Here is a 57,671-nt window from a genome sequence, read left to right as displayed (position 1 = left end):
CACGAGCTTCAATCGTTTCCTGCGCAGTGACAGCTGTCCTTCCTTTACGAGCAGCAAGTAAAGCAGATTCATTCAATATATTTGCCAAATCAGCTCCAGAAGAACCTGGGGTGCTGCGTGCAATTGCCATTAAATCGATTGAAGGATCCATTTTAATGCGTCGAGCATGAACCTTTAAAATGTCATAACGACCTTTAATATCTGGTAATCCAATAATGACTCGTCTGTCAAAACGGCCTGGACGTAATAACGCTTTGTCTAATACATCTGGACGATTAGTCGCAGCCATTAAAATAACACCTTCATTCGTGTCAAAACCATCCATTTCAACAAGAAGTTGGTTTAATGTTTGCTCTCGTTCGTCGTGACCTCCGCCCATTCCAACTCCGCGGTGGCGGCCCACAGCATCAATTTCATCCATGAAGATGATACAAGGAGCCGCTTTTTTTGCTTGTTCGAATAGATCTCGAATTCGACTCGCTCCTACTCCTACAAACATTTCTACGAAGTCGGAACCTGAAATAGAAAAGAATGGGCGGTCGGCTTCCCCAGCTACAGCCTTTGCTATCAATGTTTTACCTGTTCCTGGAGGTCCAATGCATAAAACGCCTTTTGGAATTTTACCACCAAGCGAAGTAAATTTTTGAGGGTTCTTTAAGAACTCTACAATCTCTTGAAGTTCTTCTAATGCTTCATCTACTCCAGCTACATCCTTGAATGTAATTTTGTTATCTCCCTTATTGAGAAGCCGGGCTGGAGATTTTCCAAAATTCATTGCCGTATTACCCATTCCCTTCATTTGCCTTGCAAAAAGCATATACAAAACTAAAATTACTAATAAAACAGGTAATAAGGTAAACAAGTAGCTAAAATAATTTGGAGAAGGTTCTTCGCTTTTGAAGGTTTTTTCAAGGACAGCGTTAAGAGGTTGATCTGGGGCTCTAAAAATGCCTCCTCGATTGTGGCTAAAATTAGCCCACTCTTCTTTAGCTTTGCTAAACCATTGATTGTAAACTTCAGGATCTTGTTTTTCTAAAGCTTTTGTTGAAAGCTCTTGATTGTTAAAATACCAAATAACATTCGATACGGATTGACGAGCCTTGTCTAACTGAATTTGATTATCGTCTAAGCGTGTGTTGATTTGATTATATTCATCCAACGTTTCTTTATAATTACGAACACTTCGTAGTTTGGCTAAACGAATGTGATCCTCTTCATGATTTAATTCATCAATAATAGCTTTTAGGTTAACTAAAGCATGACCATAAGCAGCTAATTGTTCAGATAAAGAAGTTGCTCCACTATCTGCCACTTCTTTATCAATTCCTTTAAGGGATTGCTTAATTGTTTCAGATCCAATTCCAAGAGCGGGCGAACGCAAATTTCTTAAAAGTTCATTGATTAAGTTACCTAAATTTTTTAAAGACTCTGCCGTTGGATTTTGTCGGGCAGCTTCATATTCTTTTTCCAAGCTAACCAAACTTTCGACAGCAGACTTCGGTAAATCTTTAATAACCACACTCTGATCTTCTTCGGGAGTATTGTACATGTCATCGACAACAACATATCCCCCCTTAGGAATCGATAAGCCGCTTAATTGCAAAAACAAACTAGCAGAATCGAAAACTTTTGTTTTCAGAGTTTTAATTTCATCTTTAACACGTGCTTGTTCAGCTTTAAGTTCATGATTCGTGTCAAGTAACTCTAAGTATTTATAACGCGTTTTCCCTTCTTCTGTCAGCCTATCTCTAAATTTACCGCTGAAAGTCACCAAATTGTCATTTAAAGCAATTTTACGACTATCTTCCGGTTGTAAAAGCTGTAAATTGACTAAATGTTCTAACTGATAGCTAAAAGACACTTTGGCAAATTTGGTATCAATAAAATTTTGTACCATTAAGGCAAACAAAAAGGCGGCCATGAGAAACCAAACAAAGCTGTTTGAAATTCCCTTTTTAAAATCTTGCTTGTTATCGTCTGACATAATTTCCTAACATTCGATTTGACGACCTTTTCTCAATCACTATCTAGAAAAAGTCTGTACTAATAATTGCATTGGTTTGTTCATTCTACCACAGGAAGTATTCGCATTCAATAATAGACTTCTTGTAAAGTTTCTCTCGCTCATTCTAGTTGATATTTTTTAGCGAACTGGTTGTAAGGATATGAGATGAAAATTTTTATGGTTTCACCACACAAACATAAACTAAATTCCAATTCCCACAAAATCCACAACTTAAGATATTTTTTAATTTACTACAACATCTCACATTGAAATCACAAAAATTCTGATATGCTGTTGTATTTTTCTTATGTAAGATAACTTAATTCTATTTGCAAACATTTTTCTCCTTCTTGCAAATTTTGTCTTTCTAAACCAGTTAAAAATTCATGAGCAATTTCATTATGTTGCCAAATTACTGGAAAAAAAGAGCGTAAAAAGGGAGGAACGTGATGCGAACTCCACCATTTATTGATTGTGGAGTGATGTCTTAAAAGTTTGGCGTGTTTAGAGGCCTGCCCTAATACATACTTATCCAGAGGAAGATATGTTTTTAAATAACCACGCCAACCATCTAACCAAGTTGAAGCTTGTAAATTTTGATGATAGAAACTCTCATTCGTTTTTATCATCCATTTCCCATAATACTGAAGGCTAGAGCCAGAAATTTGCAAGTTTGGATTCTTACATGCAGTTTTTTTTGAAAGAATAAAAAAATGTCCTCGATCGATAACGATTTTTTTCGTTCCCATCTCAAAACTTAGTTGGGGCTCCAACTTTTCAATTGCCTCTGATGCTCTTTGAAGGATTTGTCGAGATAGAAAAAATAATTCTTGTTCGCTGATTAAACGTAAAAGATACTTGATTTCAACCAGATCTATAGAGGGATGGTTGGCTAAATTTAAATAGACTCCAAAAGGACCTTTAACGATCTGACCTAGTAAAGGAGACACTCGGCCTAAAAAAAAATTTTTTAATTCACTCATTTCAGATGCAATGTAAACTAATGAGTTGTCTATTTTCTTCCCAAAGGATCGATTTAAGTCTGGAATAATAGTTCGTCGCATGCGAGCTCTCATAAATCTTTCGTCACAATTTGTCCCATCTTCAAACGCTTTGAGTTGATTTCCTTTCAGAAAAGCTAAAATCTCATCTTTCTGAATTCCTAGTAAAGGACGTAAAAACTGGACTTGATCGTGCCACATTCTCTCTTTTAATCCGTCAAAATGAGACCAGTGAGATCCCTCTAAAATTCTTTTTAAAACAGTCTCCACTTGATCATTTTCTTGATGTCCTAGACAAACAGCTTGTAAATTATTTTGCAGGCAAATTTCCTTAAAAAATTTCTGCCGTTGTTTTCGACAGGCATCTTCTAAATTTCCAGCTAATTGTGAGAGATCGATTTTCAGCTGATGATAAGGAACTTGGTGTTGCTCTGCTAAATTTTTCAATATGGTTGCTTCCTTGGCACTCTCTTCACGCCAACCATGATCAACATGAGCAACATGAAAAGAGAGAATTCCTTCTAATCGGCAAGCAAGTAAACAATAAAAAAGAGAAAGAGAGTCAGCACCTCCTGAAAGAGCTAATAGAAGTGGCTGTGTTGATTTACAATACTTTTTGATAAATCTTTTAACTTGATTAATCACATTTAGTTTCTCATTTTTTAAGCAAATACAAGACATAAATTAAAGATAGAAGCAAAATCAAAATCCAAAGTAAAAATGGAAAAGGATCCTGTTGAATAGTTAACGTTCCCTCTTCATCAACCAATTTTGAAGGTAAAGGTTCTCTTCCAATTTCGTGATTAGATGATAAAGGCTCATCCTTAAATACGGATTCCAGTTCTTTGATAAAACGTATTTGAACCCATTCCTTAAATCCTTTCTTCCAAACTAAAGTATCCGGATTAACGCGCACATCTGCTTTAAGCTCACTAGGACTAAAAGGGCCTTCTTTAAATCCATTAATGGAAATATACCATTCTTGTTTCACATTTCATCCTCATTTCTGAAAAATTGTCTAGAAATCTGCTTTCTTCTTTCCTGAATAACTCGACTGCATTGAACCCGTGTTTAGTAAGCTCTATTGTATCAAATTCGGTGATTAATTAATCTAGTAGGCACATCATACCAAATTGAAAAATAAATGTATAAATAACTACTTTTTAGTTTTGCCTATAAACCTCTTCATATAGTTGGAAAAATTTGTGATCCCTATTTTGTGGCGTTACTCCATTAACCATTTTTTAAAAATTGTTTTCGCTTGCGTCTTTGCATTCATTTCGATTTTACTTACAATGCGTTTGGATGAAATCGCCAACTTCGCTGCATTAGGAGCTCCGATTTCTTACATTTTATTGTTTGCGTTTTATCAAATACCTTATATACTTCCTATAGCACTTCCTCTTTCATGTTTGATTGCCTCTCTGATTTTTGTTCAGCGCCTTTCTAATACACATGAATTAACAGCTTTACGTGCTTGCGGTTTTGCTTTAAAAGATCTTCTTGCGCCCATTTTATTAACAGCCGCCTTTCTCACAATTTTCAATTTTTGGATAGTTTCCGAAGTCGCTACGCAAACTCACCTTCAAACAAATATTCTTAAAAGTGAACTCCGTTCGATTAATCCTTTACTGCTTCTCAATAATAAGCATCTAATGAGGCTTAAAGGGCTCTATTTTGACTCTCTAGGCCCTTCTCGGGTAGGAGAAATGGCTACCGATGCTGTTTTTGCGATTCCAAGTCAGCACCATCAAAGAATTAACTTATTCATTGCAAAACAACTTAAAGCATCTTCTTCTATTTTTACTGCTCAAGGAGCCACGTTGTTAACAACAACATCTCTCAATCAAGAGAACACTTTTGATGACTTGTTGATTGAAAATATGAAAAAATCTACTACCCATGTCGAGGATTTTTCTCAAATCTTGCAAAAAAAAGTCTGGACTGTGAATAATGACTATCTTAAGCTCCCTTTGCTTTTAATTCGCGCTCAGGAACAGAAGCAGGCACTTCGCCAAGCAAAATTAGAAAATAAAAAACCTGTTATTGTCAAAGATTTAAAAGGGCAATTTCATAAAAGCCTTTCAGAAATCGCTAAACGGTCATCAATTGCTTTTGCTGTGATAAGTTTCACACTTATGGGAACTGCTTTTGGAATGAATATTAGCCGGCAACGTAAACATAAAAATTTATTGATCGTTATAATCCTAACAACATTTTATCTGACAACTTTTTTTTTGGCTAAGGGATTAGATCAACAGTTTTATCTTTCTTTCGCTTTATATCTTTTACCTCTCATCCTAATCGATATCATTTCACTTTGGACACTCAATCGAATTAGCAATGGAATTGAATAATGTTTAGAAGCATTTGGGAAAGATATTTTGTCAGTGAATTTATTAAAGTTTTTCTTCTTTTTTTAGTTTGTTTTTATGGTCTGTATGTTCTCATTGACTATGCAAGTCATACAAGTGCTCTTCCACATCATCATATACAGCTGCGTATACGAGAACTCATTCGCTATTATCTTTTTATTCTAGCGAGTCGAGCGGAAATTCTCATTCCGCTTGCTTTATTGATTGCATTTATTAAAACAGTTTGTACTTTAAATACTCATCAAGAGTTAGTTGCTCTGATGGCAGGCGGAATCAAACTGAAAACTTTGATGCGTCCTTTTCTTATGATTGCCTTAGCATTTGTTTGCTTACTTTATCTAAATGAACAGTTTGTTTTGCCTTCCACCCTTAAAAAATTACGCCATCTCGAAAACGCAACAAAGCACCAAAAAAAACGGCAATTGCCGGAAATTACCGTTAAACATGTCGTTCTAGAAGATAGATCTCTTTTACTTTATCAAAATTATGATAGTGAAAAAGAAGAATTTTTTGATGTGTACTGGATTGAATCGATCGATAGTATTTATCGAGCCAAATATTTATGCCCAAATAAAGAAATACCTGTCGGTTATTTTGTTGATCATCTTTTAAGACAGCCTAACGGCGAACTATTACAACAACAGGCATATAGTCAATATGAATTTAAAAATTTGCTATTTAATCAAGAACTTTTGCAATCTGCTATTTTAGATCCCGATATTTTGCCTTTAACAAATCTATTTTTTCAACAGCCCAGTCTTTTCGCCAACTTAAGTGAAAAAGAAAGCAAAATTGCGACTGCATTTTACTGGAAACTTCTCATGCCTTGGCTTTGTCTGCTAGCGATTTTAGCACCAGCTCCTTCTTGCGTTCGCTTTTCGCGCCAGATACCTATTTTCTTTATTTATATTTATTCTCTATTTGGCCTAATTGCTTTTTATATGCTTATGGATGCGGCCCAAGTGTTAGCTAAAAGGCAAGTTCTTCCTCCTATTTGGGCTATAGGCTTACCTTTTATTCTTGTATTCAGCTTTTATAGTTATCGCTTTGCCCGCTTGAAATAACGATTTATCAAATGGCATGAAAATTAAAAAATAGAATTTAAAATATATTTTTACCATTAGCTATAAAATGATAATCTCATTTTGCTTTTCAAACAAACGACTCATAAAATTCTAAAATTATTTTTGTACCATTAGCAAAAGTTTAAAACTCTAAAAAATTTAAAGTTGGTTATTTTAACCACTTCCGCTTAAATCACCTAAATTCATAAAGTGTTGGCGCTTTCTTTTTCTTTTCAAAAACAACTTTCCAATTCACTTGTGAATAATTGTGACAACATTTAGCATCACTGGGAAACCAATTTAATTTTTGAGTCAAATCTATTTTTAAAGATTGTTTATGCATGTCTATTTTTTATTTTTTTCAGTGCTAGTAACTTTGTTATCTCCCCTGTCTCTTGTAGCTAAACTTACTTTGGAAGAATGTCAAACAATCGCTCTTGAGAACGGAGAAAAAAAAACAATTGCAGATCTTCAAGCTTTAATTGCTTATGATCGAATTGATGAAGCACGAAGCACCGGTCGTCCTAAGTTAAATATTCATGGCGATTATATGACCTCTGGAGAAACTAAACACTGGCGACATAATACACGAAATAGACATGTCAAAGTTTCTCTTGTGATTCCAATTTGTAATTTTGGGTTAACTAAAGAGGCTGTTAAATCTCAGAAAAATCTTTATCAGTCTTCTCTTCATTCTTTAGACCAAATCAAGCAAGACATTCTGCATGCAGTTAGTGAGGCTTATTTTGAATTATTAATTTTTCAAAAGCTTGAATGGATTGTTGAAGAGTCTATTCGATCATTGCATAGGCAAATCGAAGTAACCCAAGATTTTCTAAATCAAGGATTAATACATAGAAATGAAGCTTTATTATTCGAAGTTCAATTGGCACAATTTCAACAAAATTCCATGGAAGCTAAACTTAACACGAAATTAGCGACTGAAAGGCTTAATCGACTGATGAATAAAAATTTAGATAATTTAATTGAAATTGAAGATATTTTGACTTTTACAAATCAGGAAATTTGCCTAGACAATTTAATCGAAGCGGCTAAACTTAACCATCCTCAACTTTTAGCCTTATCCGCACAAATCCAAGCAGTTAAACATGGGTATCGTTCTGAAAAAGCAACCTTATATCCAAATTTGTATGCTTTTTCCAATTACAGTAATACCTCTGATTATACGCTTCCTTATCGTCAAGGATTAGATGCAGGAATTGCTATTGATCTATCTTTGTACGATGGAGGTTATACCTACGCCAAACTCCGCAGAATAAAAAAAGAATTAAGTCAATTAGAGTGGCGTTATCAAGAACTTGAAAGAGATATCGAGTTAAATATCCGCTCCTCTTTTTTAGCCATTCAAACCGCCCTCGGAAAAATCCCCGTTGCTCAAACAGGAGTTACTTTAGCAGAAGAAAATCTCGCAATCACTCAAAATTTATTCGAAGAGGGATTGGTGACTAATCTTGACGTGGTACATGATCATGAAAATTTATTAGAAGCACGAGTAAGCTATTTTAAAACGCTTTATACATATCACAAATCAAGGGCTAATTTGATCCATTCAGCAGGAATGATGCATAAAAAAGGATATCTCTAATATGTTAAATCTTCATCAAATGTTTAAAGCGATCATATTGGGCGCTTGTTATTTCTTTTTTCAACAATCTGTTCTTGCTACGGATTTCTCTACTGTTGGAAATATTTATCCTTCTTCAAAAAGTGTTGTTGGAAGTCAAGTTTCGGGAAGAGTCGATCAAATTTATGTCGAAGTTGGACATGAAGTCAAAAAAGGAGATCCGCTTCTTGCTCTTGATCCAACTTTTTTTCAAATTGATGTATCAAAACAAACAACCACCTTAGAATGTTCAAAAATTGAACATACAGATGCCGAAATCAATTATCAAAGAATGAAAAGGCTTTGGGAGAAAAATGAAGGGAAAACACCTTCTATTTCGCTAAAAAAATTCGAAGAAGCAAAAACCATTTATGAAAAATCGCTTGCCTCAGTAAAAGGAAATGAAGAAGAGTTGCGAAGAGTCAAAAAGCACCTTGCAGAAACAATCATTAAAGCTCCTTTTGATGGCGTTATCACTAAAAGATTTGTAGATCTAGGCGAATCCATTGCTTCAGTTCCTACAACAGCTCTTTTTGAAATCCAATCAATTAGCCCTGTTTATTTAGAATTTTCAGTTCCTCAAGTTTATTTGAACTTAGTTCATATCGGTACCCCCATCCAATTTGAAATTGAAGGAACTGATCACTCAAATTACCAAGCAAAAATTGATCTCATTCACCCTTGTTTAGATGAGAATACTCGATCAGTTCGTTGCAGAGTTGTTCTAAGTAATGAAAATAAAAAATTCTTACCTGGATCTTTTGCTAAAATCATGATAAAAGGAAACTCGCTGTGAACTTACCTGACCTTTCTGTTAAAAGACCTGTTTTCATTTCCATGATTATGCTAGCTCTTGTTGTATTTGGAACGATTGCTTTTAAGGAATTGGGCGTAGATCTATTTCCTAAAATAGACTTTCCTGTAATTACAGTAATTTCCACTCTTCCTGGTGCAGATCCAGAAACAATGGAAAAATCTGTCACAGAAATCATTGAAGAGGCTGTTTCTAACATCAGTTCTATTAAGCATCTCCGTTCTACAAGTGCCGAGGGAATTTCACAAATTATCGTCGAGTTTGATTTAGATAAAAATGTAAATATTGCTTATCAAGAAGTACAAGCTAAAATTGGAACAGTTCGACAAGAGTTGCCCAATGATTTAAAAGATATTATTATTGAAAAATTTGACATCGATTCCGCTCCAATTATGGCCGTGGTTCTTTCTGGAGATCAACCTATTGAAGAACTTTCGAAAATTGCTAACAAAACAATAAAAGACTCTCTGCAGCAAGTACCAGGTGTCGGTCAAATCAAGATTGTTGGAAAGCAAGATCGAAATATCTGGATTTATTTGGATCCCTATAAATTGGAAGGCATGCATCTGTCTGTTCAAGATGTGATACAAGCCATCAAAAATCAACATTTAGAATTTCCGGGCGGACGTATTGAAACCGGTAAAATTGAACTTCCCGTCAAAATCAAAGCTGAATTTGATCAATCTCAAAATCTTTCTTCTATTGTCGTTGCTTATCAAAATGGCTATCCCATCAAAATATCGGATATAGGTACTATAGTAGATGGATTAGAAGAGCAACGAACGCTTGCGCGTTTAAATGAAAAACAAGCCATTGCTTTAGTTATCCGAAGGCAATCCGGAACAAATACAGTCAATGTCGCTCATGCAGTAAAAAAAGAGCTCGAAAGATTAAAACCTGAATTAGCTGCTCAAGGTATTCACACAGAAATTGCGCAAGATCTTTCAGTTTTTATTGAACATTCAATCGAAGAAATTGAATTTCACTTACTTTTTGGAGGCGCCCTAGCCATTTTGATTGTTTTTCTTTTTTTAAGAAACTTTCGCATCACGTTAATTAGTGCTCTTGCTATTCCCATCAGTGTCATGGCAACTTTTATGCTGCTTAATTGGATGAATTTCACTTTAAATACAATGACAATGTTGGCTCTTTCTTTATCAATCGGGATTTTAATTGACGATGCAATTGTCGTCGTAGAAAATATCTTCCGCCATTTTAAACAGGGTAAAAATGCAGAGGAAGCCGCCAAAATTGGAACCCGAGAAATAGCTCTTGCAGCCTTTGCGATTACGATGTCTATTGTAGCGGTTTTTTTACCCGTCGCATTTATGAAAGGAATGATTGGACGTTTTTTCTACCAGTTTGGTCTCACTGTCACATTTGCAGTTTTATTAAGTCTTTTTGTTGCATTTTCCTTAACTCCCATGCTTGCTGCAAAATTTTTGAAACCATCCAAATCGAATCATTTTTTGTCAAAATGGATTGGAAAAGCTTTATATTGTTTAGATCAAATTTATGAATCTCTTTTAATAAAGGCTTTAAAATTTTATAAAACTTCTTTATTTATCGCTTTTTTTTTATTAGGAATGACTATTTACTTAAGTCAATATATTCGATCAGAATTCGTTCCACTAGAAGATCAAAGTGAATTTTTCATCAATGTTCGAACACCTCTTGGATCTTCTTTATCTGTCACCGACCAAGCATTAAAAAATATCCGTGCTCAAATACAAGACAATGATTGGTTTAAATATAGCTTCTCCACCATCGGTAATGACAGCTTTAACAAAGTTAATGAAGGCGGTATTTATGTCAAAATGACAGATAAAGGAACAAGAACAATTTCTCAAATGGATGCGATGAAATGGGTGAGAGAAAAGTTAACGAATCTCGAAAATATGAAAATCAGCGTTGAACCTGTTGAAGCCATTTCTGGTGGCGGAGCAAGAAATGCAGCGATTCAATTAGATATTAAAGGGCACAACTTAGGCAAAATTGATGAAATTGCTCAAAATCTTATCGCAATTTTACAAGGCTATGAAGGTTACGTTGATTTAGATACTTCTTATGAAAAAGGCAAACCTGAAATAGAAATACATATTAAACGTGATCAAGCTTTTGCATTAGGTGTTGCTCCTTCTACCATTGCTCAATCAGTGAAACCTTTAATTGGTGGATCAGATATTAGTAAGTTTAGAGCAGATGGAGAACGCTGCAACATTACTGTTCGTTTAAAAGAAGCTTTTAGGAACAAAACTAAAGATTTACTTAATTTATCTGTTCGCAATGACCAAGGACAATTAATGAAACTTAACCATTTCATCGATGTACAGGAAAAGCAAGGCCCTGTTCAAATTGATCGCTATAACCGATTTAGGATAGTTTCAGTTTATAGTAATTTACAAAGCGAAAAAAAAGTTTTAGGTGAGGCTATTAACGAAATTCAATCAGCGATTCAATCCATGAACCTTCCTGCAGGCTATAGCGTCCAGCTTTCTGGCCATGCTGAATCTATGAACGAATCATTCGAAAATCTCCTCTTCGCACTTTTTCTAGCCCTTGTCGTTGTATACATGGTTTTAGCGTCGCAATTTGAAAGTTTTATTCAGCCCTTAATCATTATGCTTTCAGTCCCCTTTTCAATGATCGGAGCTCTAGGTATTTTGGTTATTACTCAATCGACCTTAAGCATTTTTACTATTATAGGAATCATTATGCTAATGGGAATGGTGACAAAAAATGCGATCCTTTTGATTGATTATATCAATTTGCTTAGATCAAAAGATGGCTTGGATATTCGTACAGCGATTTTACGAGCTGCCCCCACCCGTTTGCATCCAATCATGATGACAACGTTGGCTATGGTATTTGGAATGTTACCCATTGCATTGAGTAACGGGCCCGGCTCTGAGTCGCGGGCTCCCATGGCTTTAGCAATTATTGGAGGATTAGTATCTTCGATGTTTTTGACTTTAATCATCGTACCAGTCATGTACTACATGCTAGATAATGGAATAAACTTTTTTACCAACTTATTTAAACGAAAAAAACAATAGAGACGGCAAAAATAACAAAAATGATTCAATAAAGTATAAGAGTCGGCTCTAAATTTATTTAAGCCGACTCTTATAACCTATCTATGCTTATCTTGGAAATCTTTCCATTCTTTTTCAGCCTGCTCTTTACTATAACCATATAAGCTTTGAAGCTTACCAAGCATTTGCTCTCTTTGTCCATTGATTTCTGTCAAATCATTATCGGTTAGCTTGCCCCATTTTTCTTTGACTATTCCTTTAATATTTTTCCATTCCCCTTCAATCTGATCTTTATTCATTTTTTTCTCCTTTTTTTATTACTTCTTTGATTCTTATCTTGCTAATAATCCTCAATGACAGAACTGAGATGTAAATTGACACGATATTTTAAAATGTTAGTGTTTTCAACGATTCCCACGCTATGCTGAACATTATCTTGTTTAATGCTATGCAACGTCATAGCAGCTTCTGTTACAGCCGATTGAATCACCTCTTCAATTATTTTCTTGACTAATCGCTTCTACAACTTTTGTCATAAACATGAGAAGAAACTTCCTAAAAACTAAAATTGCATCATTATTTATCCTGAACTTTTCTTATTAAAATAGCCACCCTAACTTGCAATTTTTATAGTTCATTAAAATCTGCAATTTGCTTCTGAATGTAGAAAAGAGATAAAATCCCCTTAAATCAGCTTTAAAAATATAAAAATTTGCTAAAAATAAACCAAAAAATGATAACCTTTTATCTTTCGGTACTGCTCGTTAACCGATCTTTGATTCTTATATTTATTTTTTGAATGACATTTTTTATGGATGCGTTTGATTTAAGACAATGGGACGGATTTAACCAGGCTGGAGGGAAAGCAGAATTTCCAGTAATTATTGATCAAATTATTATTGATTCCAGACACGTTAATTCTTCTAATGCCTTGTTTGTAGCATTAAAAGGAGAAAAACAAGATGGTCATGATTTTGTCCAGCAGGCGGCAGAATTAGGAGCAAAATATGCGCTTGTTTCTGAACAGTGGACTCCCCCTTTTAATCTTAAACCCATTTTTTTATTAAAAGTAAAAAGTCCTTTATCAGCTTTACAAGAAGTAGCTAAAGCTTACCGCTTGCAACTTCCAACGAAAATCATTGGTATTACCGGGACCTATGGGAAAACGATGGTTAAGGATCTTTTGTTCCAACTTTTATCCACAGAAAAAAATGTGTGTGCTTCTCCTGGGAGCTTTAACAGTCAAATCGGAGTTGCTCTTAGCCTCTTAACCATTCAAAAAGACCAAGAATTGGCGATCATTGAAGCCGCTATTTCAAAGAAACAGGAAATGGATATATTAGCAGACTTAATCCGTCCAGACTACACTATTTTAACACCTATTGGAAAAAAACATTTAGCTACTTTAAATGATATTGATACTATAACTTATGAAACCCTTAAGTTAGTTTGGGCGACATCTAAAACCGGATGGGTGCTTCTTCCCAATGACATCTATCAACAGTTCCACTTAAAAAATAATTTATTTTCTTCGTATATATGGGACCGAGACTCAAAATGTCTTCCCCATGCCATTCCCTTTTCCAAAAATTCTCCCTTCGCCTCTCATTATCAACTAACATTTCCTGATTCATCCCGATACGAACAGCAAATGACAAATGGCTATTCCTATTTTTTGAATTTAATCAATATCACTTCTAAAGCAGCCTGGTTAAGTGGAATTAAAGCAGAAAACATTAAGAAAATATTCGAGTACTACTATCCTGAACCCTCTCGAACTGAAATCTGGAAATCCCCTATAGGAGCAACTTTTATCAATGAAACGTCCTGTTCAGACCCACATTCAATTGATCGTGCTTTTAAACATTTTGAACATGCTGCTCCTTCTCAACGCAAAATTTTCATTTTTGGAGGAATGAAAGGCAATATTTCTTTTGCCCAAAACTATTATACAAAAATTGGTAAGACGATCTCTAAAGCACACCTTCGACATTTGTTATTATTTGGTCATCAACCTTTTAAAACTCTCATTGATGAGGTCAAAAAAATATCACCTGAAACAGAAATTTTATGTTTCAAAAGATGTGAAGAAGCTCTTAATTATCTCCAAAAAAATCTTCAATCACAAGACCTCATCTTGATTAAAGGAGATCGTAAAATTCCTTTCGAAATCTTACCAGAAACTTTTAATGGGAGCTCAAACAATAATCAATGCATTATTAACTTAGCAGCGATCAAAAACAATTTAGACATGATTCGCACTAAAATAACTCCTGAAACCCGTTTAATGATTATTATAAAAGCATTCGCTTACGGAACAGATGATATCCAATTAGGAAAATTTTTAAGTGCTTACGGCGTTGATATTTTAGGTGTTTCTTATGTAGAAGAAGGCGTAGCCCTTAAACGAGCAGGTATTACTCTTCCTATTTTCACGATTAATGCCGCCCAATATGAAATTGCTAAAGTAGTCAAATGGGAACTTGAAGTAGGTGTCAGCGATGTTAATTTTATTTCAGCTTTAGCTCAAGAGGCAAAAAAGAGCAGTAAATGCATTAAAGTACATTTACATATTAATACAGGAATGGGTCGTTTTGGATGCCGTCCTGAGGAAGCGCTAAATCTCGCTTTGTTAATTACGTCTTCTTCGCACCTAATTCTAGAAGGGATTATGACTCATTTTGCTTGTGCAGATGATCCTCGTCATGATTCTTTTACACAAGAGCAGATTCAATGTTTTGATTCTGTCATTGAACAATTAAAAAGACATTGTATCCAAGCAAAATGGACGCATGCAGCTAATTCCAGCGGCACCATTCGCTTTTCTCTTCCTCAATATAATATGGTTCGTATAGGTCTAGCGACTTATGGTCTTTATGGTTCTGATGCTGTCAAACAAGCTTTAGATTTACGCCTGGCCTTATCTTTAACATCTCGTATAGTTGGGATTAATCACTGTCGTAAAGGGGAAACCATTAGCTATGGTCGAAACTACCTGATAGAAAAAGAAAATCAAACAATCGCTGTTTTACCCGTCGGATATTTTGACGGTCTACATCGACATTATAGCGGAAAAGCTCATGTGTTAATTCATGGAAAAAAAGCTCCTATGGTGGGATCGATCTGCATGGATTATATGATGGTTGATATTACAGATATTCCTCATGCGAACATTGGAGATAAAGTTCTTATTTTCGGAGAAGATGAATATGGACATTATCTTTCCCCTGAAGAATTAGCGATGAATGGAAATTCAATCGTTCATGAATTGATTACATGCTTAGGGCCACGCATTCAACGTATTTTTATTTATGAAGAAGGAAGCCAAGTTCGTTGATCAATGAATGCGGATAAATGATTAGGAAACAGGAAGGATTTCGTATGAGTAAAACTCAAAAAGAGTATCAAAAACTACATGTACTTAGTAAACATGCACGCATTCTACAAGGTATTTCTTCTCATTTAGATTGGGACCAAGAAACCTATATGCCTTTTGGTAGCGCAGCTATTCGCGCAGAGCAACTTAAAACAATGGCAGGTTTAATTCATCGAGAAAAAACAAGTCAAAAATTCGCAAATACCCTTTCTAAACTTATCGATCTTTCTAGCGGCGAATTGATTGCACAAGACCTCACGCCTGCGCAATCCTCTGCTGTTAAAGAATGGCGTCGAGATTATTTGCAAGATACTGCCATGCCAGCAGAATTCGTTGAAGAGTTTGCTCAATTAACTTCTCAATCTGTTTTGGCTTGGCGCAACGCAAAAAAATCAAATTCCTTTCAACAATTTGCCCCTTTTTTAGATCGTGTGGTTACCATGAATCGGAAAAAAGCCGATTTATTAGGTTATCAAAATCATCCATACGATGCTCTGTTGGATTTGTATGAACCTGATATGACCACAGCAAAAACGAAGCAAATTTTCGACAAACTCAAAAATACAATAACGGTATGGATAAGAAAAATTTCTACTCAAAAAATAGAAAATAATTTTTTATTTGGAAAATGGGATCATGATAAGCAAATAGCATTTAGCCATCAGATCTTAAATGCTATGGGATATGATTTTAACAAAGGTCGATTAGACTTTTCCTCTCATCCTTTTTCTTCTGCTAGCCATCCAACCGACAGTCGTATTACAACACGCATTCACCCGTCTTCACTTATGAGTAGTATTTCGGTTATTTTACATGAAGGAGGACACGCCTTATATGAAATGGGTTTGCCACAAAATCTTTATGGAACACCCCTAGGAGATGCTTGTTCATTAGGAATTCATGAAAGTCAATCTCGATGGTGGGAAACGAGAATTGGACTTCATAAATCATTTTGGAAACACTTTTTCCCCATTTTAAAAAATACTTTTCCAGGTCGGCTCGATCAAGTTCATTTAAACTCTTTTTATCAAGCGATTAATAAAGTTGAGCCTTCCTTCATTCGCGTGGAAGCCGATGAAATGACTTATCCTTTACATGTGATTATACGTTTTGAATTGGAAAAAGCTTTAATCGAAGGTTCAATAAATGTTCGCGAAGTTCCCGAAGCATGGAATGCAAAAATGAAAGAATACTTGGGTATAACACCTAGTCATCATAATGAAGGTTGCTTACAAGACATTCATTGGTCAATGGGTGCATTCGGATATTTTCCAACGTATACATTAGGCAATCTCTATGCGGCTCACCTTTTTGAAGCTTTTGCTAAACAATATCCTGACTGGGAACAACGTATCTCAACCGGTGAATTAAATTTTGTCAAAGCATGGTTATCCGAGCATATTTATCAACATGGGCGTCGTTACTCTAGTCGTGAACTTCTCAAGTTAGCAACAGGTCATGCTTTTAATGCTAATGCATACATCCGCTACCTTCAAGATAAGTATAGTCAAATCTATCAGCTATAAAAATACACATCTGTGCGGAATGATACTTATCGATTATTCAGCACAGATGAAAAAGCTTTCAAAGAGTAAGGAAAAGTACCTAAACTGCTCTGGTAAAATCCAATCTTTCTTTGATTAAAATGGCTGGTACATACACAGCATATAACTGACAGATTCTAGTTCCTCAGATCGTAAACCTTGGTACTGAATGAACTTTAAAAAAGTAAAAAACTCTGTAAATTGAAACATCCCACTATCAATCCCACTTTTACAAATTGAATTAAAAATATGAAATGTACTTAAATCATTTTTTAGAGAAAAAACAAAACATAAATTATTTATTATAATTTTTTTATTTTTAGCCAAAAAAAATAAAATTTTAAATATTCCCTCACAACATAAAAAAACATTATATAACGAAAGTTATTGACGAAATTTAGAGAAGTCTTATATATTTTACCTTTAATCATAAAAAAATGGTTATCTTGTGCGGAAGAGTGGCAGAGTGGCCGAATGCGTCTGTCTTGAAAACAGAAGTCGGGCAGCCCCCGACCGTGGGTTCGAATCCTACCTCTTCCGTTCCTTTTTCTTTTTCTCCGCTGATTTTTTATCTATTTTAATGCGCCTTGAAATCATTTTAAATAAAAACAGTCTAACAAACTATTTTCATACAAATATTTTTTGAAAAAACATTGCCTAAGATTGATTAACTTTGAGAATCCTTCTATCTTCTTTTCTTATTGTTTTAAATTTTTAATTCCTCTTTAGAATCTAACTCATCAACAATTCTATGTGATACAGTGTTAGAGTTTGTTGCAGTTTATGTAGAAATAAGTATAATATTTCTTTTTTTATCCGCTATTCATTATTTTTGAACTGACATGCACTAAACGGAAATAATTATGAGTTCGAACATTGAACTTGTCGCAGACGGTATTTTATTTAGTAATTTCTATTTAAACTCTATCTTCTTAAAGGAAATTATCAAAAATTGTGCAAGCATTTTAACTTGTACTTTTGGAATACTTGAGATTTGTAATCTTTATCAAATCTCAAAAGGCCGACATTTATTAAATGCTTTATTTTCTACTAATATAGGAATATCTAAAATTCACATTTTCAGTATCATTTGCAGTAAAATTTCTCTTATTTTGAGTGCTGTAGCCTCTCGTCCGGGATTCGCTTTGATTACGGAAGTTTCCTATTATTTTTTTTCTCCTCTTCAAATGGAAGTTTACTTTGGTCCTAATACAATTTTTGAAGTTAATCCTTGGCACCCTCGCCATGTGATTAGCATTTTAGCTGTTTGCTTTGCTTGTCCTATCCTTCTTCAACTTTTCTATCAATCTTTTCGTCGGATTAATCTATTCATTAATAAATATTTTCAATGTCAAATGACAGAAACCTCTTCAACGAGAAGATTGACTGATGCAAAAGAAACTTTCATTTGGTTTTTTAATTTTTTAGCCAGCAGACCTATTTTGCATATCGGTAACCAATGTGCACAATTTCTTTTATAATACAAAAAATTTTCGTTGATAAAATCAACGTTTCTTATACAAATTTTATAGTTGTTAAGAGCTAAAAAATGTTTCTTTAGACAGAAAACAGATAGATTGCAGAAAGGAAACAAAAACAATTTTAAATTTTCCCTTAAAGAGATGGCAAAAAATTCAACATATTAGAATTTTAAAAAATTAGCTCTTTAAGGGAAAATTACAACTCACTAAAAATCAAAAGAGTTTATCATTCATTTACCTTTGTTGAAGATTCATGAGACGTGCTTTTTGCAGCAGACTTCTTTGAAGTAGGAAGCTTCTTAGTTGTTGAGTTAACAGATTTTTTAGGTTTTGGAACAGCTTTGGCAGCTGTTTTTATCTTCGTTTTTCTTGTGGATTTGCGAGGATTAGCTAGGGAAATTTGTGAATCTTCCCCATCATCATTTTTTTTTGCATACGAAAAAAGCTGGCGAAGTAATGGAAATAAAGGCTTATAAGCATCCTTAATGAGTTGATTACCCGACTTCGGTGCTAATAATAAAGCTGTTGTCAATCCGACAAAGCCCCCAGCCAGGCTTCCTAAAAGGATCTTTTTATTCATAGGAACCATCCTTGATCTTTACTTGCTAGAATTTATCGTTTTTTGTTAATACCTTGCCAAACACGATAACCTAAAGCAGCCCAGTCCATTAAATCATCCATACGATGTTTAGCTTGACTGGTAAAATTTTCGCTTTTTTCTTCTGCTTCATCAGTCCACTCATGGACTATGCCCTTTGCCAACTCAAGCCATTTGTTGGTTTTCGAATACGCAGTTGCGGCCATTTTTTTTCCATTTTTGGAAAATTGATCTGCCATACCACGAGTTTTATCACTCACTTTTTCACATCCTTCGACAATATCATCTCTCAGCTCACTACCAGATTTAGGAGCAAGCAAAAGCCCTACCACAGCACCTAATACTCCACCAATAACCCCGCCCATCATTAAATCTTTTGTGCAGGTTTCTTCTTCCTCTTCCTGTTCACATCCCATCATTTTTTTTACTCCGCAATATAAACATTTAGCTTTATCCGCTAATTCGTTGGAATGAGAACCAAAAGATTTCATGACAGATCTAGTTTTTTTGGAAATATTATCTGCAATATCATGAGACTGATCTGATACATCGCTGTAAAAATCATTCATCTCTTGACGTAACCTTTTTCCTGCTTTTGGCGCTGTAAGAAGTGCAGTTACACCACCTAGTAAACTACCAATTACAGCTCCTGCGAAAAAATCTTTTGTATGGGTTGTTTTTGAAGTCATCGATTATCTCCTTTTCTTTAGATTTTGCCATAGGCGGCAGCCCTGGCTTGCTAATTCAAGAATTTCTGCGACTAATGGTAACTCGGGGCTTTCATCCCTATTTTTTTTGAAAGGTAATTCTTCACTTGTTTCGTTTCTAAAAGAAGAACGTAAGAATTCTTTTGCACGGCCACTATAGAAACGAAGTGTCTTTTGTCTAAAAGCCTCTGCTTTATATTCTAAAGCCTCTCCAATATTTGCCAACGATTGAAACAAGGAATTAAAAGCCTCAATTTTATGCTTTAAATCCAAACTAATTTGATTTGTATTTTCAATCGTTTTTTTTGCCTCTTCTTTTATACCATCTAATTGTTGACGAACATCAATAATTAAATGATTAAGTTGATTTAACATAATACGCGCCGACTTACACAAGCATACAAGATAAATCACCAAAAAAATAAAAGCTATAGCTATCGCTGCTACACTTATTTCAATAACCATAATTTTCTCCAAATCTTGATTCTTTCAAAATCACCGAAAATATCTGATTTTTGTCTAGCGAAGAGCTCATCTCCAGCTTAAAAGTCAAAGAATAACTTTCGCATTTGCTAGTCGATAAATTTACTATGATCATTTTACATAAGAATGTAAATAGAATTTTCCATCTAAATTAAATTCGGGGTTATTATATTTGTTTAATTAGAAAAACTGCGTAAACAAAATTAAACATATAATAACAAATAATTATTTTATTTTTAAAAAATAAAATATCGGTTTTGTTACGTTAATCTTTGCTAATTATTGATCCAAACTTTGAGGAATCAAAACAACCTCCTGAAATATACCAAGAAAAAAATTTGTTATTTTTTAAAGGGCTTCTGCATTATTATTACTGCTTTACAACTCAGATTAAAGGATCACAATACAAAAAAATAAACGACTCATCATTTGTTTTGATTTTCTGTGTCTATCATGTAAAATGAAACTTATTAAAAAAAAATTGTTAGGACATTATCAAATGAGCCAACGTTTTAATTTTGACCCCAGCTTTTTACAGCCTGATTCGATAGAAAAAGCAACTATCATTCAAAAAGAACTTGCCAACCGCATTTGTTTAGAAGATGAATTTAACACACCAGAGTTTTTCGGAGGCATGGATGTTAGCAATAATCTTTTCGATCCTAAACAAATCATTTATGCAACAGCCATACTTTTAGATTCTAAAATGTTATCTGTTCAATTCCATAACAGTGTATCACAAAGGCAAACCTTCCCCTATATTCCTGGATTTTTAGGTTTCAGAGAAGCTCCTGCACTTATTGATGCATTAGAAAGTCTTCCAAAGCTTCCAGACATGATTTTTGTGGATGGGCAAGGAATATCTCATCCTCGAAGGTTAGGTATTGCGAGTCATATTGGAGTGTTAGTCAATATTCCTACAATAGGAGTTGCTAAAAATATTCTTTTTGGAGAACCGAAAAAAGACTTAGGTTCCTGTGTGGGTGATTATGTTTTTTTGTATGCTTATGGGAAAGAAATTGGAGCTCTCGTGCGAACTAAGCTTCGCTGCAAACCACTCATTATTTCTACAGGCCATCGCGTATCTTTAAGAACAGCTATTGAATATGTATTAAACTGTGTAAAAGGATATCGTTTGCCTGAACCAACTAGGCAAGCTCACTTAGCTGCTAATGCTTTTAGAAAACAAAGTCAAGCAGGTAATTAATATTTTTTCTTACCTTTTATATTTAAAATAATTTTTATTCATTTGGCGTTGTGGGCATTAAATTTGTATGCGATAAATAATCCGACTTTTTTAAAAAAAATAAACGATTATCATCGATAACTTCTTTAGACAAGCTGATAATACCTATCAAATTAGTAAACAACATTAAAGAAATTGCGATATCGGCAAGCCTCCAAATCAAATCAACATGAATTAGGGCTCCGATGGGAATAAAAACAATATAAATATACTTAAAATAGCCTGCATATTTACTTCCCCACAAAAAATCTACAGCTTTTTCTGCACAATATGCCCAAGCTAGAATAGTCGTATAAGCAAATAAAATCAGGGCAGTAATTACGATAAATGCTCCAAGTGAGCTTCCTAAGCCTACTTGAAAAGCGTGGGTAACCATATTGGTGCTCTGTAATCCCTCCACTTGCCAAGCTCCTGTCACAATCAAAGTTAGCCCTGTCGCTGTACAAACAATCATTACTAAAAAAGAAGCAACTAAAGTAACCACTCCATCTACAATAGGATTAGTCGTACGAGCACTCGATTGCAAAATTGGCACAATCCCTGTTCCGGCATCAGTTGCAAAAACTCCCCGATCAAATCCTGTAGAGATAGCTTTAACAACACTAAATCCAAGCACTCCTCCAAAAGCAGATTGCGGAACAAACGCAGCTTTTATCATGAGTTCGAAAGCAGGCATCACTTGATCGGCATGAAGCCAAAGAATAACAAATGCTGTTCCTAAATAAAGGGCTGCCTTAACAGGAACAATAATTGAAGCAAGCTTGGCAACTCTTTGCACTCCTCCTACTAAGACAACACCAACAAATAAAGCAATAAATAAGCTACAAATAAAAGGATCTAAACCTAATTTTATCAATGGAAGTGTTGCTGAATTGATTTGTGCAAAATTTCCAACTGTTAAAGCACCAAAAATGGTAAATAGGCTAAACAACGTTCCTAATGCTTTCATATTAAGACCCTCGGATAAATAGTACATAGGCCCCCCTACATACTCACCATTAGAGTTAAGTTTTCGATATTTAACACCTAAAACACAACTAACATACTGAATAGAGGCACCTAAAAAAGCCATAATCCACATCCAAACAAGGGCACCTGGACCACCTGTTGAAATAGCAACAGCCATACCCGAAATATTTCCCGTCCCAAAATTACCGGCTAAAACGGCTGAAATTGCTTGATAATGGCTGATATTTCCTTGACATCCTTGATCTTTTTTAAGTAAGCAACAAAAACTCATTTTTAGCTTTGATATTTGAACAAATTGCAATTTAAACGTTAGATAAAGTCCAAAAAGGATGATACTCGGAAAAATCAGAAAAAACGTAAATCCTTCATTAAAATTTATTAAAAAAATTTTTAGATTAAAATCCATTTTTACCTGTTACTAATTAATTTTGTAAATATTTTTTTTGATATTAATATGTAATATGCTTTTAAATTAAAAAAATTAACTATTCATTAATTGTTAAAAAAAACGTAAATCAACTATTATCTCATGGTTTGAGATTGCTGTATACATAAAAAAGGTTGGTAAACCCAAGCTTAAGCGCCAGATGATATACATCATACGATTCACAAATTGCAATTTTAAAAATTTTTAATTTGAGTTTTATGCAATCAGACACCCCCCCTCTATTAACGGTTACACAATTGACTCAAGCCATCAAACTCAATTTAGAGTCGATGTTTCCTTTTATTTATTTACAGGGTGAAATCAGCAATTTTAAAGAGCAATCATCTGGTCACTTTTACTTTTCTCTAAAAGATGCAACAGCTCAAATTTCTGCTGTGATGTTTAAAGCCGAAGCTTCTTTGTTGAAAACTCCTCCAAAAGGGGGTGATCATGTCATGATAAAAGGAGAAATAAGTGTTTATCCACCTAAAGGAAATTATCAGCTGATTATTCGAGAACTTTCTTATGTGGGTATAGGGGAACTTCTTCAGAAATTAGAACAGCTCAAAATTAAACTTCATCAAAAAGGTTGGTTTAAAGCGATTCATAAAAAACCGATTCCTCGTTTTCCTAAAAAAATCGGTGTGATAACCAGTCCTACAGGTGCAGTTATTCAAGATATTTTACAAATTTTAACACGTCGTTTTTCAGGTTTTCATCTCATACTTAATCCTGTCAAAGTTCAAGGAGAAGGAGCAGCAAAAGAGATTGCTCGTGCAATCGAACAATTCAACCGATATCAATTAGTTGATGTTTTAATTGTAGGAAGAGGTGGAGGAAGTTTAGAAGATTTATGGCCTTTCAATGAAGAAATTGTTGCTGAAGCTATTTATAACAGTCAAATCCCGATTATTAGTGCTGTTGGGCATGAAACAGATCATTGCATCGCTGATTATGTTGCAGATATTAGAGCTCCCACGCCTTCTGCTGCCGCAGAGATTGTCATTTCAGAAAAAAATCAACAACTTGAACATTTAAAAACTTTAAGAAGGCGAATACAGCAAGCTATTCAAAATCTTATCCAATCAGGGCACTACCGTTTAAAAGGTTTTAGCAAACATCTTTTTATTACTCATCCTCATGTTATTACAGAATGGAGAATGCAAAAACTTGATGATTTGAAAGAGGATCTTTCTAACCAACTCAAACAGATTATTACTTTCAAAAAACATCAATTAGAATCTTTTGCTCGCCAAACCCAGCTCTTGAAACCATCTAATCAAATCATTCACCTTAGAAAGCATTTGAGAGACTGGAATGGTATTTTTTCAAGAAAAATGCAAGATTTACTTTTGCAAAATAAAAAAAAGATTGAACAAATTGAATATCGTTTAAAGCAACAGTGGACCTATTTAATTGGGCAAAAAAAATATCTTTTTAAAGGAAAAGACTATAGAATCAAAAATAATCAATTAATCAGAGATCGAATCTTATCTTCAAAACAGAAAATTTTACATATAACTAATATTTTAAAAGCTGTTGATCCCAAAAATCTTTTAAAACAAGGCTATAGTATTCTATTTGCGGAAAAAGAAGTATTCGTTATAAATTCAATATGTAAACTTAAAAAAGGGCAAAAAGCCAAGCTCTTATTATCTGACGGCGAAGCCTTAATCACTATCAACGAAGTGAATCCTCGTGAATAATCCATCTGATCAAGAACCTACTGCTAGCTTTGAAACAGCTTTATGCCGCTTAGAAGAAATACTTGAAAAGATGAATAGCGGTACAGTAAGCCTTGATGAATCTCTTAAACTTTATGAAGAAGCTGATCAGTTAATAATAATTTGCAATAAACGATTAAATGATGCTGAACGAAAAATAGAGATTCTAGTCAAAAACCGTAGTGGTGAATTAACACTAGGAAACGACGACAAACCTATCATTCAAGATTTTAAGATCGCTTCAACCTCTTAATTTATCTTTTTATTGCAGTCTTCCGTCTTAGAATGTCAATAAAAACTTTTTGAGAGATGACTTTTTAATTAAGTGACTATAAAGGATTTTGAATGACACAATCAATTCTATCGAATTTGAATCATCCCAATGATATCAAAAATCTTTCCTATAGTGATCTCAAGTACTTAGCTCATGAAATTAGACAACGCATTATTGAAGTTTTATCTGTTAATGGAGGACATTTAGCCTCAAATTTGGGTGTGGTTGAACTCACTTTAGCTCTGCATAAAGTTTTTGAGTCCCCTGATGACAAATTTATCTGGGATGTTAGTCACCAAACTTATGTTCATAAATTACTAACAGGTCGAAATGATCGCTTTCATGAAATTAGACAATTCAAAGGATTGTGTGGATTTTCTCATCCTAAGGAATCTATTCATGATCACTTCCATGCAGGACATGCAGGAACCGCTCTTTCCTTAGCATTAGGTGTTGCCAAAAATAGAGACTTAACCAAGAGAAAAGATTATATTATCCCAATTATTGGTGATGCAACTTTAACATGTGGATTAACTTTAGAGGCCCTAAACAATATTTCTCGAGAGCTTAAACGCTTTATCGTAATTCTCAATGATAATGCTATGTCTATTTCTAAAAATGTGGGAGCAATTACGCATATTTTAAGTCGCTTACTAAGTAATCCTACAACAAATAAAATTCACCAAGAGCTTGATACAATCGTTTCTAAAATACCTAATTATGGTCCCATTCTTTCACAACAAGGACATAAAATCACTGAATCTTTAAAAAACTTGGTGAGCCCTGCCGTTTATTTTGAACAATATGGTCTTTCTTATATAGGACCGATTGATGGACACGACACAAAAAAACTAGTGGATGTTTTAGAAGGTGTAAAAGACTCTAACTGGCCAGTTATCATTCATGTTTTGACCAGAAAAGGGGAAGGAATGGATGAAGCCATCAAAAATCCCATCTCTTACCACGGAGCCAAGCCGTTTAGTAAAGATACTGGTAAATTTTTACCAAACCCGGTAACCAAACCTACTTTTCCCAAAATATTTGGTTCTCATCTTTTAAAAATGGCTGAAAAAGATCCTAGCATTGTGGCAATAACCCCAGCCATGTCTGCAGGGTCTTGCTTAGATGATTTTATGAAAACTTTTCCTGAACGCTGTATTGATGTGGGTATTGCTGAATCTCATGCGATTACTTTTGCAGGGGGTATGGCATATGGAGGTAAAATGAAAATCGTCGCCTCTATTTATGCAACTTTCTTACAAAGAGCTTTTGACAACGTTTTTCATGATATTTGCTTGCAAGAGTTACCGGTCGTATTTGCCATTGATCGAGCAGGAATTTCAGGACCTGATGGTTCTACCCATCACGGGATCTATGATATTTCATTTTTGAATGCGATGCCAAATATGATTATTGCACAGCCTCGTAATGGACAGGTTTTAAAAGAGTTGATGGAATCGGCTTTTAGTTGGAAAAGGCCAACGGCTATCCGTTATCCAAACTTAATGACCGAAGAATTTAACCATCCTATTTGTGAAAGAGAATTAGGAAAGGGAGAAGTTCTAATTGAAGGCACCGAAATTTTAATTGTCGCCTTAGGTCATATGAATCAGGCGGCATTAAAAGTCCGAGACCTATTAGCTCAGACTGGCATTGAAGCTACAGTTTTAGATCCTATTTTTGTTAAACCATTAGACTCGGAACTTTTTTGTAAGCTGCTTCTTAATCACAATAAAATTGTCACCATTGAAGAACATAGTGTTGTTTCTGGGATGGGCTCGATTATTAACAACTTTTTAGTTGGACAAGGGTTTAATCAAATACAAGTTTTAAATTTGGGAATACCCGAAGCTTTTCTCGATCATGGTAGAAATCAGGATCTTTTAAACGAGATTGGCTTGGTGCCTGAAAAAATTTTCAGACAAATTCAATCTCATTTTAATTTAATAGCACAAAATACCCTTAATCCTGTTGCTTAAATTATTTTCAAAGTTTGTAAGACATACTTGAACAAGTAGATATGCTATGATGATTGCACTATTTCCTAATGAAAGTAAAGATCCCTCCTTAAAAATTGCAGCAGAGATTTGCCAGTTTTTGATTTCTCGAAATATTGAAATTACTGCCGAAGATAAACATGCCAAACAATTAAACGTATTTCCCCTATCACAAGTAAACGTTCAACATATCAATTTTCGTATTTCTCTCGGAGGAGATGGCACAATCTTACGACTCATTCATAAACACCCAACTATTCATGCTCCTTTACTTGGAATTAATTTAGGAAGTCTTGGTTTTTTAGCTGACATTCCGTTAGATGGCATTTTTCCAAGCTTAGAAGATTTAATTAAAGGACGTTATCGTGTTCAAAAACGGATGATGGTGGAAGGTTCTGTATTATGTAAGCCCTCTTGTTTTGCAGTTAATGAAGTCGTTATTCACCGTGCTCAGAATCCATGCTTAATTGATTTAGCTATTTATGTGGATGGAAACTATCTCAACACTTTTTCAGCTGATGGGATGATTATCTCGACTCCTAGTGGATCAACAGCATACTCTTTGGCAGCCGGCGGCCCGATTTTAACGCCAGAATTAAAAGCTTTTGTTCTTACTCCTATTTGTCCCCATACGATTTCTAATCGCCCCATTGTTTTAATGCCAGAAATATCTATTCAAGTTAAATATTTAAGTTCCTACGCTCCCGTTGAAGTTTCCTCAGATGGCATATCGAGTTTTAGCTTATCAACAAACGAAATTTTTCATGCTTCTATTTCTTCTCAAACTTTTGATTTAGTTTGCTTAGAAAGGCATGATTATTTCGCTACTCTAAGAGAAAAACTAGGATGGCAAGGAAAATTAAAAATTTAAAAATTTCCTTATTTTCATTTTTTATAAAGTTTTAATTTTATGAATCTAACCAATTCTTTGTGTTTAACAAAACTTTCAAGAAATCTACTACCTTAATCATATTTTTAATAGATTTTGAAGGCTTTTTAAAGCAAGGAAAACTTATTTATTGCTTATCATTTCCTATTTTCCTGTTTTTTTTAGAATTTTTTTAAAGAGATTTTTTTTGCACTTTAAAAATTTTTATCAATTTGAAAACCAAGGAGTTAAAAACAGTTTCTAGCAAAACTCATTTTTAATTAAAAAAATCTTCTGGAACAATTAATTCTTAAGGCGTATTTAATGAGATAAATACTTTTTTGTTAATCGACCCTTAATCAACATGCTTACATGAAGAAAAAGGCGATATATAAATGGGTAATAGAAAATGACGAATGTTATCCTTTACACTTTTTAAAAACTAACAGGAGTTCTTTTATGAAAAAATTTTTAGGTTTAGGCTTTTTAGCTACATTAGTATTGTCTTTATCTAGCTGCTGTTTCGATCGTAACCCAAGCTGTGAGCCGTGTTCTCCAAAGCCACGTTACTGCGAGCCAAGGGCATGTTCTCCAAAGCCGGTATGCGAACCAAAATATTTTGACAACAGTGATTGCTACTAAAATGCGATTTGCATGCCAATGCATGTGAAACTCAAAAGTAGATGAATAATTTCTCTGCTTAGTTACAAAGTTTTAAGTAATTGGCAAAGGAGTTGTGTAAATTGAAAAAGTCAAACACAAAAACTCAACGATGAGTTTAAATGAATGCGAAGTTTTCAAACGCACCCCATGCCATCTAAAAGTTTCGCAAAAAAATACAGCTCATAAAGGTCGGTAAGTAAGACATCTTTCTTAATCAGATCAGAAAAACTGTAGGGCATGTAACGATACTGACTCTAAATTTATAATTCAAAAGAATTATCCAAAATCTTCTACAACTAAGACCTTAACCAAGGAGTCTTTATGAGAAAACAACTAGGGATATTAACCTCGTTGGTTTTTTTAGGTGTTTCGGCACTTCTTTGGACAGGCTGTTCCAATTCACACGGAAGCAGCGATTATTGCGAACCTTCGGCCCCGATTTGTGCGCCAAGTAAACCAATCTGTCCTCCTGTATGCAAGCCTTGTTCAGAGCCTTGCAAAACTCTCAATTCATGCCGGCCAGTTTGTGAACCACAGTCATGCGCGGTTCCACAAAAAGCGACTAGCAAACCTGCTTACCCTTTAGTTGCTCAAGAGCACTGCCCACCTAAGTGTGCAGCACCTTTAAAGCAATGTAAAGCTGGACCTGTAGGTGAGTGCTCTACAAATGGGGTAACAGTTAAAGCTCGAAATCCCAAGATGTGTATTCTTGGTGACCAATATCCTCTAGATTTAGAAATTTCTACTAGCTGTGATGTTTGTGAAGTTATTCTAACAACTACTCTTCCTGAAGGTGTAACTTATTTGAGAAGCCAACCAGAAGCAAAAGTGGATGGCCGTAATGTTGTTTGGTCTTTTGGCAGCATGAACCGAGGACAAACTGTTCCAGCTAGAATTTGGTTAAAAAGCGAAAGAGAAGGTGATCTTTGCACATGCTTCTGCGTGAAAGCAACTCCAGTTGCCTATTGCGCTCTCCTTTGTGCAAAACCTGTTCTTGTTTGTGAAAAACATGCACCAGCTGAAGTTGGTCCAAATGAACCAATCAACTATACAATTACTGTAACAAACATTGGTACATGCCCAGCCGAAGATGTTGTCATTACTGACAATATTCCAGATGGACTAGAACATGCTAGTGGTCAAAAAACTCTTAACTTTAAGTTAGGCACCTTAGAGCCTTGCCAAACGAAAAAAGTGAACTTCTGCTTAACAACTTGCCATCGTGGAAACTTCTGCAATACAGCAGTTGTAACAGCTTGCAATGCTAATCAAACATCTTGCGAAGCTTGCACATGTGTCGCATGCTGCCAAGTTGAATGCCAAAAAGTTGGACCTAAAGAAGTTCCTGTCGGACAAAATGCTGATTACCAAATCACAGTTGTGAACACAGGTGACAAGTCACTTCATGAAGTTGTTGTTACAGATACAGCTCCTTCTGCAACAAGTATTGTGACAGCTTCTGGTGCAAACATTAATGGCAAACAAGCTATTTGGAAACTTAAAGAACTAAAAGCTGGTGAAAAAGCAACATTCAACGCTACGTTGACAACTTGCACACCTGGCTATTTTGTTAATAGAGTTAATGTCACTAACTGTGAAGGTTGCAACTCTAGCTGCGAATTTGGTACAAACTGGAAAGGACGCCCAGCTCTTGATGTCGGTATAACAAATTCCGATAATCCAATTTGTGTTGGTGAAACAAGCCGCTTTAAAGTGATTGTGACTAACAAAGGTCAAGAGTATGATACAAATGTAAATGTTGTTGTCAACTTCCCAAGCGAGCTTACTCCAGTTAACGCATCTGGTGCATCTGCAGCTCAGTTAAAGGGACAAACAGTTACATTTGCTCCATTCCCAAATCTCGCTCCTCGGCAAACACTTGAGTACTATATCACTGTTAAGGCTAATAGTCGCGGTGATTTACGTCCTAAAGTGCAAGTAAGCTCGGATTTCATTAAAAATCCGATCACACAAGAAGAGAGCTTAATTGTGAACTAAGGTCTGATTTTCTAAATCAGTGATCAAAAGGCAGGTCTTCGGATCTGCCTTTTTCATTTCACAAATCTGAAATTACGCCTTTTGAATAATTTTTCTAATTGAGAATTTAACTTTTCGATTTTTTATGCCCAGCAATAAAAAATGCCCCTCAATTATTTGGGACAAAGTATTTAAAAAAATATCTCCTTAGTGAAATATAAAGAAACTTTGAGGAAAATGGCATTCAGTTTGCATAAAAAAATATTTAAATTCTTTGATTAAGGTGGATAATGGATAATAGTAATTTGAATTATCAGATTTATGCTTGCCTCCCCTTTGTTGAATTAGCAAAAGAAACATGTATTCAATTTGGAGCTGTTATCTTTTGGCCTGCTTCCCAATATTCAACTTATTTAAATCAAACTGAACATCTTTTTTTTCAAAATTACATTTACTCTATTGGTCAAATAAAAGCTAAGGCGGGTAATGAAAAAATTGAGTGGATTAACACAATCAAACTATATCCTAAAGAAACAACATGTATTTCTATCTCAAATCAAATTCCTGTTTCAGAAAGAGAGGCTGTTTTAGTCAATGCTCTTTATTTGCTTTATTTTGCTTGTACTTTTCGAGACCTTTACTATGGAAATGAAATTCCTTCTTTTAATGCCTTTAGAAAAATCATTCCTTGTACTCTCGATTTTATTAAAAACAAAGATAACTGGAAAGACCTTTACATTAATGAGAGTTATCGCGAAGAGACTGTTTGTATTCATTTTCTTGATCAAGACATCTGCCAAGGACTGGGAAAAACGCTGCTAACAATTTATCAATCTGCTCCCCATGAAAACATGGCTACCATTCATGCCTATAAACGTCTCGTTCGCTCCATCCGATATTTTGTCGATCGCTTCTTTCAACGGTTTGTTAATCTTTTTGAAAAGGAAGTCCAGTTTTCTGAATATTTATTTGAACCAGAAGATGTAGTCTTTTTAGCTTCGAGTTTTGAAGCTTTATTCGATCTTAATGATCAACAAGTCACAGCAGATTTTAAACATAAGCTTCGCCCTCTTCTTCCGTTGAGATTTACAAAACCATTAGAGCTATTTTGGAAATGGATTGACGATTTTTATGAAGTCAAACGAAAAATTATTCATGGAGGAACAACTACAGATCCTCTTTTTAAATTAAACCCAAATTTTGAAATATCTCATATTTCGATAGGAATTAAGCTTTTTATTTATTCTGTTTACTATATGCTATATCGTTACCAACTCATTCACTCTACACATGCAGATGCCTATACTCCCCCGGACTTCAAAGGGATACATCCTGAAGAAGTTCTTCTATTTTTTTGGACTGAATCAAGTTTATTAAATAAATTAAATGTTTACACGAAGCAGTTTGAACAAGGATCTAAAGAAAAAGAATTGCATGCTGATATTCATTTGCTGACAACCTTATTTGTCTCTATGTATGACAGGTATTATTTACATCCTCATCTTAATAAAATTAATTTTATTCCATCTTCAATTGAATCTATTTTAATCAATGGACAACAGATTTTAGATAGATTAGAAAAGAATAGATCTGTCAAAAATCATCAAAATTTATTGGATATTGTTGCTCTTACATTTTCAGATCGATTAAAAAAAAGGCTAACTCAATAATAATAGAATGAGCTACGCCCAAATAAATTATTTTAATCTTAAGTAGACAATAGACTCTGAAAAATTTTCACTTCGGCCAGTAAATTGTTTCTTTCTTTTTCCTCGTTTTGCCTTATTTCACGCGAATTAACTTCAAGGGTGGCTAACAGATTTTTAATAACATCTTTGGTGGCATTCACTTGATAAGCAATTTTTAAATGATCAATTAGAGTGATGACTTGCAATTCAATGAGATTCAATCCTTTTGTCAATTTTTTACGCATTTGGTAAACATATTCTTCAAAAAAGATAATTGTAAATTTATCCTGGTGCTCATGTTCTAATAAATTAATATTCTTTATTAACATTTTAATTTTATATAAGCAAATGTGGATGTGTTCAGTATACTTTTGAAAAAGTTTAAATAAATGTTGAGAAGAGGCTAATAAAAAAAATTTAATTTGCTGTAGGTTATTTTGATGGTCATGAATTAAATTTATAACAAATAAATTGACTTATTCTATTAGAAATAAAAAAAAATTTTCCTTTCTTCTTCTTGTTCTCTAGCCATTTTCTCTGCATACTATACTCAAAAATAGAAAAAGCTTTGTCTTCAATTTCCGCCAACCATTTATCAACCAATTTAATGTCAATTGATTGTCGAAAATGATAATCATTTTTCAATGATTTTAAACTTTCTAGATTAGATTTTATTTCTTTAAATTCTTTAGCTGCTAAAAAAGAACATTGAAGGGTTTAAGAATCAAAAGAAGATAATAATTTATCAATTGCATCCAAATGACCTTTTTTATTAAGGTGAATTTGAATCCAATAAAGAACTGTCTCCCAAAAGGTAGAGTGTTTGGAAGAAACTTTTAAACGATGGATGCAACCACGACTATCTTGTATCAACGTTTCGTCAGATTCAAGAGGTTGATGAAGTAAATCTTGATACTCAACTTCTGTCCCAAATATATTTAAGGGATTCCATCGAGATAAAACATTCTTAATCATGGATGGCCTATATCGTATAGTAAGCTAATTCTAGAATAATCTCTTAAACCTATTTTTTGATAAAATAATCATAAATTTCCCATAAAGTTATTTCATGTCAAACCCTATCCAAATACGTCTCTTTTTAGGCTATTTATTACAAGGAGAAATTGCAATACATCTTCAACAAACGTCTCAAGAAAATAGACAAAAGTGGAAACTGGAAAAAATATTTGAGAGTGCTTATTGCAATGATAAAGAATATATTGGTTTTTTTACCGAGGAGATGCCAACTTACAAATCTTTAAAACGAATTGAAGAAAAGATTAAAACTCAGTTGCAACTTTATTGTCCTAAACTTAATTTAGATAAACAAAAAATTCAACTTTTCCCGCAAATATTTCTAAGCTAGGGATAATAACAATGAAGATAATTTTAGGATCACAATCTCCTCGTCGTAAAGAAATTTTAAATTTTTTTTCTCTTCCCTTTGAACAAGTGAGCCCTGTCTTTGATGAAGAGACAGTCCCGTTTGGAGGTAACCCAGAACACTATGTTTTAAGTTTATCCGCGGGTAAAACCAAATCACTTAGATATCAATTTCCTAAAGATATTCTCATTTCTGCAGACACTATTGTTTACAAAGAAGGAAAAGTTTTTGGAAAACCACGTAGTAAAGAAGAAGCTTTTCAAAATTTACGTGAACTTGCTGGCCATTGGCATTCCGTTTATACAGGAGTTAACGTATCAAATGAAAATCAAGAAATTCAACAATTTGAAGAAACAAAAGTTTTATTTAATTCATTGACAGATGATGAAATCCATCAATATCAAGAAAAGATTCACTGTGCAGACAAAGCGGGTGGATACATGGTTCAAGGAGCGGGAAGTTTGATCATCAAAAAGCTGGAAGGATGTTATTATAATGTAATGGGACTTCCTATTAATACTTTGAGATTGTGTCTATCTGAGATAGGCATCGATCTCTGGAAATATTTAAAAGATTGATAATTTAAACAATGAGTTTTAAATGAATCTCAATTTAGTCATAAAAGGAGTTTTATTCTCTCTATTTTGTCATTTTTTTTTGCAAGCAAAAGAAATCCATACTTCTCAAAGCGGACGTATTCTTTTTCTTATCCAGCAAGGAGATCATTCTCAAGCATTAAATCTCTACATGAATAACTTCCAAGCTAATGAATTGCATGATTTTGAGCTTTTACATCACATAGGATTAGGGATTTTAGATTTTGGATATAGGCAATCTAATCCTGAAATTGAACTTTTGTCTTTGCTAGGGGCAAGTGTTTCTGCTCATGAAGGTGCCTATTATATCTTAGAAGCTGGTTTAAAAAATCGTTATCCTCAAATTCAATTGATTGCATTGAATACCTTAGCTCGCCTTCAAAGTGATAAAGCTGATCAAACGATTCTTAAAGCGATGGGATCTACTCAACTTTTAATTCGACTAGAAGCTTTAAAACAACTTTGTTTAAAAAATCATCCAGCCTCTATTAATCAAGCTGAATCTCTTATGTATAAAACGCCAGAAATTCTAATTTCTCTTTATCCACCTTTAATTGCCGCCGTGGGAACTCCACAAGCTATAAGGGTCTTAAGAAAATTACTGCATCATCCTTCTGAAACAGTTCGTCTGTCAGTCATCCACAGCATTGCTAAATATAAAAGAGATGATTTACTTCCACAAATTAGGCAACAGGCTTTTCAAGGAAATCAAATTCAACAAGAAGCTTGTGCACATGCTCTCGGAGCTTTTCACGATGGATATAGCAAAGACAAATTGCAAAAATTAACCTTTTCTCCCTATCCAACAGTTGCCTTAGCGGCTCATTTGGCTTTATATAAATTAGGAATCAACACCTCTGCTGATGCTATTGAAGCAATGGCAAAACAAGAAAATTTATTTGCCATTCAAGCTTTAGGAGAAATTCCTGAAAAAAGTGCGGTTCTTACAAACTTCTTAGACCACTCAAATCCTCAATTGCGCATTAATGCTGTTTTAGCTCTATTAAATCAAAAAAATACGGTTTGTTTTCCTTATTTGAAAGAGATCATTTTACGCCATAAAAAAGATTATGCATTTGTTCCTGATCATTCCCCTGGTAGAACTTTTAAAATTTGGAAAATCATTCCTTCAGCTAGCCAAATCATGGAAAGTGACCTGGATTATCAAGAACATATAACCCTTAAAGAATCTGTCGTTGAAACCGTAAGAAATCTTTCCGAGCCTTTTTTTATTGTGCTTGCTCATGCCATTTTTGAATCACAGCAAAATGAGCTTATTCCTTTAGTTACTAGCTTGTTAGAAGAAATAGGCTCTCATGACGCGGTTAATTGCTTAAAAGCTCATCAACAACAATTAGGAGCCCCGTTTGTGCGTCATTATTGTAACTTGGCACTTTATCGTCTTCAAGAAAAAGGCCCTTACGCGGAACAGCTCAGACAGTGGGTCAAAACCCAACGAGAAACTGAATTTATTCGATTTAAAGGATCTATTACAAATCCTTGGAAATTAACTGAAAACAGTTACCAACTAGCTCCCGCTGAAGCTTCTCAGCTTTTAATTAAAATATATGAAGCTTTTGCTATTAATCAAGATACGCTAGGAATTGAAGCGCTTTTGGAAGCCATTAGTCAAGATCAAACCAATAATAAGTATGCCTTGGCTGGTATTCTGTTGAGAGCCACACAATAAATTAATCAGTTGGAAAATTTCTCTGAAAGGAGAATGGAGTATCGACAAGCTTTTGTAAATTAAAAACTTGCCAATTTCTAAGCCTTTTAAATTTAATTCAATTTCTTCCAAGAAATGATATTAAAATGTGGGTAGAAGGAGATGATCTTTATCCTCCACAAACTTCTTTAAGTTGCTGATTTAAGCTTGCTTCTTCTTGTTTAAAATCGATTGTTTTAGGATCAGTATTAGATAACAATGCTAAAACTTCTTTTACTCCAAATTTTTGCATCAAATAGCTTGCTACTTCTTGCCGAAATATTTTTTTTCCCGGAAGAGCTGTATCTGCCAAAAATTGTTCCTTGATATCTGATATCTGATCAAATCATCAATTAATTCCTTTCAATTATTGCTTAAATTTGAGGACTTTTTTTCTGGTAAAAGTGAGAGATTGTATGTCCAAACTTGCTGCATAAAATCAATAGCAAAATTCTTTTAAAAATAATTGGATTCCTTGTGACAATGAATCGCTAAAATTTTATTTTATCTATAGAACTTTAATAGGATCATAAGTTCGTCATTATATTGTTAAAATATACCCATCTCAAAGACTTTAATCTATATCTTGCAACGATTTTATGAATTCAAACTATTTTAAATAAAAAATAAAATATCACTATGTTTTTATTATATATTGATTCATTTAAAAAAATTCAAAAATTAGAATTAGGTATCTCCAGCATTTCTATCCATTTTACTCTGAAATAGGTCATTCTCACCTTTTGAGTTAATCGCTTTCATCGTATAATCTGCTCTTTTTATCTTATCAAACGTATATCCATGTGTTTTCATCCCTTCATTTTATTTTTATCTCTTCTTCCATTTTTAGGGTTTTGCCTCTCCAATTATGCTGAAGAAACCGTTAAAGTCGTACATGAGGGTTTTGCTGAAGGCATCACTGTCGACCTAAAAGAACCTCTTTATATAGATGGTGTTATGACAACCAATCAAGGAGGGGTGATTTCTGCACCTCGCCTTCGTATCCAAGCAAAAGTCATCCGTTATACAAAAAAAATGATCGATAAAACTCCGATTTTAACAATTGAAGCAGAAGACCAGCTCATGATCGAATTTGGAGATTACCTATTTACAGGACAAAAACTCTACTACGACTTTCAAAAAAAAGAAGGTTTTATTGAATATGGACGAACAGCGATAGAACCTTGGTTTTTCGGAGGCGAAAAAATTGAAATGCGCTGTGATGGTAGTTATGTTTTATATAATGGTTATATTACGACATCGGAAAACGAACAACCCGAATGGGGTCTTTATTCAAATAATGTCTATGTCAAACAAGGACGACACCTGAAAGCTTATGATGTACAACTAAAACTCAAAAAATACACTATTTTATGGATTCCTTCTTTAAGCGCTAACTTAGACTCTATTTTTGATTCCCCTATTCGTTATCGTTTTAGATGGGGAGGAAGACAGGGGCCACGTATAGGACTTACTTACGAAATATTTTCTTGGAATCGTTGGAAAACATTTGTGCGATTTGATTATCGTTTAGCTAGAGGCCCAGGAGGAGGTATTGAAACAAGATATCATTCTGTTGATCGTAAAACGGAATTTCAAAGCATTAATTATTTAGCTAGAGATTCTTCTCTTTTGGACCCAAATGAAAAAGCCCGCTATCGTTTTGAAGGGTTATTTAAAACACTCTTAGATCAAGATAAAGTAAGTATCTTAATGACTTATGACAAGATCAGTGATAGAGATATGCCAAGTAGTTACCACGATAGAGATTTTGATTTTGATCCGTCAGAAAGAACACAAGTATTAATCAGAAGACAAGAAGATTCATGGATTGGAAATTTATACACACGTTTGCGTATTAATAGTTTTCAAACCGTTAAACAAGAGCTTCCTACCCTGTCAGTAAACTTTAAGCCTTTCCCTTTGCAAAGAACGGGAATTATATTTGAAAATTGGGCTAGTGTTTCTTACTTAGATTTTAAGTACTCCAAACACATAGTGGATGTTCCTAATTATGCTTCCAATCGGTTTGAATATAGACCTACTTTATATCGACCATTCATTGCAGGCCCCGTAACTATTACCCCTCAAATGGGTTTTATAGAGATTTTTTATGGAAATAGCCCGAAACATTCCTCTCAACTCCTTAGTTTGGGATTAGTCGGTTGTCGAGTTGAAACACAACTTTATAAACATCTGGGCGACTTTAAACATGTTGTTACCCCCTATTCATTTTTTCACTACTATACCTCTCCTACTTCATCTCCCAATCAACATTACATTTTTGATATTACAGATGGTTGGGCTCGCTTAAACAAATTAACGATAGGTTTTAAAAATTCATTGTTATTAAAAGAACAAAACGGCATTTCACAACTTTTTTATGCAAATATTTATACTCACGCTTTTTTCAACTCCAAAACGATTGCTCGAACTTTTCCCAAACTTTATGGGAAATTTGTCTTTTCCTCTATTTCTACTATTAAACACACGATTCAAACAGCCTGGGATTTTCAACATCATCTATTTGATCATTTTAATTTTCGCTCTGAATGGACATTAAGCGCTGACTTTGCCTTAGCTATCGAGTATCGTCACAGAAGCGCTTATAGTTGGCGCAAAGTCGATGAAGGAAACTTTTTTCTTGATAGTTTTCGCTCTGAAAACAATTTATTTAATTCAGCTCTATCTGATAGACGAAATACTTTTTTACTTCATTTCTTCTATCGTTTTCATCCTAATTGGGCTTGCGAATTTTCTTCTAGACAAGGATGGAATCGAAAGAAAGAACCTAGTTATTTAGAATATGAAATCGATTTATTAACAACAATTCAGACGGCTTGGCATTTACGTCTTTCTTTTCAACATCGTGAAAATGACAATCGTATAGCTCTGTACGTGAATGTAGGTTTAAGAAGGCCTGAAGGAAAGTACTGTGAACACAAAATTTATACGTTCGATTAATTCTTAGTTATTTTAATTTTAAACAAATCAATAGTAATTTTAAAACATTTTTCTATATTTCTTAATATATATATATATATTAAATAACTGCAATTATTCGATTACTTCTCTCTTCAAAATTTTTCTATTTTAAATATTGAATGAAATTCATTCCACTCAAGAAAAGAATAAAATTATAAATTGGCATAATACTTTTACATATTTATAAAAAAACAACTATGCTACAAAAAAATTAATTATACAAAAGCAGAGACTAATTTAGCCATATGTAAGGTATTCACGGGCCATATTGCGAATCTTTTAATCAGAAAAAATATATGTAATTAAAAACTTTAACTCACAAGTTCACTGTCTTAATTGCTTCATAAGTTTTTAGCGAAAAAATAATAAAATTTAGTCGATGCTAAAAATTCTTAATTCAGTCAGCATCGACCTCTACTTTAAAAAAAACGTTTTTTTAGGAAAACTCTAAAAGGAATTATTAAAAATATTTCCTATTTATTGAGGAGTAATGCGCGACCGACCTGAAGCACTGACGATAACATAAACAGGTTGTCCGATGTAAAAATTATCGTTAGGTCCCTGGACAACAGTTAATAAATCTCCATTGTCCAATTCCACAGCATATTCTAAACCTGCTTGTTGTTTAGCCCGTTTTTCAATTAGAGACCCGGCAACAGCGCCCGCAACTGCCCCAAATGCTGTCGGAAGCAAATGTCCTCTACCCGCAGCATTTCCAATAATTCCTCCAGTTACGCCTCCTCCAGCTATACCAAGTCCGTTTTCATCCAGTTGTGCATTTTGATTGACGGTCACAGCTCTTACACTTCTAATCTTTCCCATATATGTTATTGAAGCTTCACCGACTTGTCTAACTGAATAGACATCAGAAGAAATATCTCTTGTGCATGAACTAAGCAAACATACACTTATTCCTAGCAACAAAAACTTATTTAATTTTTTCATTATAACCCTCTTTAATTAAAACTTGAAATTAGTTGTTTTAATGTCCTATAAAAAAAATTAGAAATAATTATTTTAAGCATTTTGGAAATCTCTCACAAGAAATAAACTTTAAACACTCCTAATTTCTGACATTTATTTAAAAAGACAAAAAAAAAATAAAAAATGGTTGAGTTTATAGTATCAGGCAAAATTCAAAGAATAATTGTGGAATGAAATAGCTTTTTCAAAACAAGTATCAAATATGTTTAGGTGGCCATTCCGTTTCTTTATCTTTCGGTGTACCACAATCGGAACAAGGTTGAACTATTTGATTAATCATAAAAATTCATATTAAAAATTTATTTAGTAAAAAAAAAAGCACAGACTGCAAACAGTCTGTGCAATGAAATACACAATTCACGAGCTTAATTAATCCGCAAAATTGAATTCCAATCCTTGCTCTTGCTCGCTATCTACGAACATTTTAACTCGTTTATGGCGATCAAAACCTGTTCCACCAGGAATAATGTGTCCCATGATGACATTTTCTTTAAAACCAACTAAATAGTCTGTTTTACCCGCACAGGCAGCTTCTGTTAAGACACGTGTTGTATCTTGGAATGAAGCAGCTGAAATAAAGGATTCCGTACTCAAAGAAGCTTTAGTTATACCAAGTAGAACTGGTGTTGCTTGGGCAGCCTTACCACCTTCTTGACTAACTTTTTGGTTTTCAACTTCGAACTCTTTCTTATCAACTTCTTCACCATATAGAAGACTTGTGTCGCCTGGATCAATGACGCGAACTTTCTTCAACATTTGACGTACAATAATTTCAATATGTTTATCATTGATGTCTACCCCTTGTAGGCGATAAACTTCTTGTACTTGATTAACCAAATACTTTTGAAGTTCACGAACACCACAAATGTCAAGAATTTCATGAGGGATAACTAATCCATCTGTCAATTGTTGGCCTTTAACAACATGGTCGCCACGTTGAATAATTAAGTGCTTAGTATGCGAGATAAGATGTTCCTCTTCCATTCCTGTCATTTCATCGCGAACAACGACAATGCGTTTGTTTTTCTGAACACCTCGGAAGTCCACAACCCCATCAATTTTAGCAATTTCTGCTGAATCTTTAGGTTTACGTGCTTCGAATAACTCCGCCACACGTGGAAGCCCCCCAGTAATGTCTTTTGTCTTAATAGCACTTCTTGGAAGACGTGCAAGCATCTTACCAGCTGTAGCAAATTCACCTTCTTCAACTGAAATGATTGCTCCAGCAGGTAAGGGATATGTACCTACAAGATCTTCGCAAGCCTGATCAGCATAAATCGCAACTTGAGGATGTAACTCACCCCGATGTTGTTTTACAATCAATTCTGCCTGACCTGTTTGTTTATTTACGTCACGTTCAGTAGAAAGTCCTTCTACCAAATCTTCATAACGAACATAACCTGGGCGATCGCAAATAATTGGAATATTATGTTGTTCCCACTCGGCAACACGAGTACCCGGTTTAACTTTTGTTCCCTCTTCAAGAAGAATCTTTGTTCCGAGTTCTACGTTAAATGCTTGCAAAGGTTCGATCGATTTCGTCGATAGTAGCTTCTTATATTCATCTAAGGTACGCCCTTCATCTTTAACAATATTAAGTCTACCATTTTTATTTAAAGCAACCCAATTCCCCTCATCAGTTTTCACAGTACGCAAATCTGTGTAAACAAGTATACCATTATCATCTGCAACAATCTCTGGAGTTAAACCAGCAGATGCAATACCACCCAAGTGGAAGGTACGCATTGTTAACTGTGTTCCTGGTTCACCTATTGACTGAGCTGCAATAATACCAACAGCTTCACCCATGCTTATTGAACGGCTATTAGCTAAATTAATTCCATAACACTTTGCACAGACCCCTCGTCTTGTTTCACATGTCAACACAGAACGAATTCGAATACTTTCAATTCCTGAGTCGTCGATAGCTTCAGCTTGAAGAACAGTTAATGTGTCTCCACTCTTAGCAAGCAATTTCGTGCTATCACCTGGTTGATAAATATCTTCACAAACGGTACGTCCAAAAATACGGTCTTTCAAAGGTAGTAACTCTTCTTGACCTTGCTTAATCGCTGAAACATCAATTCCGTTTAATGTTCCACAATCATCTTCTGTAATGATCACATCTTGAGCCACATCGACTAAACGGCGAGTCAAATAGCCTGAGTCAGCTGTTTTAAGCGCTGTATCTGCCAGTCCTTTACGAGCACCATGAGATGAAATAGAAAACTCAATCACCGATAGCCCTTCTCTAAAGTTAGAAGTGATCGGCGATTCAATGATGTCGCCAGATGGTTTTGCCATCAAACCACGGAGAGCTCCAAGCTGTCTGATCTGCGATTTATTACCACGAGCACCCGAATCCATCATTAAGTAAAGTGGGTTCATTGTGCTATCTTTAACTTCACTAATTAGCTTAAATAATTCTTCTGAAAGAACATCTGAAACCTCTGTCCAAATACTAATTGTTTTAGAGTAGCGTTCCCCTTCAGTTATGATACCATCTTCGTACTGTTTTCTGACTACAGCAACGCGTTCATGAGCATCATGTAAGATTTTTTGCTTAATTGTCGGAATTTTTACATCGCAAACACCCATCGAAAGAGCTGATTTAGTCGCTTCCGCAAAACCTATGCTTTTTAGATTATCTAAGAAACGAACCGTTGCCTCGAGTCCTGCCTTTTTATAGCACTGCATAACGAGTTCACCCATTTTCTTTTTAGGTAAACTATAGTTTTGGAAACCTAGTTCTTTCGGAACAATCGTGTTGAAAACGACACGTCCAGGTGTTGTCTCAATAATCCCATTTTCTGTTCGTAATTTAATTTTTTCATGAATACGAATTCCTCTTAAGTAATCGGAACGATTTTCTCCATTCGGACTTTTGCTTCCTTCTTCATACCAGTTATAACTACCACTTGCTTGTAGAGCCAGCAGTACTTCTTCGCTATCTCGAAAAACTCGTGTTTTTAATTCATGATTTTCTCGAATATAAAGAGGGTCTAGCATTAAATAGTACAAACCGAGTGTCATATCCTGAGAAGGAACGGCAACAGGCTTACCTGAAGATGGTAAGAAAATATTATCAGGTGCCATCATTAACAATTTTGCTTCCAACTGTGCTTCAATAGAAAGAGGAACATAAACGGCCATTTGGTCACCGTCAAAGTCCGCGTTAAATGCCGAACAAACAAGCGGATGAATGCGAATCGCTTTACCTTCAATCAAAACCGGTTCAAAAGCTTGAATACCTAAACGGTGAAGCGTTGGCGCGCGGTTTAATAATACTGGATGACCTTTAATGATATCTTCTAACACATCCCAAACTTCTGGAGCATGCCTCTGAATCATTTTTTTTGCTGAACGAATCGTATAAACATACCCTTGATCTTTAAGTCTCTTTACAATGAAGGGTTCAAACAATTCAAGAGCCATTAATTTAGGTAATCCACACTGATTGAACTTCAATTCTGGACCAACAATAATAACCGATCGACCTGAATAATCCACCCGTTTACCAAGTAAGTTCTGACGGAAACGTCCTTGCTTTCCTTTTAACATTTCAGATAATGACTTTAAGGGGCGATTACCAGCTCCCATAACAGGATGTCCATGGCGACCGTTATCAAACAAAGCATCCACAGCTTCTTGTAACATACGTTTTTCATTGCGTACGATTACATCAGGTGTTTTGAGCTTTAAAATAGCTTTTAAACGGTTGTTTCGGTTAATCACACGGCGATAAAGATCATTTAAATCAGACGTAGCAAAGCGACCACCATCCAGAGGAACCAAAGGACGTAAATCAGGTGGAATCACAGGAACACAAGACATGATCATCCATTCAGGTTTGTTATCCGAAGAAACAAAACTTTCAATAATTTTCAAACGCTTCGCCAACTTCATTCTAGCTTGCTGCGATTTAGTTTTACGAAGTTTGTCTTTTAATTCTACCAATTGAGTTTGTAGATCTTCGCTCGCTAAGAGGTCGCGAATGGCTTCGCCACCCATTTTTGCCACAAAGCTATCGCGCCCCCATTTTTCTTGTGCTTCACGATATTCAGTGTCGTTTAATAGCTGCTTTCTTTCTAAATCCGTTTGGCCTGGATTGATGACAACATACTCTTCATAATAAATCACCCGTTCAAGATCGGCGGATGTCATTCCGAGAACATTACCAATACGAGAAGGCATTGTTTTAAAAAACCAAATATGAACAACTGGAACGGCTAAATCAATGTGAGCCATTCGTTCACGACGAACTTTGGATAAAGTAACTTCCACACCACAACGATCGCAAACAATTCCTTTGTGTTTAATTTTTTTGTATTTTCCGCAAGCACATTCCCAGTCACGTGTGGGTCCAAAGATTTTTTCGCAAAAAAGACCACCTTTTTCAGGTTTAAATGTTCGGTAGTTAATCGTTTCAGGTTTTTTAATCTCTCCGCGGGACCACTCATTACGTATGACATCGTCAGAGGCAATTTTAATGGTCAATTTATCAAATTGTCCATCTTGCTGATTTCTTTCAGACATGTATGTCTCCTAACAAATTAGTTTAAATTTTTAAGCAGATCAAAATAGATACTTTTTCAGATAAGAAGAAACACCTAATGGCATTTCTTCTTTTTCGGTACTAGTAACAAATCATCTATTTAATCAAGAGTCATCAACGGCTTCTGTATAGACATTTAAGCCAAGCCCTTGCATTTCTTTAATCAATACGTTAAAAGATTCCGGTGTTCCTGATTTAAGCAGGTTTTCCCCTTTCACGATTGATTCATAAATACGTGTACGACCAGCTACATCGTCAGATTTAACAGTTAGCATTTCTTGTAAGAGATGAGCGGCTCCATAAGCCTCGGCTGCCCAAACTTCCATCTCTCCAAAACGTTGACCACCCATTTGAGCTTTACCACCCAATGGTTGCTGAGTCACAAGTGAATAAGGCCCAACTGCACGAGCGTGGATCTTATCAGCTACTAAGTGGCTCAACTTCAACATATAAATGTAACCTACCACAACGCTATTATCAAAGCGCTCACCAGAGCACCCATCATAAAGGAAAAACTTACCATCTTCTGGAAGACCCGCCTTTTTCATCATTTCCCAAATTTTCTCTTCTGGGAAACCTTCAAATACAGGGCTTTTTACTGTTATTCCCGTATGCTTAGCAGCAATTCCTAAGTGAGTTTCAAACAACTGTCCCATGTTCATACGTGAAGGTACGCCCAAAGGATTAAGAATAATTTCAATTGTCTGCCCAGTTGAAAGGAATGGCATGTCGGCTTCTGGAACAATTTTGGAGACGACCCCTTTATTTCCATGGCGACCAGCCATTTTATCACCAACTTGCAACTTACGCTTAGAAGCTACGTAGACTTTGACTTGACGAATGACACCCGGATCTAAATCTGTATCTCCTTTACGCATAAACTCTAACTGAGTTTTATACTGTGTTTCCACGGTTTGCAGAGCAATTTCATAATCGTGTAAAATTTGTCGTAACGTTGTATAGATGTCATTTTCAGGCATCAATAAATCTTCTACACTCTCTTTTTCCAAAGCTTCAATGAGATCTTGTGTGATTAAATCTCCTTCATCGACAATAATTTCCGCTGTTCGACGATGAACAATATTACCTGGAGCTGTTTCATTCAGAAGAAGAGCTCCTACTCGTTCATGTTTTTCAGTACGAAGCTGGGCTTGATTAGATTTATATTCACGCTGAATATCTTTCAATTTTGAAGCTTCTTCAACAAGTTCATCATCAGTCTTAGATAGCCTATCTCTTCTACTAAAGACTTTAACATCCATAACGACCCCTTCTGTTCCAGGAGGAGCAATCAAAGATGCATCTTTAACATCAGAAGCTTTATCACCAAAAATCGCGCGTAGTAAACGCTCTTCTGGGGCTAATTCTGTTTCGGATTTTGGGGTAATTTTACCAACTAATGTATCGCCAGGCTTTACTTCTGCTCCGATACGAATAATTCCATCGTCATTTAAGTTCCTTAATGTTTCCTCTGATACATTCGGAATATCGCGTGTAATTTCTTCTTTTCCAAGTTTTGTATCACGCGCCGTTAATTCAAATTCTTCAATGTAGAGAGAAGTATAATAATCTTCGCGAAGAAGTTTTTCAGAAATGATGATCGCATCTTCATAGTTGTAACCAAACCAAGGCATGAAGGCAACTAAGACATTACGTCCAAGCGCCACTTCCCCTTTATCTGTTGCTGGTCCATCTGCAATCACATCTCCGGCTTTTATTTTATCACCCACATGGCAGAGAGGGCGTTGATTGATACAAGTACCTGCGTTAGAACGAATAAACTTTTTAAGCAAATAAGTTCTTTTTTCTAAACGATTGTCATCAGGAGAAATAACAATTTTTAAACCATCAACATAATCAACAACTCCGTCCTCATGGGCAATTAAAACAGCTCCTGAGTCACGTGCTGCCCTAGCTTCCAATCCAGTACCTACAATTGGAGCAGTAGGTTTGAGAAGAGGAACTCCCTGACGTTGCATGTTTGATCCCATCAATGCACGGTTCGCATCGTCGTGCTCAAGGAATGGAATCAATCCGGTAACAATCGAAACAAGCTGCTTCGGCGATACGTCCATATGTGTAACATTTTTCGTATCTGTTTCAAATTGCTCACCTTTATAACGAGCCCAACAGATGGGTTCAGCAAACATATGGTATTCATCCAGCGGAGCAGAAGCCTGCGCAATCACGCACTGTTCTTCTTGATCGGCTGTCATGTATTCGATCTCATCTGTTACAACCCCCTCACGAACAATTCTATAAGGTGTTTCAATAAATCCAAATTCATTAATCTTAGCAAATGATGAAAGAGAAGAGATCAAACCAATATTTGGTCCTTCGGGTGTTTCGATTGGGCAAATACGTCCATAATGACTTGTATGAACGTCTCGCACTTCAAATCCAGCACGATCTCTATTTAAACCACCAGGTCCAAGAGATGAAAGCCTTCGTTTATGAGTTAACTCTGCAATTGGATTTGTTTGATCCATAAATTGTGAAAGTTGTGAACGGCCAAAGAAATCTTTTAAAACTCCTGACAACCCTTTTGCGGAGACAATCTTACCAGGAGTTAATGTATCTGATGAAAAGTCAAAAAGATTCATTCTTTCCCGAATAATTTTCTCCATTCGTGCCAAACCAATGCGGCATTGATTTTGAATGAGTTCTCCAACGGAACGAACACGACGATTGCCCAAATGATCGATATCATCGATTGAGGCTTCTTCGCTACCACTTTTTAACATGATCAAATATTTCAGAGCTCCAATCACATCTTCTTTATCTAATGTGACCGTCTGTAACTTCTCATCATTAATTTCACAACCTAATTTACTGTTGAGCTTGTAACGACCAACACGTCCGAGATTATAACGCTTTGGATCAAAGAAGAGACGCATAATTGCTGAACGGGCATTAGATAAAGTTGCTGGCTCACCCGGACGAATTTTACGATAAAAATCTTTTAAAGCGGATTCGTAAGAATCTGTTGGATCTTTTGCAAGCATTTTAATAACAGGGCTTGTTTCATCAGCATCTTCTGCGATACGAATGACATCAATCCCAGCATCCACAATACGTTTAAGCATAGCTGTCGTTAATTTTTCAGAAGCTTTACCAAATACCAGTCCTGATTCTTCATCGACAACATCTTGAGCTAGAATTTTACCAACAAGTTTAGCAAACTCTTTCTCGTTTTTAATTTTATACTTACGAGTTGTGAAAAATTCTTCAATAATATCACTGTTAGAAGAATAACCTAAAGCACGAATAAAAGTTGTCGCAAGGATTTTGCGGCGTCGTTTTTTACGATCGATGTAGATGTGAATTAAGTCATTTGTATCGAAAGCTCCTTCAAGCCAGCTTCCTCGGTAAGGGATGATACGAAATGAGTAGATTACATTCCCACGAGAATGGCGTTCTTGTTCAAAGCATATTCCTGGAGATCTATGAAGTTGAGAAACAACAACACGCTCTGCACCATTAACAATAAATGTTCCTTTATCAGTCATCACAGGAATTGTTCCCATGTAGACTTCCTCTTCTTTAATTCCCGTTTCATCTGTTAGACGAAACTTTACTTTCAAAGTGACATTATAAGTAATTCCCCGGCGAATACATTCTTCAGGATTATACTTAGGCACTCCTAGGTTATATGACAAAAATTCTAAAATAGTTTTCTCGTCATAAGACTTAATTGGAAAAATTTCGGTAAAAACTTCTTGTAAGCCAATATTTTCCCTTTCATCAGGAAATTTATCGGCTTGAAGAAATTGGTTGTATGATTTGATCTGAATTTCTATCAGATTTGGAAGATCGATAATTTCTTCCTTATCATTAAAACTCTCGCGATGTGGCGGCCTTTGCAACATTATGAAGGACTCCTACTATGGCTTTACTTGAGACGAATAGATATAATTGACTCGATATTTTTCTAAATAGCTGTTTGCTTGATCCATTAAAATACCGATGTTTGTGAGCTTCTACTATTTTTGACAACTTAAGTTGAAAAATTTACTTTGATTAAGCGCTTTTTTAGCCTTTCATCAAGTTTATTAGCAAAAAATCACATGTTAATAAAACTCAGAATTTTGAATTTTGAGCGTGCGATTGATAAACCAATCGAACTGTCAAAAACCAAAAGTCTTCTTCAGCCCTGCAAAAATTAACAAACAGTGCTCATAAAAAAACAAAAAATAACTGGAAAAAATATGAATAGAATTAGATTGTAATTCGTTTACTAGCATCTATTAGAATCCTAATAGTTATGGTATCTTAATTAAAAAATAAATATTAAAATAGCACAAGACCAAGTGCAAGAGTTTTAATTTTGCACTTGGTTCACATTAACTAAAATAGTTAGAGGATTAAAGCCCTTTTAAAGTGACTTTTCCACCAGCTGTTTCAATTTTCTTTTTAATGTCTTCAGCTTCTGCTTTTGGAGCTGTAGGCTTCAATTCTTTAGGTGCTGCTTCTACTAAGTCTTTTGCTTCTTTCAAACCAAGACCTGTAATTTCACGCACAACTTTAATGATTCCAATTTTCTTATCAGCTGGAGCTTCAGTTAAAGTGACTTGGAAATCTGTAGATTCAACTACGGCAGCAGCAGGAGCACCAGCAGCAGGAGCTGCTACTGCGACAGGAGCTGCAGCTTTAACACCCCATTTATCTTCGAGTAGAGTCTTGAGTTCAGCCATTTCCAAAACGGTCAATTCACTTAGTGCATCGACTAGTTCTTCTGTTTTTTTCTTACTCACGGTATTTACCTCTTAATTTTCTATAACTTCTGTTAATAATTCTAGTGGAATGGATTAACCTTAGGCTTCACTTGCGCTATTTTCTGGTTCCTCGCTTCCTTGCTTGCTTTTATTATCCAAACAGTATGCAACGCTTGCAAGGAGGGCTTCAACAACGGCCAAGGTTTGAGCCATTGGAGCTTCCAGAGTACTGAGGAATTGAGCTCGCATTTCGTCTTTGCTTGGCAACTTCGAAAGTTTTTCAACATCATCACCGCTATAAATCTGTCCATCAAAACGTCCACCGAGGACTTGGATAATTTTTTCACGCTCTTGACTGAATTTAAAAACTGTTTTTGTTGCTTCAATCGGATCTTCTCCTAAAAACACCAAACCAATGTGGCCATTTAAAGAAGAAACGTCTAGTTCGAGTCCAGCATCTTTAGCAGCTTTAAGCAAAACGCGTTTACGCACGACTTCAACATCACCACCAATTTTTCCCAGTTGGCGACGAAAATCATTTGCTTGGTTAGCTGTTAATCCAGCATATTGCATAATGACAAAAGCAGGATAACGCTGAATCTTATCAATAATCTCTTGTTTAAGGAGTTGTTTTTCCTCTCTCATAAGTTTATGACTCCTTAGCTGCTAAATCAGATTCGCGTAGGTCAATTTTAAGGCCAGGCCCCATTGTAGAGGAAATGGCTAGCGATCTCATATAGTGACCTTTAGCAGAAGCAGGCTTAGCACGCTGAATAGCAATCAAAAACGCGCGAATATTTTCTTCAAGCTTATTAGACTCAAAAGAAACTTTTCCTACTCCATTATTAATGACACCATGACGATCTAGCTTAAACTCAATTTTTCCTGCTTTAAGCTCTTGAATCGCTTTAGCAATATCTGTTGTCACTGTCCCTGCTTTTGGAGTGGGCATTAAACCCCGTGGTCCGAGAACCTTACCTAACTTACCCACTTCTCGCATCATGTCAGGTGTTGCAACAACAGCATCAAAATCTGTCCAACCCCCGTTAACTTTTTCTAGAAGTTCATCATGACCTGCGTAATCGGCACCCGCTTCCAAAGCTTCTTTAACTTTGTCACCTTTCGCGAAAACGAGAATTTTCATCGTTTTACCCGTTCCATTCGGTAATGAAACAGTTCCGCGAACACTTTGGTCCGATCTACGAGGGTCAACACCGAGTTTTAAAGAAACTTCTACTGTCTGATCAAATTTGACAGGAGGACATTTCTTTAAAATATCGATAGCTTCTCTAATCGTGTATGCTTTCGCCGCATCCAGCGATTTAGCTATCTCCCGAATTCTTTTACTTGGACGACCCATATATTATTCTCTACTCTTTTATGAGATCAATTCCCATGGAACGAGCTGTTCCCAAAACAATATTAGTTGCCATTTCCAAATCTGCAGCGTTCATATCCTGAATTTTTTCTTCAGCAATTTTGCGCGCTTCTGAACGTGTAATTTTTGCAACTTTATCTCGGTTTGGAACGCCTGAACCTTTCGCTATTCCTTTTGCTTTTTTAAGCAATTCGGCAACAGGGGGCTTTTTAGTTATAAATGAAAACGACTTATCATGATACACAGTGATGAGTGTAGGAAGTACATCCCCCGCCATCGCTTGTGTTTTCGCATTAAATTCCTTACAAAAAGCCATGATGTTTACACCCGCTGCTCCCAATGCTGGTCCGATTGGAGGAGCTGGATTGGCTTTCCCTGCAGGAATCTGCAGCTTGATCACCTTAACAACTTTTTTTGACATATTGTCCTCTATACGTTTTATCTAATGGTAAAACCTGGTTTCTGATTTGCACTTAGATAGAGGCGCTCAGTGCAATCTGTTCTCAGATTTTATCCAGTTTCTTTTCCGTTCAAACGAAAGGAAATGAAGTATACAAAAAACGACTAGAAAATTCTAGCGTTTTTTTAGTTTTATTGATTTTTTGTTAAAATTTCAAAAAACAATAACCTTAAATCTAAATTTAAAATTAAGTGATTTCAGCATCATCAGAAATTTCTTCAACTTGAACAAATTCTAAATCATCTACTCGCGTATCACGGCCAAATATTGATACCAAGACACTTAAACGGCCTTTATCATGAAATACTTCAGTTACCGTTCCAATAAAATTAACAAAAACACCGTCGGTAATTTTAACACGATCACCAACTTCAAATTTATGTTTCTGGGTAATTTTCCGTTTTTTATCTTCTAGATCTTTTAAAATTTCACCCACTTCGAAATCTGTCAGAGGCGTTGGTTTATCTCCACCTAGAAAATCAATGACACCATTAGTATTTTTTACATATTGCCAAGATTCGTCACTAAGATTCATTTTGATGAGCAAATAACCAGGCCACAAACGTTTTTCAACAACATGTTGCTGACCTTTTTAACTTCTGACACATTTTCAGTTGGAAGCAAAATCTGCTCGATTTCACCAGACATCCCTTTTAACTCGAGATGCTCTTCCAACGCTTTTTTGACTTTTTTTTCGTGCGTGGATAGCACTTGCACAACATACCATTTATACATGTATCACCTAATACCTATCCGATTTCTGTACTTGCTCATGATTTTATGAACTTCAAGTCATTACCCACTAATTAAGCGGAGCAAAAGATTTAATCCACCGAGCGTACCTTGAATCATCAAATCTAATAAGTAGATAGACATTCCAAATAAAAAGGTCGCTAAAACAACAATTTTTGTATAAACAATCAACTCGTCGCGACTTGTCCAGTTAATTTTGTAAATTTCACTTTTTACATCGGCGACAAAATTACGTGCCTTTTTAACCGTAAAAGAGCTTTCTACGGCTTTTTCCACAGTCGGCGATACTTGCGTTTTTTTCATTTCCATAGTTTTTATTTCCGAACCCACGTTTATACCTCTCTTGCCTTCGTCAAATTTAAATGACTTTTTAGCACCTTTTTAACTTGTGGCAACTTAAGTTGATCAATTAGAAGCTTGTTGATTTGAAAAAACACTATTAGACTTTTCTTGAGCTTTGCTTGTTTGTAAAAAATCACACTTTTTGACTGCTTTATCGTTTTAATAACGATTGATTTTTTCAAAAAAATTAATCACAAAAATGTCTATTTACAACGAGTGCGGAGGGATTCGAACCCCCGACCGACGGCTTTGGAGACCGTTGCTCTACCAGCTGAGCTACACACCCAAAAAACATTATTAAAAAGGGTAGAGAAAACTCTACCCTTATCTTTTTACCAAAAATTGATTATTTAAGGATTTCGGAAACGGTTCCCGCACCAATTGTACGACCACCTTCACGAATCGCAAAACGCATCCCTTTTTCCATCGCGATTGGAGCAATCAATTTCACTGTAATTTCTACGTTATCGCCAGGCATAACCATTTCTACACCAGCTGGAAGCTCAATTGTTCCAGTTACGTCTGTAGTACGGAAATATAACTGAGGACGATATCCTGAGAAAAATGGTTTATGACGTCCACCTTCTTCTTTTGTTAATACGTAAACTGGACCTTTAAATTCTGTATGCGGAGTACAAGTTCCAGGAGCAACGAGACACATTCCACGCTCAATATCAGTCTTAGTTAAACCTCTTAACAGAATACCAACGTTTTCTCCTGCGCGAGCTTCTTCCAAGATTTTATTAAACATTTCAAGACCAGTGGCTACTGTATCCCGTGTGTCTCCAAGACCAATGAGTTGCAATTTGTCGTTGATCTTAACAACACCACGCTCTACACGACCTGTCGCCACAGTACCTCGACCAGAAATAGAAAAGACGTCTTCAACAGGCATTAAGAAAGGCTTATCTGTCTCACGTTGAGGTGTTGGAACAGCTTCATCAACAATTTTCATCAATTGTTTAATACTTTCAACGTATTTTGGATCTCCTTCCAATGCACGTAAAGCTGAACCGCGAATAATTGGAGAATTGTGGTAACCTTTAGATTCGAGCAATTCATGTAGTTCCATCTCAACGAGATCGAGAAGTTCTGAATCGCTTTCACCGAGCATGTCCACTTTGTTGAGGAATACAACAATAGCAGGAACTTGCATTTGGCGAGCTAACAAAATGTGTTCGCGCGTTTGAGGCATTGCTCCGTCTGTAGCAGCAACAACGAGGATTGCTCCATCCATCTGAGCAGCACCGGTAATCATGTTCTTTACATAGTCGGCGTGACCTGGGCAATCTACGTGTGCATAGTGACGTGCATCTGTTTCGTATTCAACGTGGCTTGAGTTAATAGTGATACCACGTGCTTTTTCCTCAGGCGTATTATCAATAGAAGCATAATCTCTAAATTTCGCCCCACCCGCTTCAGCGAGCACCTTTGTGATAGCGGCTGTTAACGTGGTTTTTCCGTGGTCGACGTGACCAATCGTTCCAACGTTGACGTGTGGCTTCTTCCGCTGAAAAGTTTCTTTAGCCATTTTAATTCCTCCGTTAAGCTCCAGTAAATGGATATATCTTGTTTATTAATGTTAAGTCTGCCCAGAATAGGAATTGAACCTACGACCTTTTGCTTACCATGCAAATGCTCTACCACTGAGCTATCTGGGCAAGCTAATCTTGCAAAAGCGCTTTCTACCCATGATTAAAAATTTAATAAGCGTAGAGAGTCAGCTAAAAAAAATCAACACTCTTTGTGTTAATCTATCGCTAGCGCTGTCGAAAAATAATTCTTGCCTTGCTTAAGTCATAAGGCGACATCTCTACAGTAACAACATCTCCGACTAGAACACGTATGTTTTTCATACGCATTTTCCCACAAAGATGTGCGATCACATTTAATCCATTTTGAAGAGAAACTCGAAAATGCATATTAGGGAGCAATTCTTCGACGCTTCCTTCAATCTTAATTGTATCTTCTTTAGCCATGTTGCCGCTTGTAATAAAACCTAAAAAACAAGAAGAAGTTCTTCTTTTCATAAAATTGAAAAGACAAATCTTCGAAATAGTGACTAATAAATTAGCATTTTATAGATAAAAGTCAAGCCAAAAAATCAAGAAAATTTATTTTTGATCAATCTTCTTATCAATGAAAAAACATACCAAGTTTTCGCTTATTTTAAACTTGTAAGAATTTAATTACAAAAGATTTAATAAATAAAATTTATTTTAATTATTCATAAAATAAATTTTAGGATTTTTATTAGTTAATTAATTGTATATGTTTAATTAAAATTAAAAATAATACTATAATTAATTATTATAAAGTAAATTTAATAATTAACAAACTACAAGAAAAGGATTATAAAGTATGAATTCTAATTTACCTTTGTCATCCTCATATTCTCAAATTGACAAGATGGCTCAAACATTGGAAAGTCGAGGAATTAAGGTCAATATCGATAAAGAGTCTAATAAAGGAATTATTGATGCCAATGGACGCAAATTCGCTGTCTCTCTTATTAATGTCAACAGTGAACATCCTTTAGATGCAGATACAATGACGCAAATTGCGACAAGAGTTGCTTATATGATATTTGCTAAAAATTTAATTAGCGAGGAGTTTCAAGGCGCTAAAATTGATCAACAAGGTATTCAAATTAACGACAAAAACTTGACTCATGAAGAAGCAAATACTAAAGAGCTTTATCAAGATATACAATCTATTATGCAAAACAAATTATCTAAGCAAAATGCTGATATAGCTGAAGCCCAAATCGGAGTAAACACAAATACAAAGCAACCTATTCAAAAGGAATTTAACCCACCTCTACATCCTTATCTATCTCAATTTACTTCAGATCAATTAGATGCCATTAATAAGTACGGAGCTAATAAAGTAATGGTTGGCGGCCAATTTAGTCAAAGCAAATTGGACGCACTCCAACAAGCTGAAGTTAAAGCAGTGGCAAAAGGTAAAGTTAAACCAGTGAAAAAAGAAAGGGTAACAAGGAAAAATGGATTTATAGAAGCGAAAAATGGATTTATAGAAGCGGTAAAAACAAAAGTAAAAACAACAAAAAAAGATAAATCTAAATTGCAGACAATTTCTAATCAAAAACTCCAAGAAAAATTAACAAAAATTCAATTTACTCTTTCTGATTACGCTAAAAATTTACTTCTTTTAGAACAAGCTCGGGAAGATTTAGATAAAATGCTTAATCATGGTGCTTCAAAAGGAGAAATAGATGCAACAAAAGCCACAATTTCCAGTAAAGAAAAAATCTCTAAAGAACAATTGAAAGAACTTCAAAGCGCAAAAAATGAGTTGGCGAGTTTTAAATTAGAAAAAAATAAACCACTTTTAAACGAAATACGTCGCATTATTCACGACATGCAAAATTTATTAAATGCTTCTAATACAAAAACTGCTAGCCACGCTTTTCTAGAAAAATACAAAACAAAACAGGAAGTTCAGCAAGGAATTGGAAATGCTTATACAGCGGCATGGTCAGAGAAATATGCTTTTCGTAATCCTGAGAATCCTGGTTCATTAATCAACGGACATAATAATTTAATTGCAAGAGACCCAGCTAATAAAAATAGCTATGAAAATTTAGTTTCTATTTTAGGGGAAGTTCATCAAGCTTTACAAGAAGCTAGCACAACTTTTGGACCTCTATTTATTAGAGAAGCTGGCCTTATGAATGCAAGTCATAAAATTAAACCAGATACAGCCAAAACACTAGCAATAAGCGCAGCTCAAAAAAAACTTTTTGATAAACTTGAGGAGTTAAAGCAAAAAGCGAAAAGTCTTACTTTTGAAACAAACTCTCAAAATGAACTTCAAGGGGTAGGTAATTTTGGAGAATACAGCAAACTCACTCTTGATATTACTTTGTCCAAAATCCAAAAAGAACTACAAGAATTTGATGCATTACCTCTACCAGAAGCGAAAACTTAGATAACAAATTTTTACCCATCACTCTTAAAATTTATTCTCCTATTAAAAGCGATAATGGATTAAAATAAAATTAACAAACACAATAAATTAAAAATTAGAGATTTATGTTCCAGACCTGTTTAAATAAACAAAGCCAAATTAAAGAACTATTCTCCACTTGTTCAACACCAGAAGATCGTTATCAAAAAATTATTGAATTCGGGCGTCAACAAGCCAATTTAACAGACTTGGAGAAAGTTCCTACAAATCTTGTTAAAGGCTGCCAAAGTCAAATGTATTTATCATCTTCGCTGGTCAATGGGCAAATTTTTTTTCGAGCAGAGTCTGATGCTTTAATTTCCGCGGGGTTAGCTGCCTTACTTGTAAAGGTCTATAGTGGGGAAACACCTGAGACAGTATTAAAGTGTCCTCCTACTTATTTAGACGAATTAGGAATTAGTGCAAGTTTGACTCCAAGTCGCGCTAATGGCCTTTATAGCATGCACCTTCGCATGAAACAAGATGCTTTAAAATGGTTAATAAATGTTGAAAAAACTATTGGTTAATATTTAGTTAAACTTAAAATTTTAAAAAATTAATTATATTAAATAATTATAGATTATAATTAACCAATGAAATCCAATTTGTGTAGGGAAGAGAATTAAAAAAAGGTGGCAACACCCTTTTAAGGATTAGCTATTGAATTACAATTTATCAATTGAATAATAATGCTTTCCACGATTTTTCAAAATCCGAACTGTTTTACAAACAGCTTCATTCTTGAAATTTTTTTTGTCCCCGTATTGTCAAATTCTGAAGAGCTTTTAATGGCTGTTGAACAGCTTAGTCAAATGGGTAGAATCGATCTCTAAAATTTTATTAGGCCAAGAATTAAATAAAAAAGCGCCTGAAAATGAACGAATTGCCAAACAATTTGTCAGTAAAATAAACATAGATTATCAAGTCATTAGTATACTTCTATCTACTTTACTCATTTGAGAAATTAATTAGGGGCAACAAGTGAAACAACCTGTTTGTTTCACTTATATTTTTGCATTTCTTAGTTGCCAATTTAAGCTGAGTTTTGATTTTTATGGTCTCGAATATCAAATTCAAGTTTCCATTTTCTTCCATCTGAAGCAACACACCAAAGCTCAAGAACACCAAGTTCAGTGATTTTAGATTTCAATCTCACACGAATCATTTTTCCATCTTCTTCTGTTTTATTTAAAACTGTTTCAATGGGATGAAGCTCAGTAAGTTCTTGTTTCCAATTTCGAACAATAGTTCCAGCTACTGGTTCAGTCCCGTTGGATAGTTGGGGTGTTATATGACTAAAAAATCGAAATGTTGCCATTTCTCCTAAAACCAGAGAAAATTCTTGTTGATCTAACTCTCGTTCCTCCCCTTCTTCCATTCCAAACGGAACGATACAGATAGCTCTTAAAGGAGGGCTAATTCCTGGGACAGCCGGAACTGCTTCCTCAACTCCAATGAAATAACTACGACTTGTTCCACCACGAATACGAATCGTATGCCCAAGCCGAGCTAAACCATAATAAACTGCCCCTTTGCTAACTGCATAATCATAGTCTGCACCGAGAATTTCAGTGACTGGGGGTTTATTAAGTTTTTTAGCCCATTGATTAAGCAATTCTAAAAGCTGATCTCGCAACTTTTTTGCCTTCAAAGTTCCACCATTAAACAATATTTTTGAGGGAAGAATAAATTGATCCATGTTGGCCGACTCTGACTCCCCTGTCATCGATAAAAATTTTGCCAATTGGCAAGATATCCGTGGATCTTGAACATAAGGTAGACCAATCTGCTGAATTCCTAAATGACGCTCTTGTTGAGATTTTTCATCCGGTTTAACGAGAGGAATAAATCCTTCCAAAATGAATTTTTCAACTTCTTGCTGAGATAATTGTGTTGTAA

General features: G+C 35.1%; 45 protein-coding genes, 3 tRNA genes and 1 pseudogene (2 of these 49 cut by a window edge). 22 read left to right on the top strand and 27 right to left on the bottom strand.

All coding sequences use genetic code 11. From position 1 onward, the window contains the following. The 3 genes from ftsH to PC_RS03055 form a co-directional block, all read right to left on the bottom strand. Positions 1–1,984, bottom strand: the 5' portion of a protein-coding gene (ftsH, locus tag PC_RS03065; RefSeq protein WP_011175190.1) for an ATP-dependent zinc metalloprotease FtsH. Its footprint begins 767 nt before the window's first position; the window shows 1,984 of its 2,751 coding nt (coding positions 1–1,984); its start codon is at positions 1,982–1,984; the stop codon falls past the left edge of the window. A gap of 326 nt (positions 1,985–2,310) precedes the next feature. Beyond that, on the bottom strand, positions 2,311–3,651 hold the full coding sequence (gene tilS / locus PC_RS09865; protein ID WP_181679039.1) for a tRNA lysidine(34) synthetase TilS: 1,341 nt from the start codon (positions 3,649–3,651) through the stop codon (positions 2,311–2,313). A gap of 10 nt (positions 3,652–3,661) precedes the next feature. Continuing rightward, positions 3,662–3,997 carry a DUF4339 domain-containing protein gene (locus tag PC_RS03055; RefSeq protein ID WP_011175188.1) on the bottom strand — a complete coding sequence of 112 codons (336 nt, stop codon included), beginning with the start codon at positions 3,995–3,997 and terminating at the stop codon, positions 3,662–3,664. A 214-nt stretch (positions 3,998–4,211) separates the two neighbouring features. On the opposite strand from PC_RS03055, the gene PC_RS03050 reads away from it, so the two are divergent. The 5 genes from PC_RS03050 (at position 4,212) to PC_RS03030 (ending at position 11,939) form a co-directional block, all read left to right on the top strand. Then, positions 4,212–5,363, top strand: a complete 1,152-nt coding sequence (locus PC_RS03050; protein ID WP_011175187.1) for an LptF/LptG family permease — start codon at positions 4,212–4,214, stop codon at positions 5,361–5,363. Further along, a complete protein-coding gene (locus PC_RS03045) occupies positions 5,363–6,445 on the top strand; it encodes an LptF/LptG family permease (RefSeq protein WP_011175186.1) in 1,083 nt (360 codons plus the stop codon). The genes PC_RS03050 and PC_RS03045 overlap by 1 nt, the downstream gene beginning before the upstream one ends. Before the next feature lie 337 nt (positions 6,446–6,782). Beyond that, positions 6,783–8,051, top strand: a complete 1,269-nt coding sequence (locus PC_RS03040) for a TolC family protein (protein ID WP_011175185.1) — start codon at positions 6,783–6,785, stop codon at positions 8,049–8,051. A gap of 1 nt (position 8,052) precedes the next feature. Further along, positions 8,053–8,865, top strand: a complete 813-nt coding sequence (locus PC_RS03035) for an efflux RND transporter periplasmic adaptor subunit (protein ID WP_011175184.1) — start codon at positions 8,053–8,055, stop codon at positions 8,863–8,865. Next, complete coding sequence (locus PC_RS03030) at positions 8,862–11,939, top strand: efflux RND transporter permease subunit (RefSeq protein ID WP_011175183.1); 3,078 nt, start codon at positions 8,862–8,864, stop codon at positions 11,937–11,939. Before PC_RS03035 ends, PC_RS03030 begins: the two co-directional genes overlap by 4 nt. A gap of 77 nt (positions 11,940–12,016) precedes the next feature. On the opposite strand, the gene PC_RS03025 is transcribed toward PC_RS03030, so the two are convergent. Then, positions 12,017–12,217, bottom strand: a complete 201-nt coding sequence (locus tag PC_RS03025; RefSeq protein ID WP_011175182.1) for a CsbD family protein — start codon at positions 12,215–12,217, stop codon at positions 12,017–12,019. Between the two features lie 41 nt (positions 12,218–12,258). Next, the gene (locus tag PC_RS10290) at positions 12,259–12,408 is read right to left on the bottom strand and encodes a dodecin domain-containing protein (protein WP_079890395.1); all 150 of its coding nucleotides are present in this window, start codon (positions 12,406–12,408) and stop codon (positions 12,259–12,261) included. 321 nt (positions 12,409–12,729) lie between these two features. Between PC_RS10290 and PC_RS03020 the strand changes: the two genes are divergently transcribed. The 4 genes from PC_RS03020 (at position 12,730) to PC_RS03005 (ending at position 18,319) form a co-directional block, all read left to right on the top strand. Beyond that, positions 12,730–15,255, top strand: coding sequence for a bifunctional UDP-N-acetylmuramoyl-tripeptide:D-alanyl-D-alanine ligase/alanine racemase (locus PC_RS03020; protein WP_011175181.1), 2,526 nt, complete (start codon positions 12,730–12,732; stop codon positions 15,253–15,255). A gap of 44 nt (positions 15,256–15,299) precedes the next feature. After that, a complete protein-coding gene (locus PC_RS03015; protein WP_011175180.1) occupies positions 15,300–16,820 on the top strand; it encodes a gluzincin family metallopeptidase in 1,521 nt (506 codons plus the stop codon). 470 nt (positions 16,821–17,290) lie between these two features. Then, positions 17,291–17,378 (top strand) — tRNA-Ser (locus tag PC_RS03010). 323 nt (positions 17,379–17,701) lie between these two features. After that, entirely contained in the window at positions 17,702–18,319 is a 618-nt protein-coding gene (locus PC_RS03005) for a hypothetical protein (protein WP_011175178.1), read from the top strand. A 226-nt stretch (positions 18,320–18,545) separates the two neighbouring features. On the opposite strand, the gene PC_RS03000 is transcribed toward PC_RS03005, so the two are convergent. From PC_RS03000 to PC_RS02990, 3 genes are read right to left on the bottom strand one after another with little or no spacing between them, the layout of a single operon-like run. After that, positions 18,546–18,899: a YtxH domain-containing protein gene (locus PC_RS03000; RefSeq protein ID WP_011175177.1), complete on the bottom strand. Its 354-nt coding sequence runs from the start codon at positions 18,897–18,899 to the stop codon at positions 18,546–18,548. A 32-nt stretch (positions 18,900–18,931) separates the two neighbouring features. Next, the gene (locus PC_RS09860) at positions 18,932–19,606 is read right to left on the bottom strand and encodes a YtxH domain-containing protein (protein WP_011175176.1); all 675 of its coding nucleotides are present in this window, start codon (positions 19,604–19,606) and stop codon (positions 18,932–18,934) included. A gap of 3 nt (positions 19,607–19,609) precedes the next feature. Continuing rightward, positions 19,610–20,089 carry a DUF948 domain-containing protein gene (locus PC_RS02990; RefSeq protein ID WP_044044821.1) on the bottom strand — a complete coding sequence of 160 codons (480 nt, stop codon included), beginning with the start codon at positions 20,087–20,089 and terminating at the stop codon, positions 19,610–19,612. 517 nt (positions 20,090–20,606) lie between these two features. Between PC_RS02990 and nfi the strand changes: the two genes are divergently transcribed. After that, entirely contained in the window at positions 20,607–21,314 is a 708-nt protein-coding gene (gene nfi, locus PC_RS02985) for a deoxyribonuclease V (protein WP_011175173.1), read from the top strand. Between the two features lie 34 nt (positions 21,315–21,348). On the opposite strand, the gene PC_RS02980 is transcribed toward nfi, so the two are convergent. After that, entirely contained in the window at positions 21,349–22,728 is a 1,380-nt protein-coding gene (locus PC_RS02980; protein ID WP_011175172.1) for an alanine/glycine:cation symporter family protein, read from the bottom strand. Between the two features lie 239 nt (positions 22,729–22,967). On the opposite strand from PC_RS02980, the gene xseA reads away from it, so the two are divergent. The 4 genes from xseA to PC_RS02960 all read left to right on the top strand — a co-directional run bounded on the left by xseA (position 22,968) and on the right by PC_RS02960 (position 27,615). Then, positions 22,968–24,455: an exodeoxyribonuclease VII large subunit gene (gene xseA / locus PC_RS02975; protein ID WP_044044819.1), complete on the top strand. Its 1,488-nt coding sequence runs from the start codon at positions 22,968–22,970 to the stop codon at positions 24,453–24,455. Beyond that, entirely contained in the window at positions 24,448–24,726 is a 279-nt protein-coding gene (locus tag PC_RS02970; protein WP_011175170.1) for an exodeoxyribonuclease VII small subunit, read from the top strand. Before xseA ends, PC_RS02970 begins: the two co-directional genes overlap by 8 nt. 92 nt (positions 24,727–24,818) lie before the next feature. Further along, positions 24,819–26,726, top strand: coding sequence for a 1-deoxy-D-xylulose-5-phosphate synthase (locus PC_RS02965; protein WP_011175169.1), 1,908 nt, complete (start codon positions 24,819–24,821; stop codon positions 26,724–26,726). Between the two features lie 46 nt (positions 26,727–26,772). Then, positions 26,773–27,615 carry an NAD(+)/NADH kinase gene (locus PC_RS02960; protein ID WP_044044816.1) on the top strand — a complete coding sequence of 281 codons (843 nt, stop codon included), beginning with the start codon at positions 26,773–26,775 and terminating at the stop codon, positions 27,613–27,615. 504 nt (positions 27,616–28,119) lie between these two features. Here PC_RS02960 and PC_RS11060 read toward each other — a convergent pair. Continuing rightward, positions 28,120–28,278, bottom strand: a complete 159-nt coding sequence (locus tag PC_RS11060) for a hypothetical protein (protein WP_155117116.1) — start codon at positions 28,276–28,278, stop codon at positions 28,120–28,122. 318 nt (positions 28,279–28,596) lie between these two features. Here PC_RS11060 and PC_RS02955 point away from each other — a divergent pair, with 318 nt between their 5' ends. Further along, a complete protein-coding gene (locus tag PC_RS02955; RefSeq protein WP_011175166.1) occupies positions 28,597–30,273 on the top strand; it encodes a DUF11 domain-containing protein in 1,677 nt (558 codons plus the stop codon). A 269-nt stretch (positions 30,274–30,542) separates the two neighbouring features. Then, positions 30,543–31,922: a hypothetical protein gene (locus PC_RS02950; RefSeq protein ID WP_011175165.1), complete on the top strand. Its 1,380-nt coding sequence runs from the start codon at positions 30,543–30,545 to the stop codon at positions 31,920–31,922. Positions 31,923–31,960: 38 nt separating this feature from the next. Here PC_RS02950 and PC_RS02945 read toward each other — a convergent pair whose 3' ends face one another. Both PC_RS02945 and PC_RS02935 read right to left on the bottom strand, forming a co-directional pair. Then, entirely contained in the window at positions 31,961–32,269 is a 309-nt protein-coding gene (locus tag PC_RS02945; protein WP_011175164.1) for a hypothetical protein, read from the bottom strand. A gap of 388 nt (positions 32,270–32,657) precedes the next feature. After that, entirely contained in the window at positions 32,658–32,915 is a 258-nt protein-coding gene (locus tag PC_RS02935) for a hypothetical protein (protein WP_011175162.1), read from the bottom strand. A gap of 94 nt (positions 32,916–33,009) precedes the next feature. Between PC_RS02935 and PC_RS02930 the strand changes: the two genes are divergently transcribed. The 3 genes from PC_RS02930 to PC_RS02920 are packed head-to-tail and all read left to right on the top strand — an operon-like array spanning position 33,010 to position 35,610. Continuing rightward, positions 33,010–33,306, top strand: a complete 297-nt coding sequence (locus tag PC_RS02930) for a hypothetical protein (protein WP_011175161.1) — start codon at positions 33,010–33,012, stop codon at positions 33,304–33,306. 11 nt (positions 33,307–33,317) lie between these two features. After that, positions 33,318–33,902, top strand: a complete 585-nt coding sequence (locus PC_RS02925) for a Maf family protein (RefSeq protein WP_011175160.1) — start codon at positions 33,318–33,320, stop codon at positions 33,900–33,902. Between the two features lie 22 nt (positions 33,903–33,924). Beyond that, positions 33,925–35,610, top strand: a complete 1,686-nt coding sequence (locus PC_RS02920; protein ID WP_011175159.1) for a HEAT repeat domain-containing protein — start codon at positions 33,925–33,927, stop codon at positions 35,608–35,610. Positions 35,611–35,758: 148 nt separating this feature from the next. On the opposite strand, the gene PC_RS02915 is transcribed toward PC_RS02920, so the two are convergent. Continuing rightward, complete coding sequence (locus tag PC_RS02915) at positions 35,759–35,941, bottom strand: hypothetical protein (RefSeq protein WP_011175158.1); 183 nt, start codon at positions 35,939–35,941, stop codon at positions 35,759–35,761. A gap of 488 nt (positions 35,942–36,429) precedes the next feature. Here PC_RS02915 and PC_RS02910 point away from each other — a divergent pair, with 488 nt between their 5' ends. Further along, a complete protein-coding gene (locus PC_RS02910; RefSeq protein ID WP_011175157.1) occupies positions 36,430–38,592 on the top strand; it encodes an LPS-assembly protein LptD in 2,163 nt (720 codons plus the stop codon). A gap of 498 nt (positions 38,593–39,090) precedes the next feature. Here the strand turns inward: PC_RS02910 and PC_RS02905 are convergent, their stop codons facing one another. From PC_RS02905 to infA, 13 genes and pseudogenes are all read right to left on the bottom strand, one after another. Further along, on the bottom strand, positions 39,091–39,558 hold the full coding sequence (locus PC_RS02905) for an outer membrane lipoprotein (protein ID WP_011175156.1): 468 nt from the start codon (positions 39,556–39,558) through the stop codon (positions 39,091–39,093). Positions 39,559–39,966: 408 nt separating this feature from the next. Next, positions 39,967–44,133, bottom strand: a complete 4,167-nt coding sequence (rpoC, locus tag PC_RS02900) for a DNA-directed RNA polymerase subunit beta' (RefSeq protein ID WP_011175155.1) — start codon at positions 44,131–44,133, stop codon at positions 39,967–39,969. Between the two features lie 123 nt (positions 44,134–44,256). After that, positions 44,257–48,021, bottom strand: coding sequence for a DNA-directed RNA polymerase subunit beta (rpoB, locus tag PC_RS02895; protein ID WP_011175154.1), 3,765 nt, complete (start codon positions 48,019–48,021; stop codon positions 44,257–44,259). 495 nt (positions 48,022–48,516) lie between these two features. Beyond that, positions 48,517–48,906 carry a 50S ribosomal protein L7/L12 gene (rplL, locus tag PC_RS02890; protein ID WP_011175153.1) on the bottom strand — a complete coding sequence of 130 codons (390 nt, stop codon included), beginning with the start codon at positions 48,904–48,906 and terminating at the stop codon, positions 48,517–48,519. Between the two features lie 60 nt (positions 48,907–48,966). Next, positions 48,967–49,512 carry a 50S ribosomal protein L10 gene (gene rplJ / locus PC_RS02885; RefSeq protein WP_011175152.1) on the bottom strand — a complete coding sequence of 182 codons (546 nt, stop codon included), beginning with the start codon at positions 49,510–49,512 and terminating at the stop codon, positions 48,967–48,969. Between the two features lie 4 nt (positions 49,513–49,516). After that, positions 49,517–50,227, bottom strand: a complete 711-nt coding sequence (gene rplA, locus PC_RS02880; RefSeq protein WP_011175151.1) for a 50S ribosomal protein L1 — start codon at positions 50,225–50,227, stop codon at positions 49,517–49,519. A 10-nt stretch (positions 50,228–50,237) separates the two neighbouring features. After that, positions 50,238–50,666, bottom strand: a complete 429-nt coding sequence (gene rplK, locus PC_RS02875) for a 50S ribosomal protein L11 (RefSeq protein ID WP_011175150.1) — start codon at positions 50,664–50,666, stop codon at positions 50,238–50,240. A gap of 226 nt (positions 50,667–50,892) precedes the next feature. Continuing rightward, positions 50,893–51,440: pseudogene (gene nusG, locus PC_RS11940) on the bottom strand (transcription termination/antitermination protein NusG). A gap of 60 nt (positions 51,441–51,500) precedes the next feature. Continuing rightward, a complete protein-coding gene (gene secE / locus PC_RS02865) occupies positions 51,501–51,767 on the bottom strand; it encodes a preprotein translocase subunit SecE (RefSeq protein ID WP_039357246.1) in 267 nt (88 codons plus the stop codon). A 246-nt stretch (positions 51,768–52,013) separates the two neighbouring features. After that, positions 52,014–52,086 (bottom strand) — tRNA-Trp (locus PC_RS02860). Between the two features lie 60 nt (positions 52,087–52,146). Then, complete coding sequence (gene tuf / locus PC_RS02855; protein WP_011175145.1) at positions 52,147–53,331, bottom strand: elongation factor Tu; 1,185 nt, start codon at positions 53,329–53,331, stop codon at positions 52,147–52,149. A gap of 58 nt (positions 53,332–53,389) precedes the next feature. Continuing rightward, positions 53,390–53,461 (bottom strand) — tRNA-Thr (locus PC_RS02850). A 99-nt stretch (positions 53,462–53,560) separates the two neighbouring features. Continuing rightward, positions 53,561–53,779 carry a translation initiation factor IF-1 gene (gene infA / locus PC_RS02845; protein WP_039357243.1) on the bottom strand — a complete coding sequence of 73 codons (219 nt, stop codon included), beginning with the start codon at positions 53,777–53,779 and terminating at the stop codon, positions 53,561–53,563. A gap of 382 nt (positions 53,780–54,161) precedes the next feature. On the opposite strand from infA, the gene PC_RS02840 reads away from it, so the two are divergent. After that, positions 54,162–55,754, top strand: coding sequence for a hypothetical protein (locus tag PC_RS02840; protein WP_011175143.1), 1,593 nt, complete (start codon positions 54,162–54,164; stop codon positions 55,752–55,754). Between the two features lie 104 nt (positions 55,755–55,858). Beyond that, positions 55,859–56,299, top strand: a complete 441-nt coding sequence (locus tag PC_RS02835) for a SufE family protein (protein WP_011175142.1) — start codon at positions 55,859–55,861, stop codon at positions 56,297–56,299. A gap of 506 nt (positions 56,300–56,805) precedes the next feature. Here the strand turns inward: PC_RS02835 and PC_RS02830 are convergent. Next, a protein-coding gene (locus tag PC_RS02830; RefSeq protein WP_011175141.1) for an Hsp70 family protein crosses the window boundary here: on the bottom strand, positions 56,806–57,671 show its end. The gene runs 970 nt beyond the window's last position; 866 of the gene's 1,836 nt are visible here — the last part of the coding sequence; its start codon lies off the right edge, out of view; its stop codon occupies positions 56,806–56,808.

It is taken from the genome of Candidatus Protochlamydia amoebophila UWE25 (genome assembly GCF_000011565.2).
Classification (GTDB): Bacteria; Chlamydiota; Chlamydiia; order Chlamydiales; family Parachlamydiaceae; genus Protochlamydia; species Protochlamydia amoebophila.
This window is presented reverse-complemented; position numbering and strand designations above follow the sequence as displayed.

Coding starts and splice junctions, on each gene's coding strand:
- PC_RS03045 (WP_011175186.1), top strand. CDS start 5,363: ATGTTTAGAAGCATTTGGGAAAGATATTTTGTCAGTGAATTTATTAAA.
- PC_RS03040 (WP_011175185.1), top strand. CDS start 6,783: ATGCATGTCTATTTTTTATTTTTTTCAGTGCTAGTAACTTTGTTATCT.
- PC_RS03035 (WP_011175184.1), top strand. CDS start 8,053: ATGTTAAATCTTCATCAAATGTTTAAAGCGATCATATTGGGCGCTTGT.
- PC_RS03025 (WP_011175182.1), bottom strand. CDS start 12,217: ATGAATAAAGATCAGATTGAAGGGGAATGGAAAAATATTAAAGGAATA.
- PC_RS03020 (WP_011175181.1), top strand. CDS start 12,730: ATGGATGCGTTTGATTTAAGACAATGGGACGGATTTAACCAGGCTGGA.
- PC_RS03015 (WP_011175180.1), top strand. CDS start 15,300: ATGAGTAAAACTCAAAAAGAGTATCAAAAACTACATGTACTTAGTAAA.
- PC_RS03005 (WP_011175178.1), top strand. CDS start 17,702: ATGAGTTCGAACATTGAACTTGTCGCAGACGGTATTTTATTTAGTAAT.
- PC_RS03000 (WP_011175177.1), bottom strand. CDS start 18,899: ATGAATAAAAAGATCCTTTTAGGAAGCCTGGCTGGGGGCTTTGTCGGA.
- PC_RS09860 (WP_011175176.1), bottom strand. CDS start 19,606: ATGACTTCAAAAACAACCCATACAAAAGATTTTTTCGCAGGAGCTGTA.
- PC_RS02990 (WP_044044821.1), bottom strand. CDS start 20,089: ATGGTTATTGAAATAAGTGTAGCAGCGATAGCTATAGCTTTTATTTTT.
- nfi (WP_011175173.1), top strand. CDS start 20,607: ATGAGCCAACGTTTTAATTTTGACCCCAGCTTTTTACAGCCTGATTCG.
- PC_RS02980 (WP_011175172.1), bottom strand. CDS start 22,728: ATGGATTTTAATCTAAAAATTTTTTTAATAAATTTTAATGAAGGATTT.
- xseA (WP_044044819.1), top strand. CDS start 22,968: ATGCAATCAGACACCCCCCCTCTATTAACGGTTACACAATTGACTCAA.
- PC_RS02965 (WP_011175169.1), top strand. CDS start 24,819: ATGACACAATCAATTCTATCGAATTTGAATCATCCCAATGATATCAAA.
- PC_RS02960 (WP_044044816.1), top strand. CDS start 26,773: ATGATGATTGCACTATTTCCTAATGAAAGTAAAGATCCCTCCTTAAAA.
- PC_RS11060 (WP_155117116.1), bottom strand. CDS start 28,278: ATGCATTGGCATGCAAATCGCATTTTAGTAGCAATCACTGTTGTCAAA.
- PC_RS02955 (WP_011175166.1), top strand. CDS start 28,597: ATGAGAAAACAACTAGGGATATTAACCTCGTTGGTTTTTTTAGGTGTT.
- PC_RS02950 (WP_011175165.1), top strand. CDS start 30,543: ATGGATAATAGTAATTTGAATTATCAGATTTATGCTTGCCTCCCCTTT.
- PC_RS02945 (WP_011175164.1), bottom strand. CDS start 32,269: ATGTTAATAAAGAATATTAATTTATTAGAACATGAGCACCAGGATAAA.
- PC_RS02935 (WP_011175162.1), bottom strand. CDS start 32,915: ATGATTAAGAATGTTTTATCTCGATGGAATCCCTTAAATATATTTGGG.
- PC_RS02930 (WP_011175161.1), top strand. CDS start 33,010: ATGTCAAACCCTATCCAAATACGTCTCTTTTTAGGCTATTTATTACAA.
- PC_RS02925 (WP_011175160.1), top strand. CDS start 33,318: ATGAAGATAATTTTAGGATCACAATCTCCTCGTCGTAAAGAAATTTTA.
- PC_RS02920 (WP_011175159.1), top strand. CDS start 33,925: ATGAATCTCAATTTAGTCATAAAAGGAGTTTTATTCTCTCTATTTTGT.
- PC_RS02910 (WP_011175157.1), top strand. CDS start 36,430: ATGTGTTTTCATCCCTTCATTTTATTTTTATCTCTTCTTCCATTTTTA.
- PC_RS02905 (WP_011175156.1), bottom strand. CDS start 39,558: ATGAAAAAATTAAATAAGTTTTTGTTGCTAGGAATAAGTGTATGTTTG.
- rpoC (WP_011175155.1), bottom strand. CDS start 44,133: ATGTCTGAAAGAAATCAGCAAGATGGACAATTTGATAAATTGACCATT.
- rpoB (WP_011175154.1), bottom strand. CDS start 48,021: ATGTTGCAAAGGCCGCCACATCGCGAGAGTTTTAATGATAAGGAAGAA.
- rplJ (WP_011175152.1), bottom strand. CDS start 49,512: ATGAGAGAGGAAAAACAACTCCTTAAACAAGAGATTATTGATAAGATT.
- rplA (WP_011175151.1), bottom strand. CDS start 50,227: ATGGGTCGTCCAAGTAAAAGAATTCGGGAGATAGCTAAATCGCTGGAT.
- rplK (WP_011175150.1), bottom strand. CDS start 50,666: ATGTCAAAAAAAGTTGTTAAGGTGATCAAGCTGCAGATTCCTGCAGGG.
- secE (WP_039357246.1), bottom strand. CDS start 51,767: ATGGAAATGAAAAAAACGCAAGTATCGCCGACTGTGGAAAAAGCCGTA.
- tuf (WP_011175145.1), bottom strand. CDS start 53,331: ATGGCTAAAGAAACTTTTCAGCGGAAGAAGCCACACGTCAACGTTGGA.
- infA (WP_039357243.1), bottom strand. CDS start 53,779: ATGGCTAAAGAAGATACAATTAAGATTGAAGGAAGCGTCGAAGAATTG.
- PC_RS02840 (WP_011175143.1), top strand. CDS start 54,162: ATGAATTCTAATTTACCTTTGTCATCCTCATATTCTCAAATTGACAAG.
- PC_RS02835 (WP_011175142.1), top strand. CDS start 55,859: ATGTTCCAGACCTGTTTAAATAAACAAAGCCAAATTAAAGAACTATTC.